A 56327-nucleotide genomic window follows, 5' to 3' on the forward strand; every position below is an offset into this window, starting at 1 on the left:
AGCGGCCAATGGCGATGAGGCAATGGCATTCATTCAATCCGGAGCGGCGATCGATCTGATTTTCACGGATGTTCGCATGCCTGGCACCGTGGACGGCCTGGCGCTGCTTGCTTTCGCGCGCCAAACAATACCGGGCGTACCGGTGATCGTATCCTCCGGGCATCTGGTACCTACCGAGGCGCTAAGCGGCGGTGCAGCCGCTTTCGTCCCGAAGCCTTATAGGGTGGAAGAGGTTGCAGAACTGATCGGCGCAAGCCTTGCTGGCCGCCGATGACGAACGCGGTACCCAACGACACGGGCGCCTCGGTGCTCATCGTCGACAGCGATATCCTCGTTCGGCATGCCCTGGCGGACTACCTTAGGCACTGCGGTTACCGCGTGGTGGAGGCCGCGAGCAGCGACGAGGCCATGCTCGCCCTTGCGGAAGCCAGCCTCTTAGTCGATGTCGTCCTGTGCGATGTCGCCGTTGCAGGATCGCGATCGGGGTTCGAGCTTGCAACCTGGGTGCGCCAGAACAGGCCTGACCTCGAGGTCAAATTGGCGGCGAGTGTCGAGGGAGCTGCTAAGGCAGCCGCCAATCTCTGCGATAGCGGGCCCCATACTGCCCGGCCCTACGATCCGCAAAGCGTGATCGACTATATCATTCAGCGACGCGCCACGCAGCAGCGCAGCGGTGGCGAGAGCTCGTAACTCCCGGTTTGGCCGGTTCATCGCAATGTGGATGCGAGGAACCTTGGCATTCCCCGTAACTGAACCTCAGCACGGAACCAGCGATACAGCAGACCGATTAAGCCCGGCGTCGGTGCCGGGCACTGTCATCGCCTCGAAAGGCGGCTATCGCGATTTCAGGTAAAGCTCGAAAAGCGGGGCGAGCCAGGAAATACCCTTGGATGTACCGGATGCCGAGGCCGCGAAGTGTATGGTATTCCCCTTCGGTCTCGACCCCCTCCGCGATAAGGGTGATCCCAAGCTTTTTCGCTAGGCGAACCACGCTCTCGACGATGAGACGGCGCGGCATACTGCAATCGATTCCCCGGATTAGCTCCATGTCCAGTTTGATGAGATCAGGCTGGAACTTGGCGAGCAGGCCGAGCCCCGCATAACCCGCTCCGAAATCATCGATAGCGGTGGCGAACCCCATCCTGCGATAACTATCGACGATGGTCTTGATGTGATCGGTGTCAGCCATTTCCTCATTCTCAGTGAATTCAAAGATCAACCGATCGGTGGGGAAACCCGTCGCGCGGGCAGTCTTGAGGGTCAATTGTATGCAAGCAACAGGAGAGTAGACGGCGTTAGGAAGGAAATTGATCGACAGCTTCGCGTCCGTATCGAGAATGCCCGCGGCAACAGCGCCTTCGATGGCGGCAACGCGGCATTGCTGGTCGAACGCATATCGGTTCTCAGCCGTGACACGCGATAGAACCTGTGCTGCTCCTTCGCCTTGGCCGCCGCGTACGAGGGCCTCGAATGCAAACGGGAGGCCACTGTCGCCATCGACGATCGGCTGAAAGGCCATGGCGATGTCAAAGAGTGCGCCCTCAGATCTACATCCCTGACAACTGCCTTGCATGTCTCTCTACCCTAGGCTCCGAAGCTGCACCGCTAGGGCAAAATCATCTAACGATATGTAAAATTTCAAAAATTGTTGAGCCTGGATCGGAGATCATCGACACGTACTGGTCTCGAGCAGGTTAACCCTCAATCGCTCCCCTGCAATTACCGGACATCGGCCCAGGTCGGAATTGATCGGAGTTGGCCTAACGGGGGGAACGATAAAAGGCCTCGAGCATTATGCGAGCAGGGCAGGGATCGGGCAGAACCAGTGGACATAGATTTCGAACCGCTGATTGCGGCGTCTCCAAATCCTTATGTGGTTCTTGATCCGTCACTTATCATCGCCTGGATGAACGACGCGTACCTTAGTTCGACCATGCGGCAGCGCAACGACATCCTGGGGCGATCGATATTTGAGGCCTTCCCCAGCGATCCAACTTCCGAAAGCCATCAGCTACTTAAGGCTTCGTTCGATCGTGTTCGCTTCACGAAGAAAGCGGATGAGATTGCATTGATCCGATACGATATCCTGAATCCCAATGGATCGATGGAGGTTCGCTATTGGAGCGCAACGCACACGCCGCTTCTCGATGCGGATGGCGAAATTTCATTTATCCTGCAACACACCGTTGACGTGACGGAGCTGCAGTCGCTCCGGACAATGCGCGACGAGATGGGTATTGTGCAGCGTGCCCAGGCTGTGCAGGAGCGGAATCAAGACTTAGCTGCCGAAAGCGAACGGCTGCGGGCGCTATTTGAGCAGGCGCCTGGATTCGTGGCAATTTTAAGCGGCCCGGATCATGTGTTTCAGCTCGCCAACGAAGCGTACCGCAATCTTGTGGGCAAGCGAGACTTAGCGGGGAAGTCGGTTGCGGAAGCGCTTCCCGAAGTTGTAGAGCAAGGGTTTGTCGAGCTGCTGACCTCGGTTCACAGCTCCGGCGCTGCTTATGTGGGTCGCCGGGAGAAATTGGTGCTTCAGAACGATTCGCTCACTCGCGGTCGTGAACGCTTTCTCGATTTTCTTTATCAGCCGATCTTCACTGATGGGGGGCAGGTTTCCGGCATCTTTGTCCAGGGACATGATGTGACCGAGCAAGTGCTGGCCGAAGAACATCAGAAATTGCTTATCAATGAGCTCAATCATCGAGTGAAGAACACGCTTGCGATCGTCCAAAGCTTAGCGACCCAAACATTCCGCAATGCAAAAAGCTTGGAAGCAGCTCGAACCACCTTCACAGCCCGAATGACCGCTCTGGCCAGCGCTCACTCCCTCCTTACAGTTCATAATTGGGAGGCTGCCGGACTCGCCGAGACAGTCCTCACGGCGATTGCCGCGACGGTCGGATCGGATGTCAACCGTATCCGCGTCGAGGGGCCGGATACGACCTTGCCACCACAGGCGGTCATGTCTGTCGCAATGATTATCCACGAACTCAGTACCAACGCGATCAAATATGGAGCTCTCTCGGTTGAAACCGGGCGGGTCGAAGTGAATTGGACCTCAAGGCCATTCGAGGGACGCTGTGAGATTATCCTCAACTGGATCGAGCGCGGCGGCCCGCTTGTCGCACCGCCCGAGCGCAAAGGTTTTGGTACGCGCCTCATCCAACGCGGCATCTCCTCGGATCTAAATTCCGACGTGGAGATGAACTTCGCTAAGGAAGGGCTTCAATGCCGGATAACTGCCCACATATCGATTGACCAAACGTGACACTGCGGGGACGCTTGGTGCTGATAGTCGAGGACGAACCGATCGTCGCTCTCGGTCTGGAAGATCTGATCGAGGACGCGGGAGGACGGTCCCTTTCCGCGGAGCGGCTTGACGACGCGTTAGCAATGATCGCCGAACATCCCTTCGAATTGGCCATCCTTGATATCAATGTGCACGGCCACCGAAGCTACCCTGTGGCCACGATGCTGTCAGCGCTCGGCGTACCGTTCATATTCGCCACGGGTTATGGCGACGCGCTCCACCCGCTGGAGTTCGAGGCAATTCCCACAATAGTAAAGCCATACAGCTTGGCTGACATAGAGCGCGCGATTGAAAGGCTATAGCGGCAATGCATTGCCTAATAAGAAATAGTAATGGATCAAAGGCTTTTACGTTACTTGTTCTCGAAAAAGGCTCCATTGGGCGGGGGGGATTTGTGATCTAGATTTGTACGGTGGCTGCCGCCGGCAAACCCTGCCGTACGAGCAGCCAGCCGAGTTACATATTACCTGTCATCCAATCATTCCCGCTGTGCCGAACGCCATACCCGCGCATCCCACAGGTCGAATAGGGCGTGCGGTTTTCTGTACGACGTGCTCCTTTTCCCAGCAATCAACAACGAGAAGAGTAAGGCTTGATGCGAGGATTCAAGGAACCGGGATTCAACGACCGGGTTGCTGCCGCGAGCAGCGCCAAGGCTAGAGCCTTGGAAATGCTGAAAAATAGGCCCAAGCCCAGTGAGGCCGATCTCGCCGAGCGAGCCGGACGGCAGCGCGCCAAGGAGATCGCTCAAGCTGAGAAGCGCGCGGCCGCCAAAGCTGCTCTCCAAGCAGAGAGGGACGCGAAGGAGCAGGCCGAGCGCGAAGCCGCTGAGGCTTCTGTGGCTGCCGCCGAAGCGGCCCGTCCCGCCGCCGAGGCAGCCAGGCCCAAGCTGCCCACTGCTGAGGACATGAAGGCTGCGCGCGATGCCCGATACGCCGCTCGCAGGGCGCGTAAGCGCTAGGTAAGTTCTTCAGCGCCCACGAGCGGCCACTTGTTTGGTAAGAGTGCGACCCAGGCCTTCTCGCTAGGATTTCCGCTCGGCGGTGCTCATCATCATAACCGATCTCGCCAACAGAGCCGCCGATCAGCGGCAAAGGCCTGCTCCCTGACGGCAGTCCTATGTTTAGATTCACTTCACATCTCTAAATCAGCATGTGAAGGGGCCGGCTCGCTAGCTTCGGCGGCCGCGCGATGACGGCGATTAGGCGATGGGCGGCAATTTCTCGAGATGCTTGTCGAGCGTGATCGGATAATCGCGCACGCGCACGCCGGTCGCATTGTAGATCGCGTTGGCGATCGCCGCGCCGACCCCGCAGATGCCGAGTTCGCCCACGCCTTTCGCCTTCATCGGCGATGACTTGTCGTCCGGATAGTCGAGGAAGATCACCTCCTGGTGCGGGATGTCGGCGTGGACCGGCACTTCGTAGCTCGCGAGGTCGTGGTTGACGAAGAAGCCGAAGCGCGTGTCGACGGCCAGTTCCTCCATCAGGGCTGCGCCAACCCCCATGGTCATCGCCCCGATCACCTGGCTGCGGGCAGACTTCGGGTTGATGATGCGGCCCGCATCGCAAACCGCCAGCATCCGGCGGACCCGCGTCTCGCCCGTGTACATGTCGACACCGACCTCGACAAAATGGCCGGCGAAGGTCGACTGCTGATACTCCTTGTCGAGCGTCCCATACTCGATGCGATCTTGCGCCGTCAGCGGGCCCGCCTTGGCAAGGGGTATCGAGCGGTCGCCGGATCGGACTTCGCTATTGGCGAACGAGACCTCGCTCGCATTGAGCCCGAGCCGCTGCGTTACGGCCTCGCGCAGCTTGACGCAGGCCGCATAGAGCCCCGCGGTCGAATTGCTCGCGCCCCATTGTCCGCCCGAGCCCGCCGAGGCGGGAAAGTCGCTGTCGCCCAGCTTGACCGTCACGTTGCCGAGCGGAACACCCATCATCTCCGCCGCGGTCTGCGCGAGGATCGTATAGGTGCCGGTGCCGATATCGGTCATGTCGGTCTCGATCGTCAGCTTGCCCGCTTCGTCGAGCCGGATGCGCGCCGCCGACTTGGTCAGGAGATTGTTGCGGAAGCCTACGGCCATGCCCATGCCGACGAGCCATTGGCCGTCGCGCACCTGCGCAGGCTTGGGCTTCCGGTGCGACCAGCCGAACCGATCGGCACCCGTCCGCAGGCATTCGACCAGATGGCGCTGCGAGAAATGCCGCTCGGGCTTGGCTGGGTCCACCATGGTATCGTTGACGATCCTGAGTTCGACCGGATCCATGCCGAGCCTATCGGCGAGTTCGTCCATCGCCATCTCGAGCACCATGAGCCCTGGCGCCTCGCCTGGCGCGCGCATCGCATTGCCTTCGGGCAGGTCGGTGACCGCGAGCTTCAACCAGTATTCGCGGTTGGGCGCCGCATAGACGAGCTTGGTCTGCTGGACTGCGACCTCGGGCTTGCCCTGGGGCAAGTTGCCGCTCGTGCTCGAATGATGGATCGCAGTGAGCTTGCCGTCGCGCGTGGCGCCCAGCTTGACGTGCTGGATCGTCGCAGGCCGGTGCGTCGAATTGTTCATCATCAGCGGGCGCTGCATCGCGACCTTGACCGGACGGCCGGCTTTCTTGGCTCCCAGCGCCGCCAGGACCGCATCGGCGCGCAAGAACAGCTTGCCGCCGAAGCCGCCGCCGATGAACGGGGAATCGATGCGGATGTTGTCGGGCTTCATCGATAGCGTCTTCGCGAGCGAAGCCTTCGACCACGCGATCATCTGGTTCGACGTCCAGAGGGTCAGCTTTTCGCCCTCCCAGGCAGCGATCGTCGCGAAGGGCTCCATCATCGCATGGCTTTCGCCAGGCGTCGTGTAGATCTGGTCGATCTTGACGGGCGCGCTCTCGAAGGCCGCGGCAAAGTCGCCCAGCCGCTCGATGGTCTTCTTCTCCGGGTCTTCGTCGTCGATCGGGACATAGGCCGCAGACGGCGCGACCTTGGCGAGGTCGAACCGGCCTTCCGAGCGCGCGTAACTGGCGCGGACGAGGTTCGCGGCTGCGCGGGCCTGCTCGAAGCTTTCGGCGACGACGAGGGCGATCGCCTGGTGATAGTGCGCCACCTCTGCCCCGCCGAACAAGTGGGCGACGTTCATCTTGCCCAAGGGCAAGGGCTGGGCATGGTCGAGCGTTGTCACGACGGCGATCACGCCTGGCGCCCGCTCGGCATCGCGCGTGTCGATGCTGGTGATCCGTCCCTTGGCGATCCCGGCGCCGACGATGTAGCCGTAGGCCTGGTTCGCTGCCACGTCGTGGCGCTCGTAGGCATAGGGCGCGGTCCCTGTCGTCTTGAGCGGGCCGTCGATACGATCGGTCGGACGCCCGACGACCTTCATTTGGTCGATCGGATTGGAGCCGGCTGGCTTGTCGAATTTCATGGCGGTCAGCCCTTTGCTTGCGCGATCACCGCTGCGAGTGTTCGTGTCGCCAGCGGGAGTTTGAATCGGTTGTCTTCGGTCGGGCGGGCGCCGGCGAAGACGCGCGCGGCGACGGCGCTAGCCCCTTGCGGCAAGTCGGCCTCCGCCGCTTCGACCCGCCAGGGCCGGGGCGCCACACCGCCGAAGGCAACGCGTCCGGCCCCGCCAGGCTGGATTACGGCTGCAACCGATACGAGGGCGAAGGCATAGGACGCGCGGTCGCGGACCTTGCGATAGATATGCGTGCCGCCGAGCGGTTTGGGCAGCGTGACCGCAGTGATGAGCTCGCCAGGTGCGAGCGCGGTGTCCTGCTGGGGGCTGTCGCCGGGCAGGCGATGGAAGTCGGCGATTGCGATCCTGCGCGTCTGTCCGTCCGGCGATACGGTCTCGACTTCCGCGTCGAGTACGCGCAGCGCGACCGCCATATCGCCGGGATAGGTCGCGATGCATTGATCGCTCGTTCCGATCACCGCAAGCTGCCGCGAATAGCCGCCGATCGCTGCGCAACCCGAGCCGGGCCTACGTTTGTTGCAGGGCTGGTTGGTGTCGTAGAAATAGGGGCAGCGCGTGCGCTGGAGCAGGTTCCCCGCCGTCGTCGCCTTGTTGCGCAGCTGGCCGCTGGCGCCCGCGACGATCGCGCGGGTGAGCACGCCATAATCGCGCCGCACGTGGGGGTCGGAGGCGAGCGCCGTATTCGTGACCAACGCCCCGATGCGCAAGCCACCATCGGCCGCGGCTTCGATCCGATCGAGCTTCAGATCCTGGACATCGACGAGGTGCCGCGGGGTCTCGATCTCTAGCTTCATAAGGTCGAGGAGATTGGTGCCGCCGGCAAGGAACTTCGCGCCGGCATGCCCGGCGACGGCCGCCGCGGCCTGCGTGGGGGTCGTCGCACGCTCGTAGGTGAACGCTCTCATGCCTTTTTCCCCGCAACGTCGGTCATGGCCTCGAGAATGTTCGAATAGGCGCCGCAGCGGCAGATATTGCCGCTCATGCGCTCTCGCATTTCGGCGTTGGTCGCCGCGGGCCGTTGAGTGACGTCGGACTGGGCGTGGCTCGGCACGCCGGCCTCTATCTCGCGCAGCACGGCGACCGCCGAGCAGATCTGGCCCGGCGTGCAATAACCGCACTGATAGCCGTCGTGCTTGATGAAGGCCGCCTGCATCGGATGGAGCTTGCCGGGCGTGCCGAGGCCTTCGATCGTCGTCACCGAATCGCCGCCATGCTGCACGGCCAGCGTCAGGCACGAATTGATCCGCGTGCCGTTCACCAAGACCGTACAGGCGCCGCACTGGCCGTGGTCGCACCCCTTCTTCGTGCCCGTCAGTTTCAGGTGCTCGCGCAAGAGGTCGAGCAGCGTCGTGCGGGTGTCGACTTCGAGGTCCTGGGGCGTGCCGTTTACCGTCAGTCTGACCCTTGCGGTCGGAGGCGGCGCGGCCGGAGCGGTTGTCGGTGCCGAGCTTGCTGCAGGCAATGAGACGAGCGCCGCCGAGGTCACGCCGCCAACCAGCATCGTTCGTCGCGACGTTGTGAAGCCATCAAAGACGTCCATGAGAATCCCTCGAGATCTGGTCCTGCACAGCCTGAAGCTGCGGGCCCGGCTGAACACGCGTCACGCATTTAAGGAACAACGCACGGCGGGTGAACTTGCTCTCATGCTCGCTTTCGCATGCAGTTATATCGCTCATTCATGAATGGTGCGGTACGGCCGCGACCGGCTTGCTTCCATCGCAGACGATCCTACCCGGAATGCATAGATGCGATAAGGCCATGGAAATCGCACGGGGCTATGTCTAGCATTCATGAATGCACCGCGACGACCTGACCGACCTCGCCGCCTTCATGATCGTGGCCGAAGAACGCAGCTTCACGCGCGCCGCTTCCAAGCTCGGCACGTCGCAGTCGACCCTGAGCCACACGATGCGGCGACTTGAGAGCCGGCTCGGCGTCCGCCTGCTTACGCGCACGACCCGAAGTGTCGCTCCGACCGAAGCCGGCGAGCGCCTTCTCGAAACACTGCGTCCCGCACTCGACAGTATCGATAACCAGTTGGCGGGTCTAAGCGACTTTCGCGACAAGCCAGCGGGAACGATCCGGATCACGACCTCGCGCCACGCGGCCATGACCGTGCTCTGGCCGGCGCTGAAGGATTTCGTGCGCGACTACCCTGACGTCCACGTCGAACTCGATATCAATTCGGGCTTTACGGACATCGTCAGCGAACGCTTCGATGCGGGCATTCGGCTCGGCGAGGCTCTCGCGAAAGACATGATTGCCGTGCGGATCGGCCCGGAACTGCGCATGGCCGTGGTCGGTTCGCCAGGCTACTTCGAGGGGATGCCGGTGCCAAAAACCCCACAGGATCTCGGGGTGCATAACTGCATCAATCTCCGCCTCAATACCGCCGGGGGGCTTCTATGCCTGGGAGCTCGAGCAGTCCGAGCGTGAGATAAAGGTTCGCGTCGACGGGCAACTGGTATTCAACGACATTGAGATGATCATCACGGCCGCCGAAGCCGGGCTAGGGCTAGGCTTCGTCATGGAGGACCAAGTTGCCCAGGCCTTGAAGTCTGGCAGGTTGGTGCGGGTGCTTGAGGACTGGTGCGCGCCGTTCCGGGGCTACCATCTCTATTACGCGAGCCGGCGCCAACCTTCGCCCGCCTTCCGGCTGTTGGTCGAAGCCTTGCGGCGTCGAGCTTAGCGCTTTCGCCGACATGGCGGCCGGCTACGGCAATAGGCGGTCATCTCAAAAAAGCCGCCCCTCATTCACACTGGGATTGGGGTGAGATAAACAAACAAATGGGGTAAAATCAGATCGCTTTGGCCAACGTTGCCGCCGTTCGATGCAGTTTCCAGATCCCTCGTTAGCTACTATCCAGTCAGGCGCCCGAACTGCCGAAAATACGCCAAACGTCCTATAACCCTTTCGAGGATCCGGGCCGATCACGCCGCCAATGCCATAATCAGGTGTGCGTGGTCGGAAGGGCGAATCCTCCCATTCTCCCGCGAGTGGTTCGCTCGGGCACGGGGGGGTGAATCGATGACAGATAGTGTGCTGCCTCTGAGCAAGCGCGCGACCTGCAGACGCTTATCGGCAGGACGGCCGGTGCCTCGGCGATGTACATGGCTATGACAAGTCTGGGTCAGGCGCAGACATCGCCCTTCAAGGGCCCGGTCAACCTGGGCGATGATGCCAAGGGCGCTTCGGTGCTGATTTTGGGCGCAGGCGTCGCCGGCCTTACCGCCGCCTATGAACTGCGCCGAGCGGGCTACAAGGTCCAGGTGCAAGTTTGAGGAGATAAGGCTAGAGCGAAAAGTTGGTGACCTTCGGGCCAGGTACGGCCACAGAAAACATGGATTAAAAGAAGCGGCCCACGGCAAAAGCCGCGGGCCGATAAGGAAGGGGCATCACTATATGCAGTGATACCGTCGGGTCGCAAAGCCAAGCTAGGTTAGCTAAGGGTAAAATCCTTGTAGGAACGCGACAAACCCTTTTCAGGTTCGAAAAATTTCATCCTAGGATCTGACTTCGCCAATGCCCAGTTCCGGAATGGGGTAGATATCGTAATCAAAGGTTGAACGCTTATGGGCGGATTTTTAAAAGTAATAAGGAGGAAAAATTCGCGATTTTAAATATTTTCCATTGATATTAGCATGGAATATCTTGGTGTTTCGGTAAAATATAGGTCGCGTAATGTGTGTTGAAGAAAGTATCGATTCTAATATAAAAAATTATGTAAATACAAGTGTATTATGAATAAGTATAATAAAAAACATCGATTTTTGAATGTCTATCATGACAACGTCCGGTCCGGATGTAATATTGCGGTGTATACAGCTTAGAAGTCGAAAGGGTTGTATTGTAGTTAGTTTAAATGCTTATTTGGAAAATGCTTTGGCTCCCGGCGGCCTGACCGAACTCTCGCGCTTGGGAGTGATTCTTATTTAGCTGGCCAACCGCCATGTCGGCGCTCTGGGGCACTGCCGCGGCTAGCCGAAAACGGACCGCACTATACGACAATCGATTACAACAGCGTCAGGGGATTGTCTTTGAATATATAGGAGTCCCAGTGCCGCCGAATGCCGCAGCATCGTTGTTCATTGCGTGACGACCATAGCGCCTCGGCCAATGGGCCTAGAGCGATACGCGCAGCCGGAGACCATGCTTGAGCAAGCCTGTGTCGATGCCAGTGTGCACGCATATTTCACCCGTCGACGAACAAATCTTAGCTGGTTCAGGCTGAATATGAATGGGACGGATATTTAAGCCGAGCCGTTCAGCATCGTCGAGATCGCCGTGATGAGTTGCGCTTCTGCGAAGGGCTTTTCGAGGACAAGGCTTTTTGGAACACCCTCGGCGGGCCAACGGTCTGCGCTATCGCCGGTCACATAGACTACCGCTATTTCGGGCTCGAGCTCGCGGGCGCGCCTGGCGAGTTCCCAGCCATTCGGTCCTCGGCCAAGGCGGATGTCGGTGACGAACCCTCGAAATTCGACATTTCGCTGTTCGAGAAGTGCAAGCGCCTCTTCGCCATCTCCCGCAGTTACCGAAACGTAGCCCCCACTTTCCAGCGCCTGTTGGATCATCATTCGTATGATCAACTCGTCCTCGACAACGAGGACGATGACTTCGCTGGACATGGAATTCCCCTTAGGGTGGAAAACGCTTTGCCATTAAAATCGTTCCACAGAGGCAAGCGGCGCAGCATCGCGGGACGGCCGGCCGTCGGCTCGCCCCGAATTTGCCTATGAACTCGACCTTTGCGGGTCGCGGAGACCTAAGCGTCGCCGCTCTCATCCTTTTCCATTTCGATCGCGGAGAGCGCTTTGGCGCGCTCCGTACTCTTCCTGCTCCGCGAGACATTTCGACCTGGCTGACATAAAGTTCGGCACCCGAAAGACCGATAGCCGGATATGGCGCGGCCACCCTGCGATTATCAGACGTCGACCGCGCGCTATGTTTGGAAATATCGCCACCGCTGGTTTGAAAATCACGGTGGGCTATAGAACTGTTCGAAGGGAGAACGTGACGCAGTTATGATCGACCATCGCTCCTCTCCGGGACAGCTCATTGAGCTGGTAGGCCACATGTACGACGCTGCGCTCGACGAGCGCCTTTGGGCGGGCACGGCCGACAGGATTGCAGATACGCTGGGCGCGACCAGTACGGTGATGAAGCTGCATGGCCGTGACGACCGGGTACATCTGCTCGAGAATACGGCAAATCTGATCATCCCCGATCAGCGTCAGGATTGGGCCCGCTATTGGCACGGACGCGACCTTTGGGTGCAACGATCAGTTGCTTATGGCCTGTCGCGGATCGTCACGAGCGACGAGCTGGTGACCGCTGATGAACAGCGCAAAAGCGACTTCTATCGGGAATGGCTGCCCCAGTTGGACATCCACCACATGATCGGGGCGGTATTCGCGGCTGAAGGCGGGGCGATCGGCGTGCTCGGCGTGCATCGTCCTGCGCGCGCCAGCGGCTTTAGCCAAGCCGACCGGAACGCTACGGCTTTCCTTTTACCACATCTTGAGCGCGCCCTGCGCCTAGGCCAACGCATGGCGCAGGCATCGTTTGCTCGCGAAGTTGCGCTTGATAGCCTTGATGCGCTCGATACCGGCGTCGTGATCGCCGACAGGTGCGGGGCCATCCAGCACATGAGCACTGTTGCTGAAGCCATTATCGCCCGATGCCCCAGCCTTTTTGTTCGAGCAGGCCGCCTGTGTGCCTCAGAATCCGCAATGCACTCGCGGCTCGTCGCTAGCCTCGGCGACGCTATCGCACTCGGGGCGGGGGGCTGGCGCCGCCACCCGCACCATTGCGCTTCGAGCGAGCTGACTTGCCACCCACCACAGCGGCTTTCGCGCCTTTACGGGCGCGATGGCCGGGCTTGGCCTGGGTGGAACCTACCGCGCTCGTGCTCCTGCGCGATCCTGCTTTTCCGCCTTACCGGATGGACCATCTCCGTGCGATCTTCGGACTTACCCGCATGGAAGCCCTTACCGCGGCCGAGCTGGGTCGTGGGCGCACGCTTGAGGAAATAGGCAATTCATTGTCCATTGGCCTTGGCACGGTGCGAACGCACCTGAAGCAAATTCTCACCAAAACGGAAACCAATCGCCAGGCCGAGGCCGTGGCAGTGATAGCGGGCAGCGTCGCGGCAATGCCACCACAGTGAATTTCTCTCCCGTTTAGGAGAGGAGGTCTGTCCGACCTCCTGCTATTTGCCGTCCGACGACAGGGTGGCGAACATGAGAGACGAAGATCGGGCAATGATGAAGGAACAGGCGCGGCTTAATGCCGACGCGCATTTTGAGTGCGAAAAGTCGCTGATGCGGTCGAGGACCCGGCTCGTCTTTAGATGGATGGCCATCGGCACTCCTACTCATGATGAGCGGCTGCGTGATGCTCTTCCGGTCAAGTTAGCGGCATGAAAGAGGCCGTGTTCGCGCGCACGGAAACTGCGGAGGGCGTCCGATTTGACATCATGCCCGCGCACGCACCTAAGGGGACGGGGGCGGTCCTGATGGTCGGCGGCGGTTGCATCGGTTTATGGGGCGGCCTGATCATGGGCGGGATAGCAGCCGTCGCGACCTTCCTCATCGCGGCCACCGTCATCGGAGAAAAGCCAGGTTTTCTCGTCTGCGTCATTGTTGGCATCGGCGTCGTGCTGTCGCGGGTTAAGCGCTCAATGAGCCAATTCCGCGCGCTCAACCCAGCCTTTAAGCCCGCCCGGTTGGTAGTTAGCTCAGAGGGGATCTCATTTGGCGGCGGCTTCTTGCCTGCCGACGATATCGCAGAATTAAGTGTGCGCCATCCCAGCGACACAGGTGGATACCGAGCGCCTCGCGTGCTGCGTGAGCGCGATGGTCCAGCAGCAAGCGGATACAACGCGGGCGCGGTGATTGGCACGGCCTTGGCCAATCGTTCTTTCGCACTGTTAGCGCGCCGCAAGTCCATAAGCACGCCGGTAATTCTGGTTGAGGGCTTGACCAGGAACACAGGAGAAGCCCTTTTGACGGACGTCCGGGAGGCGCTCGAATGACGATTTGCAAAATCCGACGTCGGTCGGGCAGGGCCTATCTTGCAAAAGCCACCTTTGCTGCGGCTTTGGCCGCAGGACTCCCTGCAGACGCGAAACAGGCGGGTTCTCCTGCCACGCCGGTGTTCTCCGTCTCAGTGCGCGTCACACCGAGGGCGGCAAGCGCGCTGGGATCCCAAAACTACGCCGTCACGCTAGAAACGTCGTGGGACGGCCCGGAAGAGCCGATCGCGCAGGAGCGGGTGCAGTTAACGGCAACGGGCGGACTCGCGCACTTCTACGGCAGGGATACAGCGAACGGGCGCTCTATCGTCCGCAGCCTATCGCGTGGGGCCGACGTCCTGGTCAACGCATTCAGCCGGCCTAGCGGCCGCCCATTTGCCGAAGTTGGCAACCTGCTTAGTTGCGGCCTCGTTGAAGAGCCCTGGCCCAGACCCGCGGGCAAGACATATTCGATTTCATGCAAGCTCATCGGGGAATGAGGCAATCCAGCAAGGACGAACCATGGCGCACTTGGGACATTTGACCTTGAGAGTATCTGGTCTTTCGATCTTAGCGACCATTGCGGGCGCTGCCATTTCCGCGCAGGCCGCCGCGCCGGTCTTTCCACCTGCTGTGATGGCGGACCTGCGGGACATGGCGTCGCAGTGCCGCGAGGTCACGAATAAGCCCGGCAAGCCCGGAACTGCGGTTCGGCGGGTTGATATCAACGCCGATGGCCGAACGGATTTTCTCGTCTTTCAGGGCGAATACGATTGCGAGGACGCAGTTTCGCTGCTGGCGCCTGGTGCGTCATATGGCGTCGTTACCAAGCTCTATCTTGGACAGGCCAATGGCGGAGTGACGAAAGCATGGGAGGATTCCACCTGGGGACCGCAAGTCGTCCGGATCGGCACGGCTACGGCTTATACCTTCGATCTGATGGGGAGCATTTGCGGAGATCGGCGGGGGTCGCGGGTGGCAGTGGCCGACCGGCTATCCTGCACGCTTCAACTCCGGCCCGATGCACGAGGCAAGTGGGGCTTACAGCCCCTCGTGCGCGGCCATCCCATCGCAATATCCGCCACAGGGCAGGGTAAATGAAGTGGAAAACGTCATTGGTCTCATCCTAGCGGCGGCGGCTATCGCCGGCACTGTCGCATCTTCTGCCAGCGCGCAGGAGCAAGCGCAGCCGGCATTCAACCGTTCACGGGGACCTACAGTTTGAGCCCCCGGCCGCCGCGCTAATAGCGCAAACGCAAGCAAAAGCATTTGCGTCGATATTATTTCAAGGCCTCCCTCCGCCAAGCGTGGACGCCGACTTCATCAACGTCGGCGAAGAGCAGTTCAGCCTTCCGGAACGCAGCAGGACCGCTACCTTCACGGCACGCGCGCTAAAGCGCGACTGGCGGGGGCGGATCGCGCGCGGAACTTCGGTTCAAGTGCGCGCAGATGTCGCTTTCAAGCAGGTGCGCCCTTCTGACGATCCCGCCATGATTGCCAATGGACCTTCCGGTTATATCTCATGTGCCAACCAAGCGGGCAGGACCGTCATCCCCGGTTCCGCGGGAGACGTCAGCGGGGGCAGCTTTCCCATCCGCTGTAAGCTTGCGCGCGAATAATCGCGCATCTGCTCTCCCCTTCTCGTGGCCCGATGAATGATCAAATTCGAGGATCAATAATGAGCCCGGCAGTTGGGTTGTCGATGAACTGACGGCGCCTGCCATCGTCGCAACGCGTTCGTCCGCGCCGTGCGTATGAATAACGTTCCCGTCGATATCTACGACGATTTCGATAACCTGCGATAGGGACAGTGGTCGCAGGAGTTACTCAACGCATTTCTTGGACCAATGAAGGGGCGTTGCGGGCCTAAGCGTCTTTCTGAATACAGCGCTCTTCACCTCGCTTAGTGTCATCTCCGCCAGCAATCGGGATAAGTGCCGATATGCGGGTTCAACAAGCGAGTGTCTGTCTGCATCGCCCCGAACCGCTTGAAGGCGAGCTGATGATTCAATCCCTCGATTCCGTTACCCAATTTCCTCTCATGCTAATGGGAATCCTTCTGTTTATGCTGGTTGTTGCCGCAACTTGGGGCGGAATGCGATTCCGGCGATATATCGATGACGCCAGTCCGGCTGTAAAGCAGGATGATGCCGATGATGCTGTGAAGAGCACAATACTACCAGCCGTACTTGGCCTACTTTCCTTGCTTCTCGGATTTACCTTTTCACTCGCAGTCGATCGATATGAAACGCGACGCGGTTCGGTCCTCGAAGAGGCTAACGCCATTGGCACTGCATATCTCCAGTCGCAATTGCTAGGAGAGCCCCATCGAGGCCGGCTTAGCGAGATTTTCGTCCGCTATACCGACAACAGGATTGCGCTGACGTCTCCAGCCAAGGCTGAGGAGCACGCTCGGCAACTTGCGCTCAATGACCAGTTGCTCACTGACCTTTGGGCCGCATCGGCGGCGGGATTTGATAGTATCCAACACCTGGACTTTTCCAGCACGTTCGTGTCGTCAATCAATTCCGTCATTGACTTGGACACCTCGCGCAAGACCGCCCGAATGGCGCGAGTGCCGAACGAAGTGTTCGCCGCGCTCATCATCTACGTCCTGATTGCGGCCGCCTTTATCGGATATGGCACATTGACCAGAACAGGTTTCTACATGGCCTGCGTTATGCATATCCTCGTGGTCCTGTCTCTTCTCCTAATATTGGACATTGACCGCCCGAACCTGGGTGGCATCCGAGAGCCGCAGCTACCTATGATCATGCTGAGCCAGGCACTGCATTCGAAGTCGCCTGAAGCCTTTGATCGCTGGCGCCCGGAGCAGTTGGAAGCGGGCGCCAAAAGGCAATTGTCCAAGTGAGCCACAAACGCTGCGGAAGCCCGTTGACGGGAATTTCGCGGCTGGAGCCAACAGTTGATGTCGTGCTCACCGAAATATCTTAGAATGATACCTAGGGACACCGGACAGACACTGACGCCAATCAGCTGGATCGCAGAATGTAGCCGTCGAGCCCGCGCAGACTGATTCTCGTGCGGGCAGAGGCCCAGCATGACACCTACCAAACTTCTCGTAGGCCAAATTGTGGTTGTGTTTGCCATCGTGCTGACGGGCATATGGATCGCAACACAATGGGTGGCCGCAGCGCTTGCCTACCAACCGGGGCTCGGCCGGCCTTGGATTTCGGTGTTTGGGCATCCCATCTATCACCCGTGGTCGCTATTCAGCTGGTGGTTTTCTTTCGACGCCTATGCGCCGGCGGTCTTCGACAAGGCCGGTGCGATAGCCGCCTTAAGCGGCATGATCGGATGCGGCGCGGCAATTTTCGGCTCGATCTGGCGGGCGCGTCAGCAGGGCAATCTCACCACCTACGGCTCGGCGCGATGGGCAAGTGATCGGGAAATCAATGCTGCCGGGCTATTTGTCGAAGGTGGTGTGTTTCTCGGCCGCCTGGGTCGGCACTATCTGCGCCATGACGGGCCCGAACACATCATGGCCTTCGCGCCGACCCGAAGCGGCAAAGGCGTTGGTCTGGTGGTCCCGACGCTGCTTGGCTGGTCGGGCTCGGCGGTCATCCATGATATAAAGGGCGAGAATTGGCAGCTGACAGCCGGTTGGCGCGCGCGTTTCTCTCATTGTCTGCTGTTCAATCCGACCGACGCGCAATCGGCGCGTTACAACCCGCTGTTCGAGGTTCGGCGCGGCGCGCACGAAGTCCGAGACGTCCAGAACATCGCCGATATCCTGGTCGATCCCGAAGGTGCGCTCGAACGCCGCAGTCACTGGGAGAAAACCAGTCACTCGCTGCTCGTGGGTGCGATCCTGCACATTCTTTACGCGGAGGAAGAAAAGACGCTCGCACGGGTAGCGACCTTTCTTTCCGACCCCGCCTGTCCGTTTGAAGCCACTTTGAAGCGGATGATGACCACCAATCACCTCGGAACTGTCGAGGCGCCCGTGGTCCATCCGGTCGTGGCATCGGCCGCGCGCGAAGTGCTAAATAAATCCCCAAACGAGCGGTCAGGCGTCCTTTCGACCGCCATGTCGTTCCTGGGTCTCTACCGTGATCCGACTGTGGCTAGAGTGACCTCGCGCTGTGATTGGCGCATTGCGGATCTAGTCGATGGCAAGGCACCAATCTCGCTTTATCTGGTCGTGCCGCCTTCGGATATTAGCCGCACCAAGCCGCTGATCCGCCTCGTCCTGAACCAGATTGGTCGTCGGCTGACCGAGCATTTGCATGCCCAAAACGGCGCAAACGGCGACCACCGCCACAAGCTGCTGATGATGCTCGACGAGTTTCCAGCGCTCGGGCGCTTGGACTTCTTCGAGACCAGCCTCGCCTTTCTAGCGGGTTACGGTGTGCGTGCCTTCCTCATCGCGCAAAGCCTCAACCAAATCGAGAAGGCTTACGGCGAGCACAACGCCATCCTCGACAATTGCCATGTTCGAGTCGCCTTCGCGACGAACGATGAGCGCACCGCCAAGCGCATTTCCGATGCGCTCGGCACTGCTACCGAGCAACGGGCGATGCGCAACTACGCCGGGCATCGGCTCGCGCCTTGGCTCGCCCATGTCATGGTCAGCCGGCAGGAGACGGCCCGCGCGCTGCTGACGCCCGGCGAAGTTATGCAATTGCCTACTGGCGACGAGCTCGTCCTCGTCGCCGGCACACCGCCGATCCGGGCGCGGAAGCTGCGCTATTTCGAAGACGCCACATTTGCTGCGCGGATTCTGCCGCCGCCGCAGCTCGCAGCCGGCGACTATGCCGATCGGCCGCCCACGCGCAGCGATGACTGGGCTGGGAATGTGCGCGAGACAGATCCGCGCCTTGATACCGCCGGGAGCATTGTGGGCGATCCCATCGCGACCGGACGCGAGCAGGCCCATGAACCTGGCCAAGAAGTCGAACTTCCACTGGCAACAGAACCAATCACGAACCAGCCGCTTGGATTTGATCCCGACGACGACGGGAATGTCGCCGCCGACCAGCGCGCGATGACTCAGGCCCAAACTGTCTACGCCGTTGATGCCGGCAACGAACGGCCCGGCGACCTGCAGGTGGAGTTCTGATCATGACCCAGCAAGTTCGCTATCAGCTTTTCCTGCCCAAGCCCCTCAGCGACCGTTTCGAAGCGCTCGCCGCCAGGCCCGGAACTTCAAAATCCGCCATCCTCGTCGATGCGGTAACCGCCTGGCTCAACCGCCGCGGCACTTCGGAGCTGGAAGACAGGTTTGGCATCCGTCTCGATCGCATGACGGCTGGCATCGGCAGGATCGAGCGCGACAACCATATCCAGATCGAGACGGAGGCGCTCCTCGTCCGCTATGTACTCGCGGTCCTGCCGCCGCTCGCCGAAAACGATCAGGCAGGCCGCGCCCTGGCTGCCAAGCGCTTCGAGGCCTTCATCGCGCAGGTTGGAAAGCAGATCGCGGCCGGCCGCCGGACGTTTCCCGTCGGTCTTGGCCAGACCGCGGACAACGACCAGTGACCGGTGTTTCCGCAGACCGCCGGCGTGCCATGCTGCGCACGGCGATGGGCCCGGCGATTGCCGAGGCCATGGCCGACCCGCGGGTTATCGAAATCATGGTCAATCCGGACGGCGCGTTGCGGCTCGACCGGTTGGGGGAGGGCCGAACCGACACCGAAATCCGCCTGGATGCCGCCCAGGTGGAACGGATAATCCGTCTCGTCGCTTCGCACGCGCGTGCCGAAGTGCACGGCGATGCGCCCATCGTCTCGGCGGAATTGCCGCCGCACATCGAAGGCCGCGCGGGCGAGCGGTTCGAAGGCGTGCTCCCGCCCGTATCGACCGGTCCCTGCTTCTCGATCCGCAAGCCGGCCGAGCGGCTCTATAGCCTCGACGACTACGTGACCGACGGCATCATGAGCCAGGCGGCGGCCGACCGGCTGAAGGCCTGTGTCACACAGCGCTATAACATCCTCGTCGCCGGCGGGACGAGCTCGGGCAAGACCACGCTGGCCAATGCCTTGCTCGCGGAAATGGGCTGGGTCGATGAGCGCGTGATCCTGATCGAGGACACGCGCGAGTTGCAGAGCCCGGCGCCCGATACGGTGGCCCTGCGCACGCGGCCTGGCATAGTGACCATGGCCGATCTCGTCCGCTCGACGCTGCGGCTGCGTCCCGACCGCATCATTGTCGGTGAGGTTCGCGGGCCCGAAGCGCTGGATATGCTCAAGGCCTGGAACACCGGGCATCCCGGGGGCATCGCGACGGTCCATGCCAATGGCGCCCAGGCCGCGCTCTATCGGATCGAGAACCTGGTCCAAGAGGCTGTGGTCACCGTGCCACGTCAGCTGATCGCCGAAGCCATCGACATCGTCATCTTCATTTCTGGCCGCGGTCTCCAGCGCCGGATCACCAGCATCGCGCGCGTCGCCGGGATCGATCCCGACACAGGCAGCTACGCGCTCGCCGACCTTCTCAGCCTGCAAATCCACGAAGGAGAATGACCATGTCGCTTGCTTATCCGCGCTGCGCAAAGATGTCGGCACGTCGCGTGCTGCTCCTTGTCGGCGCTGCTGCCGGCCTCAGCCTCGCGCTCGCCACCCAGGCCCAGGCCGCGGGTTCCGGAATGCCATGGGAGCAGCCGCTCCAGCAGGTCCTGGAATCTGTGCAGGGTCCGGTCGCCAAGATCGTCGCAGTGATCGTCATCATCGTCACCGGCCTGACCCTGGCATTCGGCGAGAGTGCCGGCGGCTTCAGGCGGCTCATCCAAATCGTCTTCGGCCTCTCGATCGCCTTTGCCGCATCGAGCTTCTTCCTAAGCTTCTTCAGCTTCGGCGGTGGGGCGCTGATCGCATGACCGGGGCAAGTGCCCGGTACAGCGCCCGGCGCATCGAAGGCTTCGAAGTGCCGATCCATGGCAGCCTCGGCTCGCCGATCCTGCTTGGCGGCGCACCACGTGGCCTTGCGATCGTCAACGGGACGGTCGCGGCCGCGGTCGGCCTCGGGCTTCAACAATGGCTGGCGGGCCTGCTGATCTGGGGGGCCGGCCACACCATCGCCGTCTTCGCGGCACGCCGCGATCCGGATTTCGCGCCCGTCGCGCTCCGCCACCTTCGCCAGAAAGGATACTTCGCGTGCTAAGCCTTGCTGAATATCGCAAATCCGCCGATCGGCTTGCCGATCATCTGCCGTGGGCAGCGCTTGTCGCGCCGGGTGTCGTTCTCAACAAGGACGGCAGCTTCCAGCGAACCTTGCGATTTCGCGGTCCCGACCTGGAGTCGGCAACCGACGCTGAGCTCGTTTCGGTCTGTGCGCGTGCCAACAATGTCCTCAAGCGCTTCGGTACCGGTTGGGCGATGTTCGTCGAGGCTGAACGCCGCGAGGCAGCCGCTTACCCGGACACTGCCTTTCCCGACGCCGGTTCGTGGATCATCGAGCAGGAGCGCCGAGCCCGCTTCCTGTCGGAAGGCGAGCACTACGAAAGCCACTATCATCTGACACTGACCTGGCTACCGGCGCCCGACAGCGCCGAAGCTGCCGGACGTTCGCTGGTCGAGCGGCCCGAGGCAGCTCAGGAGCGCGACTGGCGTGCCGCGCTTGCCGGGTTCATCGCCGAGACGACCCGGGCGCTCGATCTCTTTGCCGGCTTCATGCCAGCGGTTCGCGCGCTCGATGACGGCGAGACGCTGACATACCTTCACGGGACGATATCTGCGCGGCGCATGTCCGTGGCCGTGCCCGAAACGCCGATCTACCTCGACGGTCTTCTTGCCGACACGCCGCTGATTGGCGGGCTCGAGCCCAAACTCGGCGACGAGCATATCCGTACGCTGACCGTCCTTGGATTTCCGAGCATGAGCTGGCCCGGGATCCTCGACGCGCTCAACCATCAGGATTTCGCGTACCGCTGGGTCACCCGCTTCGTCGCGCTCGACAAGAGTGACGCCACCAAGGCGCTGATCAAGCTGCGGCGCCAATGGTTCAACAAGAGGAAGTCGATCACCGCCCTGCTGCGCGAGGTGATGTACAATCAGCCGGCGCAGCTTCTTGATACCGATGCCGACAACAAGGTCGTCGATGCCGATCTCGCGCTGCAAGCACTCGGCGGCGATCACGTCGCCTTTGGTTACCTTACGACGACGATCACCGTCAGCGACATCGTCCGGAGCCGCGTCGAGGAGAAGGTCCGGCAGGTCGAGCGGATAGTGGGCGGCCTTGGCTTCACCACGATCCGCGAGGGCGTAAATGCCGTCGAGGCATGGCTTTCGTCGTTGCCGGGCCAGGTCTACGCCAACGTTCGCCAGCCGCTGGTCCATACGCTGAACCTCGCGCACCTGATGCCGCTGTCGTCGGTGTGGGCGGGACCTACCCGCAACGCGCATCTAGATGGTCCCCCGCTGCTTTATGCCAGCACCGCCGGTTCGACGCCGTTCCGGCTTTCGACCCACGTTGGCGATGTCGGTCACATGCTGGTGGTCGGACCCACCGGTGCGGGGAAGTCGGTTCTCCTGGCGTTGATCGCGCTGCAGTTCCGCCGCTATGCTGGCTCACAGGTCTACATCTTCGACAAGGGCTTTTCCGCCCGTGCGGCCGTGCTGGCAATGGGCGGGGCTCACCACGCGCTCGGACTTGCCGCCGATAGCGGCGACACTTTGGCCTTTCAGCCGCTACGCCGCATCGACGAGGCCATCGAGCGTAGTTGGGCCGCCGAATGGATTTCGGCGCTGCTTGCCCACGAAAAGGTCTTGGTCACGCCCGAGGTGAAGGACGCGGTTTGGTCGGCGCTGAGTAGCCTGGCCTCGGCGCCGATCGAAGAGCGCACGCTGACCGGCCTTACTCTATTGCTCCAGTCCAACGCGCTGCGCCTAGCGCTCGGCGCCTATACGCTCGACGGGCCCTATGGCCGGCTACTCGATGCCGCCGAGCAGAATCTCGCTTTCGCCGATGTCCAGTGCTTCGAGACCGAAGCGCTGATGGGCAGGGGGCGTCGTCGCACCCGTGCTGACCTACCTGTTTCACCGGCTCGAAGAGCGGTTCGACGGGCGGCCAACCTTGCTAGTGCTCGATGAGGCCTGGATCTTCCTCGACCATCCGCTGTTCGCTGCGCGCATCCGCGAATGGCTCAAAGTGCTGCGCAAGAAGAACGTCGCGGTACTGTTCGCCACCCAGAGCCTCGCCGACATCGCCTCGAGCAGCATAGCGCCCGCTATCATCGAGAGTTGCCCGCAGCGCATTCTGTTGCCGAACGACCGCGCGATCGAACCGCAAAGCCGCGAGACCTATGCCCGGTTCGGCCTCAACGATCGGCAGATCGAGCTGGTCAGCCGGGCGACGCCCAAGCGGCAATATTATCTCCAGTCGGCGCGCGGAAACCGGTTGTTCGAGCTTGAGCTCGGCCCCGCCGCGCTGGCGCTGTGCGGCGCCTCGGACCCAGCCACGCAAGCCCGCATCGACGCGCTGCTCGCCGAGCATGGAGCGGGCGATTTTGCAGCCCGCTTCCTGAAATCCGCTGGCCTTGGGTGGCCCGCGAACCCGCCCATCGACTTTCCCGTCCCGCTCTTTTGACCGTGTCCCCGCCCATTGCTCACGAAGGAGACCTACGATGCCTGCCCGCTACCCGTTTCGCCGAAATGTCACCGCCGCACTGCTTTCGATCGCCTGCACCGGTGCGCTTGGAATTGGGCTCGCCGTGTCGTCAGAACCCGCCCATGCCCAGCTCAGTGTGTTCGATCCGACCAATTACAGCCAGAACCTGTTGACCGCTGCCCGTACCCTCACGCAGATCAACAACCAGATTCAATCTCTCCAGAACGAAGCGGCCTCGCTGATCAATCAGGCGAAGAACCTGACGCGGATAGATTTCCCCGAATTGCAGGCGCTCACGCAAACCATGCAGCAAATCGACCGGCTGATGGGGCAGGCCTCGGGCATTCGCTTCCAGGTCTCGGGCCTCGATCAGCAGTTCAGGCAGCTGTTTCCGCAGAACTTCGGTCAAGCGCTCAAAACTAACGACCAGATAGCCGCTGCTCGTACGCGCCTGGACACCGCCATGTCGGCCTATCAGCAAACGATGAGCGTGCAGGCTCAGGTCGTCGAGAATGTCGCTGCCGATGCGCAAACGCTGTCGTCGCTCGTGGCAAAAAGCCAGGGCGCTGAAGGGGCGCTGCAGGTGGGGCAGGCGACCAACCAGCTGCTCGCGCTGACCGCCAAGCAGCAATTCCAGCTGCAGAACATGATGGCCGCGCAATTCCGCGCCGAGACGATCGAACGGGCGCGCCGCGCTCAGGGCGAGATCGACGCGGCAGCCGCCACTAAGCGCTTTCTCGGTTCCGGCACTGCCTACACCCGATTGCCCCCCCGGTCAGTAGGCTGCCGGACTGGACGGAGGCGGCCCGCGCATGTGCCGTCGCCTGTCCGCCGCGGGACGAGGCGTTCCTCTCAAACCTCGCCCCGCGGCCTTTTCCTTCGCTCGCATGACTTCGCACGAGGAACCGCCACGTGAACGATCTCAACGTCATCGACCGCTTCTTGCAGGCCTTCATCCGCTACATCGACAGCGGGTTCGGGCTGCTCGGCGGCGATGTCCATTTCCTGACCGCGACGCTGATCGGCATCGACATCACGCTCGCCGGTCTGTTTTGGGCTCTGGGCGGCGAAGACAATGTCATCGGCCGGTTCGTCAAAAAGATCCTCTACGTTGGCGCCTTCGCATTCATCCTGGGCAGCTTCCCGCTGCTGGCGAACATCATCTTCCGCTCCTTCGCGCAGGCGGGGCTCACCGCTGGCGGGGGCACTTTGTCGGCAGACGATCTGATGAGACCGGGCAATGTCGCCAACACAGGGTTCTCAGCCGCCTGGCCGCTGCTCGATCAGGCCTCGCAGCTGGTCGGGTTCACGACCTTCTTCGACAATTTCCTAACGATCATCATACTGCTGTTCGCCTGGGCAACCGTCATCGTCACCTTCTTCATCCTCGCGGTGCAGATGTTCGTGACGATCATCGAGTTCAAACTGACGAGCCTCGCCGGCTTCATCCTCGTGCCGTTTGCCCTGTGGAACCGGACGAGCTTCCTCGCCGAACGCGTCCTCGGCAACGTCGTCTCCTCGGGCATCAAGGTCATGGTGCTCGCGGTGATCGTCGGTATCGGTTCGAACTTTTTCAGCGAGTTCACCGGGGCGATCCAGGGACAGAATCCCGACATTGGCCAAGCGATGAGCCTGGCGCTCGCCAGCCTCACGATATTCGGGCTCGGCATTTTCGGCCCAGGCATCGCTTCGGGTCTGGTCGCGGGGGCTCCGCAGCTCGGCGCCGGCGCGGCGCTCGGAACGACAGCCGGCGCTGCAGGTGTCACCATGCTGGCCGGAGGCGCGACAATGGGCGCTGCTCGCGCTATCGGCGGATCCGCGCTTGGCGCCGTTCGCGCTGGGACAGCGATGGGCTCCGCCGCATCGACAGCCTACGGTCTGGGTAAGGAAACCGCCGCCGCGCCATCGATGGCGGCAGGCCTTGGCGGGGTGGCGCGCGCTGCCGGAAACGCTGCCCGCGACCGGGCGTCGAGTGCGCTGGGTCTTGGCGAAGCGGCGGCGCAAGGCCGCGACGCAGCCTGGAACGCGCTCAATCGCTCCGGCGGTCAATCTGATGGCGGGCGCTCGTCGGTCGCAAGTGATTCCGCTGACAATACGCCGGCCTGGGCTCGCGACATGCGCGCCCAGCAGACCGGCCGCCATCACCGCCAAGTCGCGCTTCATGCTGTCCAGCAGGGCGATCGTGGCGGGGCTTCGGCAACCCCTGACATCAAGGAAAGGGATGACTGATGATCTTCAAACGCGCCGTCCAGCGCTATGGACGCACACCCGAACCCGAGACACCTTACCAGCGTGCTGGACAACTCTGGGACGAGCGGATCGGCTCCGCCCGCGTTCAAGCCCGCAACTGGCGTCTGATGGCCTTCGGCAGCTTGACGCTCGCCGCCGGTCTGTCGGCAGCACTTGTCTGGCAATCAATGCAAAGCCGGGTCACGCCCTACGTTGTCGAAATCGACAGGCTCGGGGAAACCCGCGCGATCGCGCCGGCTGAGGCGAGCTATCGCCCGACCGACCCGCAGGTAGCCTGGCATCTCGCGCGGTTCATCACCAGCATCCGTTCGCGTTCGCTGGATCCGGTCCTTATGCGGCGGGACTGGCTCGGCGCATACGACTTCACCACCAAACGCGGCAGCCAGTTCCTCGGCGACTACGCGCGGACGGCAGATCCCTTCGCCCAGGTCGGCGAACTGACCGTATCGGTCCAGGTGACGAGCGTCGTGCGTGCGTCCGACAGGTCGTTCCAGGTCAAATGGACCGAGACGGCCTTCGAGCGGGGTGCGCTTGCCGGCTCGTCGCGTTGGACCGCGATCCTGACCACTGTGTCGAAGCCGCCGACCGACGCCGAGACGCTGCGCAAGAATCCGCTCGGCATCTATGTCGACGCGATCGACTGGAGCCGCGAACTCGACCCGCCAGCGGAGCACGTCGCCGACCCTGATCGAGCCGCATCCAACAGACCAGCCTTGCCTCTCAATCAGCCGGTGGGATCGCCGCTCGATCCGCCATCGACGCAGGAGAACCGCCCATGAAACTCTTTCTCGTTCCTGCCGCTCTCGCCATCACGGCCGCGGCCGCCTCCGCTCAATCTGTTCGGCCGCCGATAGTCGCTCAGCCGAGTCCGCCACCCAAGGCTGCGCCGCCGGTTGTGTCCGCCCCGCCAGTCGCCGTGCCGCGAAAGCCACTACGCCGGCGCGCTGAATCGCCCGCGGTCGCCCGGGTCGCCCGCGCCAACCGGTCGGCTACCCAACAGCCGCAGTCGCATGGCTATGTGAATGCCGTGCAGGTCTACCCGTTCAGTGAGGGCGCGATCTACCAGGTCTATACGGCTCCCGGCGCCGTTACCGACATCGCGTTGCAGGCGGGGGAAGGGCTGGTTTCGGTCGCGGCCGGCGACACGGTGCGGTGGGTCATCGGTGATACCACCAGCGGTGCCGGCGATGCCAAGCGGACCCATGTGTTGGTGAAGCCATTCTCGCCCGGCCTTGCGACCAATATTTTCATCACGACCGATCGGCGCAGCTATCACCTCCAGCTCACCGCGACGCCGCGCACCGCGATGGCGGCGCTGTCCTGGACCTACCCGGCCGACGAACTGATCGCGCTGCGGCGCTCGGCCGATCGGGCCGCAGCCGTTGCTCCGATCGCGGCGGGCGTGGCGCTCGATGGCCTGCATTTTGACTACCGGGTCAGCGGCGACCGGCCGGCATGGCGACCGCTACGTGCCTTCGACGATGGCCGGCAAACCTTCGTCGAGTTCAGCCCGAGCATCGCGGTCACAGATGCTCCGCCCTTGTTCGTCATCGGCGCCAGCGGCGAGGTCGAGCTCGTGAATTACCGCGTTCAAGGGCGTTTCTATGTCGTCGATCGGATCTTCGACGCCGCGGAACTTCGCCTTGGCACAGCCAAGCAGCAGATCGTTCGCATCGAGCGCCTGGGTGATGGGCGAGCCCGCGGGAGCAAGAGATCATGAGCGAGGCTGTCATCTCAGAAACTGCCAAGCTCGATCCGGAGACCTTGGCCATTCGAACACGGCCGGCCCGCCCCATCCGTTTTCGCCGAAGAGTTATCGTCGGGATTGCCGCGCTGGGCTCGGTGAGCCTCGTTGCGGTCACCTGGGTTGCGCTGAAGCCTCAAGTCTTTTCGGCGCTCGCGGAACGCCCCGAACTGTCCGAACCCAGCTCTCGGGTCGCGACAGATGCGCTGAACGGGTTGCCCGCAACCTATGGCGATGCGCCGAAGCTGGGGCCGGCCTTGCCCGGCGACCTTGGCCGGCCGATCCTCGAACACCAACGCGCGATGGCGATGGAGACTGTCACGACCCAGGACCCCATGGCGCAAGCAGCCGCGCAGGAACGCGAACGTGAGCTGGCTGAACTGAAAGCTGCCCGCCAGTCCGGCTTGTTGATTCAAGGCAGGGCGGGGGTGGCCGTCTCATCGATCCCTGTAGCTCTTACCACTCCGGCGTCGACCCCAGCGGCCGAGGTGGCCGGTCCCCCGCTCGATCCCGATCGCGATCCGGGTGCCCAGGTACGTAAAGCGCAGTTCGTTGGAGCGCTCGACCAGAAGGGCGACATCAATCCGCACGGGCTCGTGCCCCCGCCATCACCGTTTCTGTTGTCGGCAGGAAGCGTCATTTCGGCAAGCCTGATCACGGGACTACGGTCGGACCTCCCAGGTCTCGTCACGGCCCAGGTGACCAGTCAGGTTTTCGACAGTCCGACCGGCCGCATCCTGCTCATTCCACAAGGATCACGGCTGATCGGGAGCTACGACAGTGTCGTGGCCTTCGGCCAGAAACGCGCGTTGATCGTCTGGCAAAGGATCATGTTGCCTGATGGTAGCTCGCTGCGGATCGACAATGTCCCGGCCACCGATGCGTCCGGATATTCGGGCCTGCAAGACAAGGTCGACTTTCACACCTGGGCGCTGCTGAAGGGCGTTGCCTTGGCGACGCTGCTCGGGGTCGGGTCAGAACTCACGGTTACGGGCGAGAGCGACCTTGTCCAGGCGATCCGGGAATCGACTCAGCAAAACGTGTCCCGTGCAGGCGACCAGCTGACATCCCGCAGCCTCAACATCCAACCGACAATAATGATTCGGCCTGGCGCAACCGTGCGCCTGGTCGTTCACAAGGACCTCATCCTCGCGCCGTGGCGCGGCTAGGAAGTAAACATGGCAGAGCTAAAACTTGGCAAGATCCCGGATCGCACTCCGGTCAAATTTGCAATTTCAATACTACCGGACCTGCATCGTGCGCTCGTGGACTATGCGGCCGTTTACAACGAGACCTATGGTCAATCCGAGCCCCTCGCTGATCTGATTCCGCACATGCTGGCAGCATTTCTCGCCAGCGATCGCGAATTTGCGAAGGCCCGCGAGCGGTTGGTGACCGGAAATGGATGAGCCGATTAGCGCGCAGCCCGAACGGCTTACCGTGAGAATTCCAACGGCTATGGCCATGCTCGGCCTTAGCCGTTCGAAATTCTACGACCTCATGGATGGCGGCGAGGTCGCGACAATCAAGGTGGGTCGGGCCCGGTTGGTTATCCTGCAAAGCCTTCAGGACTACGTCGCAAGACACATGAAATCTTGATCATGCCTTGGAGCGCTGGCGCGTCGGTTGCGAGCTAGCCATCACCCGGCGCGATCGTGTTTTGACAGGCTTAGCGATGCGGGTGGCGACAGGTGACGCCGCAGTTGCGGCGCAAAAATTCGCCCAATCCTCCATCAACTTGCGCCGCTTGGCGAAGAAATCTGTCCGACGGTAGGCCGCTTCCACCTTGTTTTCGAGAGTGTGAGCCAACGCGGCCTCCGCGACTTCGCGAGGATAGTCCGTAATGTCGGCAACCCAGTCGCGGAACGTCGAGCGAAATCCGTGGACCGTGACGCCGGTGTCCATGCCGCGCAGAATTTCCAGCAATGTCATGTCGGAAAGCGGCGATTGTGAAATCTGCCCAGGGAATACCAAGTCGCAGTCCTTGATCTGGAAACCTTTGGCAAGACGGAAGATGTCCGCTGCCTGTTTCGACAGGGGGATGGCATGGGTCACTCCTGCCTTCATACGCTCGCCTGGTATCGTCCACACAGAGAAATCATCGCTGAGTTCCTGCCAGCGCGCACCTCGAATTTCACCCGATCGCGTCGCCGTTAAAATCAGCGCTTCCAATGCGACCCTTCCGACAGTCAAGGGTTTTGCGCGAAGCTTCTGTACGAAGCTCGGAAGATCTTCATGGCGCATGGCAGCGTGATGGACGCTCTTTTTCGGCTGACGAGCTAGGCCCTTGGACAGGGAGCGCATTGGAGCTTCAGTCGTCCTGAAACCCTTGGCATAGGACCAGTCCAGCACTGTGCCGATGCGCTGTTTGACCCTCCGCGCCGTCTCAGGAATCTTGAGCCAGATGTCTGCGAGGACATCACGAATCAGCGGACCTTCTATCTCATCGACCCGGAGCTTCCCGAGCTTCGGAAACGCATAGAGCCTTAGCGTCGTGAGCCATTGATCGGTATGTTTGCCGTTCTTCCAGGCGCCCAGCAGTTCCTTGTGAACCTGCTTGGCCGCTTCCTCGAATGTCGGGACGACGATCCGCTCCTTCCTTCGCTCTTCGAGCGGATCAATTCCTGCGTGAGCGAGCTTTCGCATCTCCGCGGCGCTGGCACGGGCCTTGGTCAACGGGACTTCGTCGACCCGACCTAAACCGATATCGCGCCGTCGCCCGTTGATCTGAACCCGGAGGAGCCAACTCTTGCCGCCGCTCGTGCTGATCTGAAGGATGAGGCCATCGCCGTCCGAATAGCGGCCCGGCTCAGAGAGCGTGCGTACCAGGTCTTTGGTCAGCTTACCCATGGCCGAATTGTAGCAGAATCGGGCCTGGAAAAAAAGCCCCCGACCCCACACCAGCCCCACACCGTACCCCACAGTCGTCAGCGGGCGTCCCACGACCTCCGGCTACATCGGCGGACAAAAAGATAATGAAATCAATGCCTTTAAAGGCACCGGAACGCATTGGGGGATGTAGGAAAATGCGGTTCTGGCGGAGACGGAGGGATTCGAACCCTCGGTACCGGATTTACCAGTACGACGGTTTAGCAAACCGTTGGTTTCAGCCACTCACCCACGTCTCCGGATCGCAGCGGCGAGGGGGCGCTATAGCGGGGGCTCCGCGGGGCGGCAAGGGGGGCTCGGCGCGATTTTACGATCCTGGGGATTGACGGTGCGGGGCGCATTTCCGGGCAATCGGTCAAGCTGGACTATGAGCGGTGTGCCACTACCTTGGCGCGATGGCCGATTCCAAAGCGAAACTCATCGTCCGCCAGGCTGTCGCCGCGGATGCCAAGCCGATCGCGGCGCTCTCGACGAAAGTCTACGGCAAGGCCGATGCCTTCTCGACCGCGCAGATTTGCGGGCTGATCAACAACTTCCCCGACGGGCAGGTCGTCGCGGAATACGAGGGCAAGATCGTCGGCCACTGTGCGACCTTGATCGTCTCGTCGAAGCAGGCCTTTGCTCCACACAGCTGGAACGAGATCACCGGCGCCGGCTTCGGCAAGCTACCGCCCGACAATGGCGACATCCTTTACGGCATGGAAGTCTGCGTCGATCCCGATTTTCGCCGGCTGCGCATCGGCGAGCGGTTCTATCGCAAGCGGAAGGAGCTGTGCGACGAGTTCGAGCTGAAAGGCATCGTCATCGTCGGCCGCATGCCGGGCTATGCGCGCAAGCGGCGGCAGTATCCCGATCCGATGGACTATGTGAAGGCTGTCGCCGAGAAGCAGATCCGCGATCAGGTCATCAACTTTCAGCTCAACCAGGGGTTCGAGCCGCGAAGCGTCCTGCCCGGCTATATTCCCGAGGACCGCCAGAGCGGCGGCAACGGCGTGGTCATGTTCTGGCCCAATCCGCTGGCGCCCGAGGAGACCAAGTTCCGCCTCCATCGCCGCAATGCGCGGTTGCCCTATTCGGTTCGGGTGGCGACGGTGCAGTTCCAGATGCGCCGCATCCAGGCGATCGACGAATTCGAGGAGCAGGTGGAATACTGGGTCGACGTCGCCGCCGACTACAATTCCGATTTCGTCTGCTTTCCCGAGCTGTTCACCTTGGAACTGCTGTCGATCGAGGAGAAGAAGCTCGATCCCGCCGCCGCGATCGACAAGATCGCCGACTATACCGAGCGCTACCGCAAGTTCATGGAAGCGCTCGCGGTCAGCTACAACATCAACATCATCGGCGGTTCGCATCCTACGCGGATGGACAACGGCGACATCCGCAACATCGCCTACGTTTTCCTGCGCGACGGTTCGGTCCATACTCAGGACAAGCTCCATCCGACGCCGGCCGAGCGGCGTTGGTGGAATATCAAGGGCGGCTACGGCGCCAATGTCATTCCCACCGACTGCGGCCCGATCGGGGTGATGATCTGTTACGATCCCGAATTCCCCGAATTCGCCCGTCACCTCTGCAACCAGGGCGCGCTGCTGCTGTTCGTGCCCTTCTGCACCGACGAGCGCCGCGGCTTCCTGCGGGTGCGCTATTGCTGCCATGCGCGCGCCGTGGAGAACCAGTGCTACGTCGTCACCTCGGGCGTCGTCGGCAACCTGCCCAACGTCGAGAACATGGACGTGCACTATGCCGAAAGCGCGATCCTGACCCCGTCCGACTTTCCCTTCGCGCGCGACGGCGTGGCGGCGGACACGGCGCCCAACACCGAGACGATTGCGATTGCCGATCTCAGCCTCGACGACCTGCTGACCAGCCGCCAGTCGGGCGCGGTGCAGAACCTCAAGGACCGGCGCTTCGACCTCTACCGCGTGGCCTGGAAGGAGCGGTAGGGGCTGGATTAAGCCCCGTTCGACTCGTCTGGCCGCAAATCCGATTCGCCTCGTCGCCCGCGCATTGCGGGCGGACGGGTAAGAGTCTGTTAACCATAATGGGTTCAGGCAGGCCTCACGCAAAAGTCCAGGGCGGACTGCCTGGGTACGGAGGCAAGCACGATGGCGCGCAACACTTCTCTTGGAACGGCTGCATTCGCGGTCGTCTCGGCTCTCGCCATGATCGCGTCGCCCGCTGCGGCGCAGATCCGTTCGGTCGATCCCGACAAGGCGATCGATGCCGATCTTTCCGGCGCGCGGACCGATCCGGTGACCGTGCCGGCGGCGCCTGCTTCCTCGCCCACGATCGATCCGGTCTATCCGGCAACTCCGACCGCGCCGGCGCAGCAATTCTCGGCCACGAGCGTGGCGGCGGCGGAAAATGCGCCGCAGAACGGCTCGACCTTCCACAAGGACGACCTGATCGGCGCTGCCGAAGGCGTCTTCGGCAAGGGCTCGCGCGGCCTGGCCATGATGATCGAGGATATCCTCAGGAAGCAGGGCGAACCCAACGGCTACATCATCGGCCGCGAAGGCGGCGGTGCGCTGGTCGTCGGACTGCGCTATGGCTCGGGCACGCTGCATCACAAGGTCGAGGGCCAACGACCGGTCTACTGGACGGGGCCGTCGATCGGCTTCGACGCCGGCGCCAATGCCGGCAACGCCTTCGTCCTGGTCTACAACCTCTACGACACGCAGGACCTCTATCACCGCTTCGGCGCGGGCGAGGGCCAGGCCTATCTCGTCGGCGGCTTCAATGTCAGCTACCTGCGCCGCGGCAATGTCGTGCTGGTGCCGGTCCGCATGGGTGCCGGGCTGCGCTTCGGCATCAACGCCGGCTACATGAAGTTTTCCGACAAGCAGAAGTGGCTGCCGTTCTGACCGGACAGGGTGACACAAGTGACACCCTGTCACCCTGCTGAACTACCGACAATTATTTGAAAACTAGAGAACATTCCGCAAAATAGCTGGTGACACTTTTCAAGGAGGGGTGTCACCCTGGACGCGGCTGCTTCTCCCGACGATGTCAAAGACCCTGCTACCGTCTCACAAGACCGCGATGTAGGAAAGCGGCCTCGGCGCAGCGGCGGGCCATCCCAAGATTACCCCGAATTCATGTAATGTGATATTGTCACATCGCTCGCGCGCGCCTATCGAGCGACGTCATGACGATGATACATTGTAACACTGATTCGAAGCTCCGCCGCGCCCTGCTCTCTGCAGGCTGCGCCGCGATAGCCCTGCTCACACCCGTGGCCGCGCGCGCCGAGGCGGCGGAAGCGGCAGAGGCGCCCGACGGCGGCTCGGGCGACATCGTCGTCACGGCGAAGCGGCTCGACAGCGCGCGCGATGCGATCCAACCCTCGCTCGGCGCGGGCGATTTCACCTTCGACCGAAAGGTTCTCGACAACCAGCCCGGCGGCGCCGACCGCAATCTGACCCAGGTCCTGGTCCACGCGCCGGGCGTCACGCTGGACAGCTACGGCGCGGTCCATGTCCGCAACGAACACGGCAATCTGCAATACCGGCTCAACGGCGTCATCGTGCCCGAAAGCATCGCCGGGTTCGGCCAGACCTTCGACCCGCGGGTGGCGGACTCGATCGACCTGATTACCGGGACCTTGCCCGCGCAATATGGCTACCGGACATCGGGTGTGGTCAGCCTGAAGACCCAGACCGGCGCCTTCGACAGCGGCGGCGACATCGGTATCTATGGCGGCAGCTTCGGCACGATCCAGCCCAGCGCGACGCTGCGCGGGTCGTCCGGCAACCTCAACTACTTCTTCTCGGGTAGCTTCCTGCAGAACGATCTGGGGGTCGAAAATCCGACTGCGTCGCGCGACGCCATTCATGATCGCACGCGGCAGTATCGCGCCTTCGGTTACCTGTCCGATATCCTTTCCGATTCCAGCCGCATCACCGTGTTTGGCGGCACCGCCATCGGCCACTTCCAGATACCGAACATTCGGGGCCAGGTGCCGGATGCGCCTTATACCTTGAACGGCAGGTCGAGCTTCGATTCGGCCGATCTCGATCAGAACCAGCGCGAAATCACGCACTATGGCGTCGCGGTCTATCAATATGCCGGCGACGCCTTCAATTTCCAGTTCGCGCCTTTCGTGCGCTATTCGCAAACCCGGTTCACCCCCGATCCCCAGGGCGGCGACATCATCTTCAACGGCTCTGCCGACACCTCGCGCTTGTCGAGCCTGGCGATCGGCGTGCAGCTCGACGCCAGTTACAAGCTGTCGGACGCGCACACGGTTCGGTTCGGTGCCTTCTTCCAGAACGAGCGGACGCGTTCGCTGGTCTCCTCGCGCGTGTTCCCGGTCGACGCCGACGGCGATCAGACCACCGACGTGCCGCTGACCATAACCAACGACGCCGGCAAGACCGGCCAGCTCTACGGCGTCTACCTACAGGACGAATGGACGCTGTCGCCGACGCTGACGTTCAACTTCGGCGCCCGCTTCGACGTGGTGCGGGCCTACACGCGCGAACAGCAGCTCAGCCCGCGGGCCAATCTCGTGTGGAAGCCCGCGCCGGGAACCACGTTCCACATCGGGTACGCTCGCAACTTCACGCCGCCGCCGCAGGAGCTCGTCGCGACGACTACGGTCACCGCCTTCAACGGCACCACCAAAGCCTCGGAAATAACGGAGGGCGGCGCTGTCCGCGCCGAGCGCGAGCACTATTTCGACGGCGGCGTCGAGCAGGAGATCGCCAAGGGTTTCATCGTGGGCCTCGATGCCTACTACAAGAAGAAGCACAACCTGCTCGACGAGGGGCAGTTCGGATCGTCGCTGGTCCTGTCGCCGTTCAACTACAAGGACGGCTATGCCTGGGGCGTCGAGTTCCGCACCAGCTATACGCAGGGGCCGTTTTCGCTCTACGCCAATCTCGCGCACGGCGAGGAGAAGGGCCGCAACATCATCTCGAGCCAGTTCTTCTTCGCCCCGGACGAGCTCGCCTATATCGCCAATCACTATATCTACACCGACCATTCGCAGAAGTGGACGGCCTCGGGCGGCGGCAGCGTGACGATCAAGAACGGGCTCGGCACGCTCGTGCCGACCGCGGATTTCCTCTATGGCGACGGTCTGCGGGCCGACGATCCGAACGGTATCGTGCCCAATGGCGGCAAGCTGCCCAGCTATTTCACCGCCAACCTGGGGATCGCGCAGAACTTCGACGGACCGGGGGTTCTCAAGGGCCTGACGGTCCGGTTCGACGTGCTCAACCTGTTCGACAAGACCTATCTGATCCGCGATGGCTCCGGGGTCGGCGTGGGCGCCCCCCAGTATGGCCAGCGCCGCGGCTTCTTCGCGGGGATCACGAAGAGCTTCTAGCGCGGATGGATCGCGGAAAGCCCTTGCCCCCGGCCACCGGCGGGGGTTAAGGGCGCGCCGTCATGCTTACCAACCTCCAGCAACAGCCCGCCGACGCGCTTCTTGCGCTGATCAAGCTCCACAACGCGGATCCGCGCGCCGACAAGATCGATCTCGGCGTCGGCGTCTACAAGACCGGACAGGGCGACACGCCCGTGTTCGCGTCGATCAAGGCGGCCGAGAAGAAGCTGGTCGAAACGCAGGAGACCAAAGCCTATCTCGGCCCCGAGGGCGACATGGGCTTCGTCACGGCGCTGATGCCTTACATCTTCGGCAAGGACGACCCGACGTTGGGTGGCCGGATCGAGGGCATGCAGACCCCGGGCGGTACGGGCTCGCTGCGCCTGGCGCTAGCGGTGGTGAAGAAGGCGCAGGTCAAGCGCGTTTGGATGGGCGTGCCTTCGTGGCCGAACCACGCGCAGATCTGCGCCGATCTTGGTCTCGAGATGAAGACCTTCAACCACGCGACGCCCGAGGGCACGGCCGATATCGAGGCGTTCAGGGCGGCAGTCGCCGATGCTGAGGAAGGCGATGCCTTCCTGCTGCAGTCGTGCTGCCACAACCCGACGGGCATCGACTATACCAACGCCCACTGGGACGAGATCGCCGGTCTGCTGGCGGCGAAGAAGCTGCTGCCCGTGCTCGACCTCGCCTATCAGGGCCTCGGCATGGGCATGGAAGAGGACGCCTACGGCATGCGCCGCGTCCTCGTCTCGGTGCCCGAGGCGCTGATCGCCTACAGCAACGACAAGAACTTCGGCCTCTACCGCGACCGCGTCGGCGCCTTCTACATCATGGTGGGCGATGCCTCGCAGCTGACCGCGGCGATGTCGAACGGTCATGCCCTGGCGCGTGCCAACTGGTCGCAGCCGCCCGATCATGGTGCGGCGGCGGTGCGGCTGGTGCTCGAGGACGAGGCGCTGACCCGGAACTGGCTCGACGAGCTCGACACGATGCGCGAGCGCATGCGCCAGGTCCGCGCCAAGCTGGCCGCGGCGGGCAAGGTCGGCGGTGTCGACCTGACGCCGATCGGCGGGCAGAACGGCTTGTTCTCGATCATCCCCTTCACGCCCGAGCAGGTGCAGGCGATGCGCGAGAAGCACGGCATCTATTTCGCCGGTTCGGGCCGCATCAACGTCGCCGGCCTGACCACGGGCAATATCGACAAGTTCATCGCCGCCGTCGCGGACGTGACCGGCTGATTTGGCTCCGAGGGCCGGCGATTGCGCCAGCCCTCGGACCAAGCCCCGTCAGGCGGCGAAGCCGCCGTCGATCGTTTGGAAGGAGCCAGTGATGAAGCCGGCTTCCGGTCCCGCCAGGTAGGCCACCAGGCCCGCAATCTCGTCCGGCCGGCCGTGGCGCTTGATCGCCAGGAAGCTGTGCATCGTATCGGCCATCGGGCCGTCGGCCGGGTTCATGTCGGTATCGACGGGGCCGGGCTGCACGGCGTTGATCGTGATGCCGCGCGGACCGAAATCGCGCGCGAGCCCGCGAACCATGCCTTGCACCGCCGACTTCGTCAGCGCGTAGGCGGCGCCTCCGGCAAAGGGGATGCGATCGCCGTTGGTCGAACCGATCACGATGATACGCCCGCCATCGGGCATCTGGCGCGCCGCCTCGACCGCCGCGTGGTAGGGCGCGCGCACGTTGACGTCGATCATGTGGTCGATCGCGTCGGCATCGAGTTCGAGCGCATCGCCCAACACCAACGTACCAGCGTTGATCACCAGCACGTCCAGGCCGCCGCGCCCGCGCACGGTGTCGATCAGTTCCTGCCGGTTCGCCGCGTCCGAGCGGATCGCTTCTGACCCGGTCGACGCCGCCAGGTCGAGCGCGGCTTCGCGCGAGCCTGCATAAGTGAAGGCGACCTTGGCGCCATCGGCGCTGAGCCGCGAGACGATGGCAGCGCCGATGCCGCGGCTACCGCCGATGACGAGGACGTTCTTCCCTGCAAAATCGGTCATTTCATGCTCCTTGGATAATCTGTAATGATCGCTACATAAACGCATACGAAGATCGATTCAAGGATTAATGTAGTGATCGATACAAAAAAGGTCGAACGGCCGCGCGGACGCCCCCGGACCTTCGATGTCGAAGGCGCGCTGGGGACCGCGCAGCGGCTGTTCCATGAGCGCGGCTATGACGGCGTCAGCCTGAGCAACCTGACTGACGCGCTGGGCATCAATCCGCCCAGCTTCTACGCCGCGTTCGGCAGCAAGGCGGCGCTGTTCGACAAAGTGCTCGAACGGTACGCCGGTTCTGCCTTGCCGCTGGAGGATATTCTCCGGCCGGGCCGAAACGTGCCCGAAGCTCTGACCGAGCTGCTTACCGCGGCGGCCAGCATCTACGTGGCGAACCCGCTGGAGGCCGGCTGCCTCGTCATCGAAGCGGCCCGGTCCTCGCCCGATGCGGACGGCGCAGTCGCGGCGCGGCAATACCGCGCGGCGACGCTTCAGCGCATCAGGGACTACATAGCGCTGGAAAGACCGGCGGTGGCAGACCGCCTCGCCGACTTCGTCGACCTGACGATGTCGGGCATGTCAGCGAGCGCGCGCGAAGGCTGGTCCGAAGCGCGGATGCAGGACATGGCGGCTATGGCTTCGACGGCCATCGACGCAGCCTGGCGATCCTAGCCGGGCTTATCCGCGCAGGCTCTGCATCCGCTTGAGGTAGCGCGCCAGCACGTCGATCTCGAGGTTTACCTGGGCACCCGCGGCCAGCGCGCCGAGCGTTGTCACTTCCGAAGTGTGCGGGATGATGTTGAGCATGAAGTGACAGCTGCCGTCGGCCTGGTCGGCGACGTCGTTCACGGTCAGCGAGACGCCGTCAACCGTGATCGAGCCCTTGGGCGCGAGGTAGGGCGCCAGCGCATGCGGCGCGGCGATGGTAACGCGGTGCGAATCGCCTTGGGGAAGGACCTCGACCACCGTGCCCACCCCGTCGACGTGGCCGGTGACGATATGCCCGCCGAGCTCGTCGCCGAGCTTGAGCGCCGGCTCCAGGTTGAGCCGGCTACCCACGTCCCAGCGGCCGGGGACGGTGCAGGCCACTGTCTCGCCCGAGATGTCGACCGCGAACCAGGCGTCACCCGCGACGCCGCCCTTGTCGACCACGGTCAGGCAGGTGCCCGAACAGGCGATCGAGGCGCCCATGGCGATCCCGGCGGGATCGAAGGGGCAGGAGATGACCGCGCGCAGGTCCCCCTGCTGGCGGGCTTCGCGGATCGTGCCGAGAGCGGTGACTATGCCGGTGAACATGGGAGGGCCTCGTACACTTCGAGGGTGTCGCTGCCAAGCTGGCGACGGTCGGCGAGACGCCATTTGCCGTGTGCTTCGGCGAGCGAGCTGAGCCCGATGTCGCCGACCGTGGGCATGCCGCCGCCGATGACGATCGGCGCGCGGTAGAGTAGCAGTCGGTCGACCAGCCCGGCAGCGAGGAAGGCGGTGGCGGTCTGCGCCCCCCCTTCGACGAAGAGGTACTGCACACCCATGTCCGAAACGGCTTCGGGCGAGGGCAGGGCGCACCAACCGTCGGGCGCTTCACCACGCGTCAGCACCCAGCGTTCGGGGCTGCGGTCTCCGAGCCCCGGCAGCCGCACGTCGAGCCGCGGCGTATCGGCGCGCAGTGTGCCGCCGCCGACGAGGATCGCATCGGCGCGCGCGCGCATCGCATGGGTGTGGGCGCGCGCCGCATCGCCGGTGATCCACTGGCTCTGGCCGTTCGCCAGTGCGATGCAGCCGTCGAGCGAGGTGGCCAGCTTCAGCGTCACGTGCGGGCGTTTCCGGGTGCGCTGCGACAGGTATCCGGCAAGGCTCAAGTCGACTTGAGGTATTGCCAGAAGCTCGCTGACGATACCCGCGGCACGCATCTTGGCGAGGCCTTCGCCGGCCGTCCGCGGGTCCGGGTCCTGGGCGCCGACGACGACTCGGGCGAGCCCCGAAGCGGCGACCAGCGCGGCGCAGGCGGGGCCGCGCGGGCTCTCGTGAGCGCAGGGTTCGAGCGTCACGTAAAGCGTTGCACCCTTGGCCGCCGCGCCGGCCGTTGCGAGCGCCATCGCTTCGGCATGGGGCCGGCCGCCAGGTTGGGTCCAGCCGCGGCCGACCACGCGTCCGTCATTGACGATCACCGCGCCGACGGCGGGATTGGGCCGGCTCAGCGGCAGGCCACGCGCCGCCACGCTCGCGGCCGCAGCCAGCCAGCGCGCGTCGTCGCTCACTTGGCCGGACTATCCTTGGTCGGTGCCTGCGGTTGAACCGCCGCCTTCTCGCGCGCCGCCTCCGCTGCCTGGTCGGCCTTGGCCTTCTTGGCGATGGCGTCGACGTCCATGCCGGTGGCGCGGCCGAGCGCCATGTACATCTGCTTCACGTCTTCCTCGCGCCTGGCCTGTTCGGCGGCGAGGCGTTCCTTGCGCTTCTGGTTGGCGATGTTCGAAGCGATGATCTCGTCCTCGGTGCGGTGCGGGTCCCAGACGGTGATGTAGGTGATCTCGGGCGGCTTCGGCTTCCCGCGCCCACCTTCGTTCCACATCACCGAGAACACCGCGACAGTGCAGATGGCGGCGGCGACGCCGATGCGCCAGCGGTTGTCGCCGGCCTGGCGGACGACTTCCATGAAGTCCTCGACCATGCCGCGTGGGCTGCTGACGTTGCGCAGGAAACTACGGGAGCGAATGAGGGCCATCGCCGCTAGATAGGCGAGCTTGGCCGCTTTCGCTAGCCGAAGGACGAATAGAGCCCGCGGCCTTCGCGTTTCAGCCAGGCGTTCGCCTGGTCAAGGTTGCCTTCGAACAGTTCGCCCAGCAACGAGTGGAACCGCGGGCTGTGGTCGAAATGGACGAGATGCGCGACTTCGTGCGCGACGACCGAGCGGCGTACGAAGTCCGGCGCCATCACCAGCCTCCAGTTGATCCGGATCGCCCCGTCGGGCCCGCAGGAGCCCCAGCGGCGGCGTGCATTGGACAGCGCCAGCTTGGGCGCGGCGCGGCCGGCGCGCGCGCAGTAGAAGGTCAGGTCATCGGCCAGCAGCGCGCGCGCCTCGGCCTCGAGCCAGCGCTTGAGCCGCGCCTGTAGCGATTCGACCGGACCGCCGATGCGGATCGCGCCGTTGGCGAGTTCGGGCTTGCGACGGCCTTGCAGCGTGTGGTCGATCCGCAGTGTCTCGCCGCGATAGCGTATGACGCCGCCCGCCTCGGGCACCTGGGCCTTGGGCATGGCGGCGATCTGCTCGGCGAGCCAGTCGCGGCGCGAGCGGGCGAAGGCCAGGGCCTCGGCGGTGCGGCCCCAGCGCGGCAGCGAAAGACGCACCTCGCTGCCGTCCGGCGCGACGCGCATGGTCATGCGGCGCGCATTGCTCAGCCGGCGGATGACGATCGGCAGGACATGTCCGTCGATCTCGATGACCGGCACCTCGCGCGGGTTGCGCTTGAGCCAGTCAATCATCCCGGTCCTCGGCATCGTAGTCTTCCGAGGGCCAGACGATGTGGTGTTCGAGCGGACCGGCGACGTCCTCGCTGACCGCCTTGCCGACGACCGAGGCACCCGCGCGGTGGACGGCGTCGCGGTCGCCGCTGATCAGATAGTGCCAGGCGGGCAGCGGCTCGTCGGCCGCGCGCAGGCGATAGGCGCAGGTGTCGGGCAGCCATTCGAGCGTGCCGGCGAGGCGCGGGGTCAGCCGCAGGCAATCGGGCACGAAGGCGCGGCGGTGCTTGTAGTCCTTACACTGCGCGGACTTGAGGTCGAGCAGCTTGCAGGCGACGTTGGTGGGGTAGACGTCGCCGGTGTCCTCGTCCTCGACCTTGTGCAGGCAGCATTTGCCGCAGCCGTCGCAGAGCGCTTCCCATTCGGCGCGCGACAGGGAAGCGAGCGGGCGCTCCCAGAACTTGTCTACTTCACCCATTTCGCCAGTTCCGCCGCAACGTCCTGCGGCGTCTTGTCGACGGGCAGCATGGCGATCGGCTCGCCCTTGGGGCCCATCAGGTAGGCGATGCGGCTGTGGTCCATCAGGTAGCCGCCGGGGGTCTCGTTGCCCTTGGCGTGATAGATCGCGAAGCTCTTGGCCGCGGCATCGATCTGCGCCTGAGTACCGGTCAGGCCCAGGAGCTGCGGCGAGAAGGCCGCGGCGAACTCGCCGACCACCTTAGGCGTGTCGCGCGCCGGGTCGATCGTGATGAAGATCGGCTGGACCTTCTTCGCCGGCCCGGGCGAAGCTTTCTCGAACAGTGCATAGCCCTGCATCATCTTCTGCACGTCCATCGGACAGGCATCGGGGCAGAAGGAGTAACCGAAATAGACGATCCGATAGCGGCCGGCGAAATCGTCCCAGCGGACCGGACGGTTCGCTTTGTCGACCAGGGTGAATGGCCCGCCGATCGCGGCGCCTTCGAGCGGCGGGCGTTCGGCGGCCGGCTGGTTCGCGGGGCCGCCGCAGGCGACGAGCAGCAGGGGCAGGAAAAGTGAGTTCAGAACACGAAAAGGGTTGGTCATGGCGCGGCGGTTCATGCTCTGCTAAACCGCGCTTCGCAAGGAGGAGTTGCCGCAAGCCTGTGGGCTTGAAGGCGACGCTCAACAGGAGGTACTCGGGTGATCAAGGCAGGCAAGTGGCGGACCGGGGTGCTGCGCATCCTCGTTACGCTGCTGGCGGGGGCGGTTCTGACCGCGAGCCCCGCGCAGGCGCAATTTTCGGCGGGATGGAAGTTTCTCGAAGCGGTTCGCAAGAAGGACGGCACCAAGGTCGAGGAAGCGCTGAACGAGCCGGGATCGACTATCGTCAACACCCGCGACGTGACCACCGGACGGACCGCGCTGCACATCGTTACCGAGCGCCGCGACTTGACCTGGATGTCCTTCCTGATCGGTCGGGGCGCCAATGTGAACCTGCGCGATGCCCAGGGCGTGACGCCGCTGCAACTCGCTTCCAACCTCGGCTTCATCGAGGGCATCGAACTGCTGGTTGAGAGCAAGGCGCGGATCGACGATCCCAACGACGCCGGCGAGACGCCGCTGATCTCGGCGGTGCACCGACGCAATACCGAGATGGCGCGTATCCTGCTCAAGGCCGGCGCCGATCCCGACCGCAAGGACAATTCTGGACGCTCGGCGCGCGACTATGCCACGCTCGACGGGGCAGCCGGGGGCATGCTCGCCGAGATCCAGGCCAGTGCCAAGCCGGCGAGCCAGCGGCCCGGCAGCGGGCGCGTCTATGGGCCTTCGTTCTGACGCCATGACCGCTACCGACGATCTAACCGTCGAGGAGCTTCGGCTCGAACTCGCCCCGCGGATTGCCGCGGCGGCGGTGTTCGATGGCTGGAGCGCCGAGGCGGTTGCCGCCGCTGCTGCCGAAACTGGCGTCGATCCGCATGTCGCCGCCTATGCCTTTTCCGGCGGGGCGATGGACATGATCGGTGCCTGGATCGGCCATGTCGACGCCGCGATGGAACGTGAGCTGCCCGCGGAAACGCTAGCGGCGATGCCAGTGCACAAGCGCGTGCGCCGTCTGCTGCAGTTCCGTCTGGGCGCGATTACCGGGCAGGAGGAAGCGCTGCGCCGCGCACTGGCGATCATGGCCATGCCGCAGAATGCGCGCCGATCGCTGCGGCTCGGCTGGGAAAGCGCCGACGCCATGTGGCGGCTCGCTGGCGATACGGCGACCGACTATAACCACTATACCAAGCGCGCGATCCTGGCCGGGGTCTATGTCGCGACGCTGGCGATCTTCGTCGACGACAAGAGCGAGGACAAGGCCGACACTTTCGCCTTCCTCGATCGCCGGCTCGCCGGGGTGGGGCGCTTCGAAAAGGCCAAGGCGCAGCTCATGGGCAATGGCGAGGAGCGGCCCAGCCTGGTGCGCTTCCTCGGGCGGCTGCGCTACCCGGCGCGCTAGGCGCCAGTTTCTATTGCGAACCAGTTGCAAATACCCCGGCAATCTGGCAGCGGTGGGCGATGACGCTTGATCTACTTCCCATCGGGCAGCGCGCGCGCATCGTCGCGGTCGACTGGTCGCTGCTCGTCGACGAGGAAGCGCAGCGTCTGCGCGCGCTCGGCATCGACGAGGGCGCGCGGATCGCCGTCTCGCACCGCGGCGTGTTCGGTGGCCGCGACCCGATCTCGATCATGATCGGCCGCATGACCGTGGCGCTTCGCCGGGTGCACGCCCAGGCGATGCAGGTCGAGGCGATCTGAAGTGACTCGCCATCGCAGTGCAGCGCTGGTCGGCAATCCCAATGCGGGCAAGAGCGCGCTGTTCAATGCGCTGACCGGGGCGCGGCAGAAGATCGCAAACTATCCGGGCGTCACCGTCGAGCGGAAGTCCGGCCGGCTCGTGCTGCCCAGCGGCCAGCCGATCGAGCTGACCGACCTGCCCGGCGCCTACGGCCTCGATCCGACCAGCCCCGACGAGGAAGTGACCAGCAAGGTGGTCTACGGCAAGTTTCCCGGCGAGGCCTCGCCCGAGGTGCTGGTCGTGGTGCTCGACGCCTCAAACCTCGAGCAGCATCTCGTCTTCGCACAGGAACTGATCGCGCTGGGCAAGCCCACCGTGGTTGCGCTCAACATGGTCGACCTGGCCGAGCGCGACGGTCTGGTGCTCGATCCCAAGGCGCTTCAGGAGGCGCTCGGCGTCCCCGTGGTCCCGACCGTGGCCGTCCGCCGCCGCGGCCTTGTCGAGCTGGCCGAGGCGATCGAAGTGGCCGAGCCGCGCCATGTCGATCACGCTCTGGCGCATGTCATGCTGACCGAGCGCCGGGTCACGGCCCATGCCATTGCCGACGCGGCGATCGTCTCGGAGACCGCGCGGCATCGGCTGCATTCGAAGCTCGATGGGGTTCTGCTCAATCCCTGGATCGGGCCGCTGATCCTCTTCGCGCTGCTGTTCGTCGTGTTCCAGGCGGTCTTCGCCTGGGCGACGCCCTTTGCCGACGCGCTCGACGCCGGGGTCGGCCTGCTGGGCGATCTCGTCCGCGCGGAGATGGCGCCCAGCTTGCTGCGCGACCTGTTGACCGACGGCATCATCTCGGGCGTCGGTTCGGTCGTGGTGTTCCTGCCGCAGATCGTCATTCTGTTCTTTTTCATCCTCGCCATGGAAGCCTCGGGCTACATGGCGCGCGCGGCCTTCCTGATGGACCGCCTGATGGCGCATGTTGGGCTTTCGGGCCGCAGCTTCATCCCGCTGCTGTCGAGCTTCGCCTGCGCGATCCCGGGTATCATGGCGACGCGCTCCATCACCGATCCCAAGGACCGGCTGACGACGATCCTGATCGCACCGCTGATGACCTGTTCGGCGCGGCTGCCGGTCTATGCCGTGATCATTGCGGCCTTCATCCCCAACCGCGCGGTGGGTTCGCTGGGCGTCGGCCTGCAGGGGCTGGTGCTGTTCGGGCTCTATGTCATCGGGATCGTCGGGGCGATGGTGGTGGCGCTGGTCCTGCGGCGCTCGGTCACCAAGGGCGCGGCCAGCGGCTTCATCATGGAACTGCCGAAGTACCAGATGCCGCGGGCCAAGGACATGGCGATCGCCTTGTTCCAGCGTGCCTGGATCTTCCTGCGCCGCGCCGGCACGATCATTTTCATGGTCACGGTGGTCCTGTGGCTGCTGCTGAATTTCCCGCGCGCCGAGCCAGGGCAGAACCAGGTCGACGCCTCGATCGCGGGCAAGCTGGCCAACGGTCTGGCTGTGGTGGTCGAGCCGATCGGCTTCAACCGCGACATCGCGCTCTCGCTGATCCCGGCGATGGCGGCGCGCGAAGTGGCGGTGAGTTCGCTGGCGACGGCCTATGCCGTGGCCGGTTCGGCCGACGACGACAAGACGGCGGTAGCGCTTGGCGACCAGCTCAAGGCGCACTGGACGCTGCCGACCGCGCTCGCGTTCCTCGCCTGGTTCGTCTTCGCGCCGCAATGCATGTCGACGATCGCGGTCACCCGGCGGGAAACGAACGGGTGGAAATGGCCGGGCTTCATGCTCGCCTATCTGTTCGGCCTCGCCTACGTCTTCGCGGGCATTACCTATTGGTCGGCGGTCGCGTTAGGCCTCTAACCTTTTCCGTCGCCCCTGCGAAGGCAGGGCCCAGATGAGGTTGCGTTTCAGGCGACCGATCGCGATATCTCCAGCTTATCTAGACCCCTGCCTTCGCAGGGGCGACGGTTCGGTGTAGCCGGACCCTTCGGCATACTAAGAGGCGATTCGATGGCAGGCAGCGTCAACAAGGTCATCCTGATCGGCAATCTCGGTCAGGACCCGGAGGTCAAGAGCTTCCAGAACGGCGGGCGCATCGCCAACCTGCGCATCGCCACGTCCGAGAACTGGAAGGACAAGAACACCGGCGAGCGCAAGGAGCGGACCGAGTGGCACAGCGTCGTGCTGCAGTCCGACGGCCTTGTCGGCGTGGCCGAGCGCTTCCTCAAGAAGGGCAGCAAGATCTACATCGAGGGCCAGCTGCGCACGCGCAAGTGGCAGGACGCGTCGGGCAACGACCGCTACACCACCGAAATCTCGGTCGGCATGAACGGCGTGCTGACCATGCTCGACGGCGCTCCGGGTGCTGGCGGCGGCGGCGGCGGTGGTCGCAGCGGCGGTGGCGGCTGGGATGACAGCGGCATGGGAGGTGGCCGGTCGGGCGGCGGCAGTGCCGGCGGTCGCAGCGGCGGCGGCGGCGACTGGGGTGGCGGCGGTTCGTCCGGCGGTGGCTCGACGGGTGGCGGCTCGCGCGGCGGTGGCGGCGGCTTTGGCGACGATCTCGACGACGACATCCCGTTTTAAGCTGACTTTGGCGCGCGCGGTTGGGCTATCGACAGGCGCGCTCGGGATATCGAGACCGGCTTTCCGCTGAGCGCTAGGCTGAGCGGCGAAGGATGAATGCGACGCCGCACTGGCCGATCGTATTCGTACGGGATCGAGAATGACCGAAACAGGCCTTGCTTCACACGAATCCATGGGAACGCTCAGCGCGGACGAGATCCTTGCCTGGGCCGAGGGAGAAAGCGGCGCTCGCGGACTCGCCGACAAGGGCCTTCGTCACCGCTTCGGCGCGATGATCGACTGGATCAACGCGCGTGGACCCTACCGGCCCGACGAGCTCGACGGCATGAAACGGCAGCTGCAGAAGCTGCTCGTGAGCCGCCTGCTGATCGGGCTCGATCGCCGGCGCTTTCCCGGCATCGTCGCGGAGAAGATCGAACAGCCGGTCTTCATCATCGGCTTCGCCCGTTCGGGCACGACCTTCCTGCACTCGCTGCTGGCCGAGGATCCCGCGGTGCTGGCGCTGCAGAGCTGGAACGTCCTCACGCCGTCGCCGCCGCCGGGCGCGGGCCCGATCGCCTCGGGGCGGATGGCCTATGCCCAGCGCGCGATGGAAGCCTGGATGGACTTCTGTCCTGCTCAGCGGCCGATGCACCCCTATATCGACAAGGGTGCGCTGCAGCTCTGCGAGGACGAGGAGGTCCTCACGCTCGATTTCCGTTATGCCTATCCCTACTATCTGTTCCGCGTGCCGACGCTCGAAGGCGCGATCCTCAGCAACGACCAAGCCGAGGCCTTCGCCTTCCACCGCGAGGTGCTGCAGCACTTCCAGTGGAACACCGGCAAGACGCAGTGGATATGCAAGTCGCCCGCGGCGCAGCATCACCTCGATGCGATCTTCGCGGCCTATCCCGACGCGCGCTGCATCTGGGCGCATCGTCCGATGACCGAGATGTTTGCCTCGCTCGTCACCTTGAGCAACGTGCTGTTCGATACCGTGGCCGGCAAGCCGAAGGACCGGCGCGACTGGGCACGCAATTTCGCGCTCAGCATGAAAGCGGCTTTCGATCGGCTCCTGACCAGCGAATTGATCGACGATCCGCGCATCATGCATATCAGCTTCCGCGATCTCTCGGCGGCTCCGATGGCGATGATCGAGAAGATCTACGGCTGGCTGGACCGGCCCGTCACGCCCGACTTCGCGGCGGGTGTGACGGCCTGGCTGGCGGACCCCGACAACCGCGTCGATCGCTATGGCCGCTATCCCTACTCCTACGAGGCGCTCGGCGTCGAGGAGGCATGGATCGCCGAGATGTTCGCCGACTACGGCAAGCGTTTCGGCGTGGAATGACGATGCGGCGGCGCGAAGTGGTCGCGGGGATGGGCGCGGTGAGCCTCGCCTCTGCGGCCAAGGCAAATTCATCACGGAGAATGGCAGTGGCGGACGGATACTTCCTTTCGGACAGCAACCCCTGCGCGACCCTTGACCAGCAATGGCTCGATGCCAGGGCGATCGAGCTGTTCGCCCGCGCCGACGTCCAGCAGGCCAAGGAGCGCGCGGCCGGAGCTTTTGCAAGGGTCACCGACAAGACGGTCAGCGCCGAGGTCTGGAGCCAGTTCCGGGCCTATGTCGACAGCTATGCCTTCCGCTCGATCCAGCTCGCGGTGAATTCGGACGCGGACCATCCACGCATCTATCGCGTCTATTCGCCCGCGGCGAACTGGCTGGGCAACCGCGTGCCGCCATCGAAGTGGGGGCAGGAGAACCCCGACAACATTTACCGGATCATCCCGATCGCGCAGGGCGGGCGATATGTCGTGCGCGGCAAGCGTCCCGCCAATCCGCCTTCGGACGTGTCCTATACGCTGGTCGCCGATACCAATACGTCGATCACCGTCGGCCTGCTGGGCCAGGCAGACATCGTCAGCGATGCCGACGGATCGTTCGAGATCACGCTTGATGAGCGGCCTGCCGGTGGCCGCAAAAACCACATCCAGGTCACGCCCGACGCGGGGTACCTGTTCATCCGCGACTCACTGGGCGACTGGCGGCAGACCCCCAATTCGCTGCGGGTCGAACGGCTTAACGCGCCGGTGCGAGCGCCGCTGACGATCGACGAACTCGCCGCCCGCGCTGCGCTGGTCATGCGCGACGGCGTGACGCCGGCCTACTACTGGTCGCGCCTCGTGCTCAACGCGCAGCCTGGCATTCTCAGCCAGCCGACGGGGACCGGCCCCTCGGGCGGGCTGCTGACCCAGATCACCAGCCACGGCTGGTTTGCCTTGAAGGAGGGCGAGGTCGGCGTGGTCAGCTTCGATCCGGTCGAGGCCAGCTATTGCAGCATCGTGCTCTACGACATCTGGGGGCGCTCGCTCGAGTACCGCGATCACCTGACTTCGCTCAACAACACGCAGATGGAAGCCGATGCCGACGGCAAGTTCAGCTTCGTCATCTCGCCGCGCGATCCCGGCGTGCACAACTGGCTCGACACCACCGGGCTGCACGAGTTCACCATCGGAGTACGCTGGCAGGGGCTGTCGCCCAACGTGAAGACGCCGCCGCGGGTCAGCACCCATGTCGTCGATGCGGCGCAGCTCGGAACCGTGCTGCCGCCGGCGATCCGCAAGGTCTCGGCCGAGCAGCGCGCCGCGCAGGTTCGCGAGCGGCAGCAGGCCTATGACAGGCGGTTCGTGGAAAGCTGACCTCGCGCCGGGGCGGACTCGGTCTTGAAGGTTCCGGGCGACTTGCCGGTCCAGCGCCGGAACGCCCGGCCGAAGCTGGTCTGGTCGGCATAGCCCAGGCGGTGTGCGATCTCGTCGAGGCCGAGGATGTTCGACGTGAGATAGGCCTTGGCCATCTCCTCGCGCTGCTGCGCGAGGAGTTCGGAGAACGAGACGCCGTAGCCATCGAGCTGGAGCTGCAACTTGCGCGCGTTGGTCCCCAGCGTGGCGGCGCAGCGAACCAGGTTGCAGTTCCCTGCAAGCGCTCCGCGGATGTAGTCGCTGACCCGCGTCAGCAACGAACTGCGCTGATCGGCGCGGACGCTGTCGGCATAGTCGCGCAGCAGCCGGAAGCTGATGCCGTCGCTCGACACGACGCGCGTTCCCAGCATGTGGGTGGCGAAGCCGACCGCGTTGTAAGGCTGGCCGGTGTGGACCTTGCAGGCATATTCGCGTTCGAGCCGCGCGACTTCGGACAGGCCCGGGCGGGCCTTCATCAGCACATAATGCGGTCGGAACGCGCTTTCGGTCAGTCGCCCGAGCAGGTCGAGCAGGTTCAGCATGGCGCCGTAGTTGATCTGGTCGAGCCCGGAATGTTCGAGCCAGGAGCCGCAGTGCAGCTCGCTGATCGTCCTGCCCGTCTTCAGGCTCATCCTGCATTCGGGCGAATGCATCACCGGCAGGTATTCGATCAGGCAGTCGATCGCCTTGGCGAGATCGGGCGCGACCGCGCAGAGCGAGCCGACGAAGCCGAGGACCTGGGTCTGCCGCCGTGCCAGATCGAGCGAGAACAGTGGCGCTCCCAGCATATGACTGGAGTGCTCGATGGCCTCCATCAGCTGCTCGCAGCCGATATAGGCATCGCTATTGATCATCGCCCGCGGGTCGATCTCGTGCTGCTCGAGCAGGGACACCGGGTTTACCCCGCCGCTGCGCAGCAGTTCGGCAAAGCCCTGCAAATGGGTCGCGCGTGTCTGGCGCAGCCCTGGTGCCGGCGAAAGGGGGCCGTCCAGCGTGTAGAACGCAGGGGTCTCCGCCATAGTCAGATCCTCAACCAGCGGGCCCTGATGCCGCTTTTTTCTTGCGCCGCTGTCTGAATGAAACGCGGCGCTTCGTCAAATCGAGCGCGTGCGCCAACTGCGCCGATCACGTGCGAATTATCGAAAGCTCGGCTCCCCTATCGAGAAAACGCGATCCCCGCGCACTACTATCGCCGCTGGTCGATCGCAGGTCCAAAATGGAGATAACTTCTCCAGGAAATCATCCGATCACCGAGGGTTCTTAAGGGCAATAATATTCCAAAAGTTCATGACTTTTGAAAATAAATATAGGGAGTCGAAGCATGAGGTCTGGTTCTATCGTTAGCGTATTGCTGCTCGGGACAATTCTGTCTGCTCCTGCCTTCGGACAGGACAGATCGCAGAACACGGCGGGCGACAGCGGCGACATCATCGTGACTGCCCGGCGCTCCGAGGAGCGCCTTCAGGACGTTCCCATCTCGATCACCGTGCTGAGCGAAGAAGCGATCGCCAAGCGCAACATCTACAACGCGAACGATCTTGCCGCTTACGTGCCGTCGCTCTCGCTCAACAGCAATTTCGGCCCCGAGAAAGCGAGCTTCGCGATCCGCGGCTTCGTCCAGGAAGGCAAGACCGCACCGTCGGTGGGTGTCTACTTCGCCGACGTCGTGGCGCCGCGGGCCAATGGCGGCACGACATCGGGCAACGGCGCCGGCGTCGGTTCGATGATGGACCTGCAGAACGTTCAGGTGCTCAAAGGCCCCCAGGGCACGCTGTTCGGCCGCAACACCACGGGCGGCGCGATCCTGCTCGTGCCCGCCAAGCCGACCAACAATCTCGAAGGCTACGTCGAAGGCTCGGTCGGCGACTACAACCTGCGCCGCTTCCAGGGCGTGCTGAACGCTCCGCTCAGCGATACCTTCCGCGTGCGCGCGGCGGTCGACTGGAACCAGCGCGACGGCTATCTGCGCAACCGCAGCGGCATCGGCCCGGACCGTTTGGGCGATACCGACTATATCGCCACGCGCCTCTCGATCGTCGGCGATCTGACGCCAGATCTCGAGAACTATACGATCTTCAGCTACAGCCGATCGAACAACCACGGCGTTGCGCCGAAGATGATCGGCTGCAATCCCAACTTCAACCCGCTGACCGATTCCCCACTGGTCGCCGTGCTCGGTCCGCTGTCCTGCGCCCAGATCGCCCGCCAGAATGCGCGCGGCGACGGGTTCTGGGATGTCGAGAGCGCCGATCCCAATCAGCTCGAGCGGGTCGAGCAGTGGCAGGTGATCAACACCACGACCTGGCGCGCCAGCGACAATCTGACGGTCAAGAATATCGCCTCCTATGCCGAATACCGCGAGAAGGCCGATTTCAGCCTCTGGGGCGACAACCTGCTGGTGCCCGGCGCAGGCGGGCTCCGCCTTCCGACGATCACGATCGGCCTGGGTGCGAGCGGCTACAACTCGTCGCAGTCGACCTTCACCGAGGAACTGCAGCTCCAGGGCTCGGCCTTGGGCGATGCGCTGAAGTGGCAGGCAGGTGCCTATCTCGAAGTGAGCAAGCCGCTCGGCTTCAGCTCGAGCTTCGCGCATATCTTCCTGAGCTGCACCAACGCCCTGACCTACCAGTGCAGCGACCCGCTCGGTTTCGGGTCGATATCCTCGACCAATTACAAGGACACGTTCAACAACAAGGGCCTCTACGCCCAGGCGACCTACAAGCTGAGCGAGCGGTTCAGCGTGACCGGCGGCATCCGCTACACGATGGACAAGCTCACCGACATCAACCGCAATCTCAACATATACCTGCCGGCACCGGGCACGCAGCTGTTCACCTGCCAGAACATCATCAAGTTCAACAATGGCGCGGGCGGACCGTTGTTCGTCGAAGGCCCGCAGTCGGCGCGCTGTGAGAACGTGTTCCAGACCAAGTCGAACCGGCCGACCTGGTTGATCGACCTGGACTACAAGCCCAGCGACGACATGCTGCTCTATGCCAAGTGGGCGCGCGGTTATCGCCAGGGCGGGATCAATCCCAACAACCTCGGGATCGAGACCTGGGGGCCGGAAAAGGTCGACACTTACGAGGTCGGCGCGAAGACCAGCTTCCGCGGCGCCGTGCCCGGCTATTTCAACGTGGCCGCCTTCTACAACAACTTCCGCGGCCAGCAGCTGGCGGTGAACTCGGTGGTCGCCCCGGCCTATGTCAACAGCGTCCCGCCGATCCAGGCGATCGTCAACGCGGGCAAGTCGCGGCTGTGGGGCGTGGAAGTCGATGCCTCGGTGCGGCCGTTCGAAGGCTTGCGGCTCGACGTCAGCTATGCCTATCTCAACACCAAGCTGCAGCAGTTCACGCCGCCGACGCCGCCGGTCTATTACTCGTCGCTGCTGCCGACCGCGCAGGTGGGTGAGCCGCTCTCGCTCTCGCCGAAGAACCGCGTCACTGTGACGGGCACCTACACCCTGCCGCTGGATGCGAGCGTGGGCGAAGTGTCGTTCGGCGCGACCTTCACCCATACCGACGCCAATGCCGCGGTCTCGCAGATCTTCTCGCCGTTCCTCTACAAGGTGAAGGCGTCGAACCTGCTCAACCTCAACGTCGACTGGAAGTCGGCGCTCGGCAGCCCGATCGATCTTGCCTTTTTCATGACCAACGTGACCAACGAGAAGCTCATCACCTTCCCAGGCGGATCGTGGCAGACCTTCGGTGCCGACGTCGGCCACACCAATATGCCGCGCATGTTCGGCTTCCGCGCGAGGATCAACTTCGGGAAGTAACCCCGCCTCGTTTCTTTGGCCGAAACGAAATCGCGCCCGCGTTCCCTGAGGAGCGCGGGCGCGACGTCTTAGTCGAGGTTCGAGCCGACTATCAGAAGTCGAAGCGGACCGAAGCCGAGACGGTGCGGCCGTTGACCACGGTGACGCTGCCGACGGTCGGCGCTAGAGCCGTTGGTGTGACCACCGTCGTGATGCCCTTGGTGTCGAACAGGTTGTTGACGTTCAGGCTGACAGTGAGCGCCTGGGTCGGACGGATCTGGACGAACGGATTGACCAGCACGTAGCCGGGCATCTTGTAGTCTTCCAGGTCCGACGCATAGCGGCTGGTGATGCCATAGACGTTGGCACCGACGCTGAAGAGATCGGTCGACACTTCCGGCGTGATGTAGCCGAACAGCTTCGGCGCACCGGCCGGCTGGTTGCCGATGACGGTCGGGTCGATCTTGTCGTTGCTGATCTCGGCATGGGTGTAGGTCGCACCAGCGGTCACGCTGAAGATGCCCGTGCGGTACGAGCCCTCGAGCTCGAGGCCGTAGGCCTTGTACTTGCGGTCGATCGTCGGGCCGAAGTAGCTGTTGTGCTCCAGCGTGTTGGCCATGAAGGCCGTGCCGTTGAGCGTGATGTGCGAAGTGCGGTACTTGAAGCCGGCTTCGGCCTGCTTGACGTAGTCAATCAGCGCGTCCTTGTTGGCGAGGCCGCCCGAGACGGGGTTGATCGCGGCGCTGCCCAGCAGGCGGTCGGCGTTGGCGCGGGCGCCGCGGCTGTAGCGGGCGAAGACCGCGAAGGGCTCCGCGACGCGGTAGTTCACGCCCACCGAGTACGACAGGTAGTGGTAGGTATAGTCGACCGGCGAATGGTCGCTCACGGGCAGGAAGGCAACCCGGGTCTCCGGGCTGGAGATCACGCCGTTGCCGTTCATGTCCTTGGTGAAGGAACCGGTGGCACCCTGCAGGCCGTAGGTTTCGATCCAGCCGTTGGCGCCGCCGAAGTCATAGCGCAGGCTGCCGCCGATCGCGAGCGGACCGGTCTTGAAGTTCACCGAGCCGAAGGCGGCATTGGTGTCGTAGTCGACGTTGATGCCCTTGCGTGGGAAGCCGCCGAAGAAGCTGCCGTCATAGCTGAAGTAGCCGTTCTCGCTCAGCTGCATACCGTTGGGGGCGCCGGGGAAAGCCGCAGTCGAGATATCGAGCAGCGCGGCTTTGCCGCCGCCGACCACGTCCGAGAGCGTCGAGCTGTAGCCCGAATAGTTCTCGACCGTCTGGCGCGACTTGTAGAAGCCGGCGGTGGTCGTCAGCTCGCCGCCGCCGAGGTTCCACACGCGGCTGGCGCGGAAATCGTTGGTGATGTTGTCGAAGCTCTTCAGCACATTGTCGGCGATACCCAGCGCGGAGACGAGGCCGTTGCCGTTGGCGTTCGCCGGCAGTGCCTGACCCTTGAGCGGGCCGTTTGCATAGCGCAGCGTCGCGCCGGGACCGCCGAATAGCGAGGCCACGGTCGCCGCGGGGGCGATGATCGCCGGGTAGGGCGAGATGTAGGTGCCAGAGATCGTCGAATAGCGGAAGCGGTCGGTGACCGTCCAGTTCGCGATCTCGAACTGCGCCTCGACGCCGACTGACTTGACCTTGGTGCGGATGCCGTCGCGGATGTCGTGTGTGGTGACGTTGTTGTTCTCATCCAGCGTCAGGTTGCTGGTGATGTAGCGCGACAGGAGGGCGTCCTTGTTCGCGTCGAAGCTCGTCAGCGGCGTGAACTTGAGATCGCCCGGCGTGCCGGTGATCCCCATCGGCGCCGGCAGGTAGGCGGGCGCGCGGTCGTCGATGAACTTGCCGTAGAGCCGGATGTGGCCGCCGGTGAATTCCTTGGTGATGTTGAACTTGATCTGGCCGCCCTTCACCGCGTCGTAGCCGGCGCTGCGGAGGCCTTCGCCCTGGCGGTAGAAGCCGCCGATGTGGAAGCGCAGCGTGTCGCTGATCTTGCCGCCGTAGTCGAAGTCGGCGCGGTATTCCTCGTAGTCGAGGCCGGTCGACAGCATCAGCGAGCCGCCTTCGACATCGCCGGTCTTCGACATCAGGTTGATGATGCCCGCGGGCGAGTTCGAGGCGAAGGTCGAGGCCGAACCACCGCGGATCGCTTCGATCGCGGCGACGTTGAGGTCGGCACGCATGAACATGTCCGCGCCGCCGGTGACGATGTCGCCGAATTCGACGACTGGCAGGCCGTCTTCCTGGATCTGCAGGAACTTGGCGCCGGTCGAGGCCATGGGCAGGCCGCGCACGGTGACGTTGTTGTTCAGTTCGCCGTTCGACACTTCCGAGCGAACGCCGGCGATGTTGTGGAAGATTTCCGCGAGCGAACGGGCGGAGAGCTTCTGGATCTGGTTCTCGCGGATCGAGCTGGTCGAGATCGCGGAGTCGAGAATGTCGCGCCCCTTGGCGACACCCGTGCTGAAGACTTCGCGTTGTGCGCCGGCCGGCGTTACGGTCTGCTGAGGCGAAGCGCTTTCTTGGGTAGCGTCGGCCGCGTCATCGGCCCAGGCCGGCGTGGCCAGGGCAAGCGGCGCTATACCCAGAAACAGATACCATGCTTTCATTGTTATACCCCTGTGTCTCGTTGGGAGAACGGGGCGGGAAATGCGGCTTCGTCGTTAATATTGTCCGATTAACCATACCTGTGGCGTTGCCCTCGCGATCAGTAGTATCGCTTTAACATTTCTCTCGAATAGTCTGTGTCGTGGGTCTGGCATTCGCCTGCATCGCGACATCGAGATTGGCAGTTTACTGCGGATTTCGGCACGGACACGGTTAAGGCAGAAGCCTAGTTAGATCGAACGGCTTAAATGCCAATGGGAACGCTAGTTCCGTTAGTTGCGAAAAATAAAACGCGCTCAATTCGGGCTGCGGGCATCGAAGGCGTAGCCTATTTGCCGATTCGTTAGCCGGCGAATGCCTGCATCCCGCGAAGTACCGCCGGTCGATTCCGGGATTCGTCGAACCACCGTGACAGCAAAGGATGGTCGGAAAAGGCGATCTTGTCGCGGCTCGCATTGACGATCGTCACGGCAACGACATCGGCGAGCGAGAAGGTGTCGCCTGCCATATAGCGCGATTCCGCCAGGAATCGTTCGGCGTCGACAATGGCATCGATCGAACGCGCTGAAAGTTGCCCGGCGGCTTCGGTCGATGCGCCAATCCTATTTAGGTAGAAGGCGCTGAAATTGGCCGCGATGACGTCGGTGACGAAATAGAAGAAACGTTCGAGAACGATCGCGCGTGATCGGACATCGTCGACGGGCAGGAGCACGCCAGGCCTGCGATCACACAGATGCAGGAGGATCGCGTTCGACTGGGCGATCACCAAGGGATCGTCCGGGGCGGATTGGTCGACCAGCACCGGCACGCGGCCGTCGGGATTGAGCGCAAGGAATTCCGCGCGACGATGCTCGCCGCCGCCGAGGTCCAGCTTACGTATC

General features: G+C 63.3%; 54 protein-coding genes, 1 tRNA gene and 2 pseudogenes (2 of these 57 running past the window's edge). 40 read left to right on the forward strand and 17 right to left on the reverse strand.

The window, feature by feature from the left end; translation table 11 throughout:
• A protein-coding gene (locus tag KRR38_RS28190) for a response regulator (protein WP_217406706.1) crosses the window boundary here: on the forward strand, positions 1-274 show its 3' portion. 131 nt of this gene lie to the left of the window's left edge; 274 of the gene's 405 nt are visible here — the last part of the coding sequence; the start codon falls outside the window, past its left edge; it ends in the stop codon at positions 272-274.
• Positions 271-690 carry a response regulator gene (locus tag KRR38_RS28195; protein ID WP_217406707.1) on the forward strand — a complete coding sequence of 140 codons (420 nt, stop codon included), beginning with the start codon at positions 271-273 and terminating at the stop codon, positions 688-690. Before KRR38_RS28190 ends, KRR38_RS28195 begins: the two co-directional genes overlap by 4 nt.
• Positions 691-787: 97 nt before the next feature.
• Here the strand turns inward: KRR38_RS28195 and KRR38_RS28200 are convergent, their stop codons facing one another.
• Complete coding sequence (locus tag KRR38_RS28200) at positions 788-1519, reverse strand: EAL domain-containing protein (RefSeq protein ID WP_217406708.1); 732 nt, start codon at positions 1517-1519, stop codon at positions 788-790.
• Between the two features lie 306 nt (positions 1520-1825).
• Here KRR38_RS28200 and KRR38_RS28205 point away from each other — a divergent pair, with 306 nt between their 5' ends.
• From KRR38_RS28205 to KRR38_RS28215, 3 genes are all read left to right on the forward strand, one after another.
• On the forward strand, positions 1826-3268 hold the full coding sequence (locus KRR38_RS28205) for an HWE histidine kinase domain-containing protein (RefSeq protein WP_309141160.1): 1443 nt from the start codon (positions 1826-1828) through the stop codon (positions 3266-3268).
• Between the two features lie 17 nt (positions 3269-3285).
• Positions 3286-3612 carry a response regulator gene (locus tag KRR38_RS28210; RefSeq protein WP_217406709.1) on the forward strand — a complete coding sequence of 109 codons (327 nt, stop codon included), beginning with the start codon at positions 3286-3288 and terminating at the stop codon, positions 3610-3612.
• Between the two features lie 293 nt (positions 3613-3905).
• Complete coding sequence (locus KRR38_RS28215; RefSeq protein ID WP_217406710.1) at positions 3906-4271, forward strand: DUF6481 family protein; 366 nt, start codon at positions 3906-3908, stop codon at positions 4269-4271.
• Positions 4272-4511: 240 nt separating this feature from the next.
• Here KRR38_RS28215 and paoC read toward each other — a convergent pair whose 3' ends face one another.
• Genes paoC through paoA form a run of 3 tightly spaced genes read right to left on the reverse strand, consistent with a single transcriptional unit; the run spans position 4512 to position 8313 of the window.
• Positions 4512-6722: an aldehyde oxidoreductase molybdenum-binding subunit PaoC gene (gene paoC, locus KRR38_RS28220; protein WP_217406711.1), complete on the reverse strand. Its 2211-nt coding sequence runs from the start codon at positions 6720-6722 to the stop codon at positions 4512-4514.
• Positions 6723-6727: 5 nt separating this feature from the next.
• Positions 6728-7678 (reverse strand): xanthine dehydrogenase family protein subunit M, encoded by a 951-nt coding sequence (locus KRR38_RS28225; protein ID WP_217406712.1) that lies wholly within the window; start codon positions 7676-7678, stop codon positions 6728-6730.
• Positions 7675-8313 carry an aldehyde dehydrogenase iron-sulfur subunit PaoA gene (paoA, locus tag KRR38_RS28230; RefSeq protein WP_217406713.1) on the reverse strand — a complete coding sequence of 213 codons (639 nt, stop codon included), beginning with the start codon at positions 8311-8313 and terminating at the stop codon, positions 7675-7677. The genes KRR38_RS28225 and paoA overlap by 4 nt, the downstream gene beginning before the upstream one ends.
• A 254-nt stretch (positions 8314-8567) precedes the next feature.
• On the opposite strand from paoA, the pseudogene KRR38_RS28235 reads away from it, so the two are divergent.
• Together KRR38_RS28235 and KRR38_RS28240 are read left to right on the forward strand one after the other, a co-directional pair.
• Positions 8568-9462, forward strand: a pseudogene (locus KRR38_RS28235) (LysR family transcriptional regulator).
• Positions 9463-9884: 422 nt separating this feature from the next.
• Positions 9885-10055: an NAD(P)-binding protein gene (locus KRR38_RS28240; RefSeq protein WP_217406714.1), complete on the forward strand. Its 171-nt coding sequence runs from the start codon at positions 9885-9887 to the stop codon at positions 10053-10055.
• Between the two features lie 969 nt (positions 10056-11024).
• Here KRR38_RS28240 and KRR38_RS28245 read toward each other — a convergent pair.
• Positions 11025-11402: a response regulator gene (locus KRR38_RS28245; protein ID WP_217406715.1), complete on the reverse strand. Its 378-nt coding sequence runs from the start codon at positions 11400-11402 to the stop codon at positions 11025-11027.
• Between the two features lie 396 nt (positions 11403-11798).
• On the opposite strand from KRR38_RS28245, the gene KRR38_RS28250 reads away from it, so the two are divergent.
• The 20 genes and pseudogenes from KRR38_RS28250 (at position 11799) to KRR38_RS28345 (ending at position 28949) form a co-directional block, all read left to right on the forward strand.
• Positions 11799-12809: a hypothetical protein gene (locus tag KRR38_RS28250; RefSeq protein ID WP_217406716.1), complete on the forward strand. Its 1011-nt coding sequence runs from the start codon at positions 11799-11801 to the stop codon at positions 12807-12809.
• Positions 12755-12943 (forward strand): helix-turn-helix transcriptional regulator, encoded by a 189-nt coding sequence (locus KRR38_RS37925; protein WP_375293442.1) that lies wholly within the window; start codon positions 12755-12757, stop codon positions 12941-12943. The genes KRR38_RS28250 and KRR38_RS37925 overlap by 55 nt, the downstream gene beginning before the upstream one ends.
• Before the next feature lie 94 nt (positions 12944-13037).
• Positions 13038-13199: a hypothetical protein gene (locus KRR38_RS28260; protein WP_217406718.1), complete on the forward strand. Its 162-nt coding sequence runs from the start codon at positions 13038-13040 to the stop codon at positions 13197-13199.
• Positions 13196-13810 carry a hypothetical protein gene (locus KRR38_RS28265; protein WP_217406719.1) on the forward strand — a complete coding sequence of 205 codons (615 nt, stop codon included), beginning with the start codon at positions 13196-13198 and terminating at the stop codon, positions 13808-13810. Before KRR38_RS28260 ends, KRR38_RS28265 begins: the two co-directional genes overlap by 4 nt.
• A gap of 501 nt (positions 13811-14311) precedes the next feature.
• On the forward strand, positions 14312-14890 hold the full coding sequence (locus KRR38_RS28270) for a hypothetical protein (RefSeq protein ID WP_217406720.1): 579 nt from the start codon (positions 14312-14314) through the stop codon (positions 14888-14890).
• Positions 14891-15096: 206 nt separating this feature from the next.
• Positions 15097-15408 carry a hypothetical protein gene (locus tag KRR38_RS28275; protein ID WP_217406721.1) on the forward strand — a complete coding sequence of 104 codons (312 nt, stop codon included), beginning with the start codon at positions 15097-15099 and terminating at the stop codon, positions 15406-15408.
• Between the two features lie 323 nt (positions 15409-15731).
• Positions 15732-16661 (forward strand): hypothetical protein, encoded by a 930-nt coding sequence (locus tag KRR38_RS28280; RefSeq protein ID WP_217406722.1) that lies wholly within the window; start codon positions 15732-15734, stop codon positions 16659-16661.
• Positions 16662-16850: 189 nt separating this feature from the next.
• Positions 16851-18872: a conjugal transfer protein TraG gene (locus KRR38_RS28285; RefSeq protein WP_217406723.1), complete on the forward strand. Its 2022-nt coding sequence runs from the start codon at positions 16851-16853 to the stop codon at positions 18870-18872.
• A gap of 2 nt (positions 18873-18874) precedes the next feature.
• Positions 18875-19291 (forward strand): ribbon-helix-helix domain-containing protein, encoded by a 417-nt coding sequence (locus KRR38_RS28290; protein WP_217406724.1) that lies wholly within the window; start codon positions 18875-18877, stop codon positions 19289-19291.
• 29 nt (positions 19292-19320) lie between these two features.
• Complete coding sequence (gene trbB, locus KRR38_RS28295) at positions 19321-20274, forward strand: P-type conjugative transfer ATPase TrbB (RefSeq protein ID WP_217407507.1); 954 nt, start codon at positions 19321-19323, stop codon at positions 20272-20274.
• A 2-nt stretch (positions 20275-20276) separates the two neighbouring features.
• Positions 20277-20627, forward strand: coding sequence for a TrbC/VirB2 family protein (locus KRR38_RS28300; RefSeq protein WP_375293443.1), 351 nt, complete (start codon positions 20277-20279; stop codon positions 20625-20627).
• On the forward strand, positions 20624-20911 hold the full coding sequence (locus KRR38_RS28305) for a VirB3 family type IV secretion system protein (protein WP_217406725.1): 288 nt from the start codon (positions 20624-20626) through the stop codon (positions 20909-20911). Before KRR38_RS28300 ends, KRR38_RS28305 begins: the two co-directional genes overlap by 4 nt.
• Positions 20905-23335 (forward strand): annotated as a pseudogene (gene trbE, locus KRR38_RS28310) (conjugal transfer protein TrbE). Before KRR38_RS28305 ends, trbE begins: the two are co-directional and overlap by 7 nt.
• A 37-nt stretch (positions 23336-23372) precedes the next feature.
• Positions 23373-24272, forward strand: coding sequence for a P-type conjugative transfer protein TrbJ (trbJ, locus tag KRR38_RS28315; protein ID WP_217406726.1), 900 nt, complete (start codon positions 23373-23375; stop codon positions 24270-24272).
• The gene (trbL, locus tag KRR38_RS28320; protein WP_217406727.1) at positions 24269-25585 is read left to right on the forward strand and encodes a P-type conjugative transfer protein TrbL; all 1317 of its coding nucleotides are present in this window, start codon (positions 24269-24271) and stop codon (positions 25583-25585) included. Before trbJ ends, trbL begins: the two co-directional genes overlap by 4 nt.
• Positions 25585-26385, forward strand: coding sequence for a conjugal transfer protein TrbF (gene trbF, locus KRR38_RS28325; protein WP_217406728.1), 801 nt, complete (start codon positions 25585-25587; stop codon positions 26383-26385). Before trbL ends, trbF begins: the two co-directional genes overlap by 1 nt.
• Complete coding sequence (trbG, locus tag KRR38_RS28330; protein ID WP_217406729.1) at positions 26382-27326, forward strand: P-type conjugative transfer protein TrbG; 945 nt, start codon at positions 26382-26384, stop codon at positions 27324-27326. The genes trbF and trbG overlap by 4 nt, the downstream gene beginning before the upstream one ends.
• Positions 27323-28519 (forward strand): TrbI/VirB10 family protein, encoded by a 1197-nt coding sequence (locus tag KRR38_RS28335; protein WP_217406730.1) that lies wholly within the window; start codon positions 27323-27325, stop codon positions 28517-28519. The genes trbG and KRR38_RS28335 overlap by 4 nt, the downstream gene beginning before the upstream one ends.
• A gap of 9 nt (positions 28520-28528) precedes the next feature.
• On the forward strand, positions 28529-28759 hold the full coding sequence (locus KRR38_RS28340; protein ID WP_217406731.1) for a DUF2274 domain-containing protein: 231 nt from the start codon (positions 28529-28531) through the stop codon (positions 28757-28759).
• Entirely contained in the window at positions 28752-28949 is a 198-nt protein-coding gene (locus KRR38_RS28345; protein ID WP_217406732.1) for an AlpA family transcriptional regulator, read from the forward strand. The genes KRR38_RS28340 and KRR38_RS28345 overlap by 8 nt, the downstream gene beginning before the upstream one ends.
• Here the strand turns inward: KRR38_RS28345 and KRR38_RS28350 are convergent, their stop codons facing one another.
• Together KRR38_RS28350 and KRR38_RS28355 are read right to left on the reverse strand one after the other, a co-directional pair.
• The gene (locus KRR38_RS28350; protein ID WP_217406733.1) at positions 28950-30200 is read right to left on the reverse strand and encodes an integrase arm-type DNA-binding domain-containing protein; all 1251 of its coding nucleotides are present in this window, start codon (positions 30198-30200) and stop codon (positions 28950-28952) included.
• A gap of 185 nt (positions 30201-30385) precedes the next feature.
• Positions 30386-30478 (reverse strand) — tRNA-Ser (locus KRR38_RS28355).
• Positions 30479-30613: 135 nt separating this feature from the next.
• On the opposite strand from KRR38_RS28355, the gene KRR38_RS28360 reads away from it, so the two are divergent.
• The 4 genes from KRR38_RS28360 (at position 30614) to KRR38_RS28375 (ending at position 36812) form a co-directional block, all read left to right on the forward strand.
• A complete protein-coding gene (locus tag KRR38_RS28360; protein WP_309141161.1) occupies positions 30614-32182 on the forward strand; it encodes a bifunctional GNAT family N-acetyltransferase/carbon-nitrogen hydrolase family protein in 1569 nt (522 codons plus the stop codon).
• Between the two features lie 162 nt (positions 32183-32344).
• Positions 32345-33103 (forward strand): DUF1134 domain-containing protein, encoded by a 759-nt coding sequence (locus KRR38_RS28365; protein ID WP_217406734.1) that lies wholly within the window; start codon positions 32345-32347, stop codon positions 33101-33103.
• A 284-nt stretch (positions 33104-33387) separates the two neighbouring features.
• Positions 33388-35571, forward strand: coding sequence for a TonB-dependent receptor (locus KRR38_RS28370; protein WP_217406735.1), 2184 nt, complete (start codon positions 33388-33390; stop codon positions 35569-35571).
• Positions 35572-35633: 62 nt separating this feature from the next.
• The gene (locus KRR38_RS28375; RefSeq protein ID WP_217406736.1) at positions 35634-36812 is read left to right on the forward strand and encodes an aromatic amino acid transaminase; all 1179 of its coding nucleotides are present in this window, start codon (positions 35634-35636) and stop codon (positions 36810-36812) included.
• Positions 36813-36860: 48 nt separating this feature from the next.
• Here KRR38_RS28375 and bdcA read toward each other — a convergent pair whose 3' ends face one another.
• Positions 36861-37574, reverse strand: a complete 714-nt coding sequence (gene bdcA / locus KRR38_RS28380; protein WP_217406737.1) for an SDR family oxidoreductase — start codon at positions 37572-37574, stop codon at positions 36861-36863.
• 72 nt (positions 37575-37646) lie between these two features.
• On the opposite strand from bdcA, the gene KRR38_RS28385 reads away from it, so the two are divergent.
• The gene (locus tag KRR38_RS28385; RefSeq protein WP_309141162.1) at positions 37647-38243 is read left to right on the forward strand and encodes a TetR/AcrR family transcriptional regulator; all 597 of its coding nucleotides are present in this window, start codon (positions 37647-37649) and stop codon (positions 38241-38243) included.
• 6 nt (positions 38244-38249) lie between these two features.
• Here the strand turns inward: KRR38_RS28385 and KRR38_RS28390 are convergent, their stop codons facing one another.
• Genes KRR38_RS28390 through KRR38_RS28415 form a run of 6 tightly spaced genes read right to left on the reverse strand, consistent with a single transcriptional unit; the run spans position 38250 to position 42107 of the window.
• The gene (locus tag KRR38_RS28390; protein WP_217406738.1) at positions 38250-38867 is read right to left on the reverse strand and encodes a riboflavin synthase; all 618 of its coding nucleotides are present in this window, start codon (positions 38865-38867) and stop codon (positions 38250-38252) included.
• Positions 38852-39826 (reverse strand): bifunctional diaminohydroxyphosphoribosylaminopyrimidine deaminase/5-amino-6-(5-phosphoribosylamino)uracil reductase RibD, encoded by a 975-nt coding sequence (ribD, locus tag KRR38_RS28395; protein ID WP_217406739.1) that lies wholly within the window; start codon positions 39824-39826, stop codon positions 38852-38854. Before ribD ends, KRR38_RS28390 begins: the two co-directional genes overlap by 16 nt.
• A complete protein-coding gene (locus KRR38_RS28400) occupies positions 39823-40290 on the reverse strand; it encodes a hypothetical protein (protein WP_217406740.1) in 468 nt (155 codons plus the stop codon). Before KRR38_RS28400 ends, ribD begins: the two co-directional genes overlap by 4 nt.
• A gap of 32 nt (positions 40291-40322) precedes the next feature.
• Positions 40323-41048 carry a M48 family metallopeptidase gene (locus tag KRR38_RS28405; protein WP_217406741.1) on the reverse strand — a complete coding sequence of 242 codons (726 nt, stop codon included), beginning with the start codon at positions 41046-41048 and terminating at the stop codon, positions 40323-40325.
• Entirely contained in the window at positions 41041-41505 is a 465-nt protein-coding gene (locus KRR38_RS28410; RefSeq protein ID WP_217406742.1) for a YcgN family cysteine cluster protein, read from the reverse strand. Before KRR38_RS28410 ends, KRR38_RS28405 begins: the two co-directional genes overlap by 8 nt.
• A complete protein-coding gene (locus KRR38_RS28415) occupies positions 41493-42107 on the reverse strand; it encodes an SCO family protein (protein WP_217406743.1) in 615 nt (204 codons plus the stop codon). Before KRR38_RS28415 ends, KRR38_RS28410 begins: the two co-directional genes overlap by 13 nt.
• Positions 42108-42188: 81 nt before the next feature.
• On the opposite strand from KRR38_RS28415, the gene KRR38_RS28420 reads away from it, so the two are divergent.
• From KRR38_RS28420 to KRR38_RS28450, 7 genes are all read left to right on the forward strand, one after another.
• Positions 42189-42824, forward strand: coding sequence for an ankyrin repeat domain-containing protein (locus KRR38_RS28420; protein ID WP_309141163.1), 636 nt, complete (start codon positions 42189-42191; stop codon positions 42822-42824).
• The gene (locus KRR38_RS28425) at positions 42808-43488 is read left to right on the forward strand and encodes a COQ9 family protein (RefSeq protein WP_254515017.1); all 681 of its coding nucleotides are present in this window, start codon (positions 42808-42810) and stop codon (positions 43486-43488) included. Before KRR38_RS28420 ends, KRR38_RS28425 begins: the two co-directional genes overlap by 17 nt.
• Before the next feature lie 59 nt (positions 43489-43547).
• Positions 43548-43787: a FeoA family protein gene (locus KRR38_RS28430; RefSeq protein WP_217406744.1), complete on the forward strand. Its 240-nt coding sequence runs from the start codon at positions 43548-43550 to the stop codon at positions 43785-43787.
• Between the two features lies 1 nt (position 43788).
• The gene (locus tag KRR38_RS28435; protein WP_217406745.1) at positions 43789-45636 is read left to right on the forward strand and encodes a ferrous iron transporter B; all 1848 of its coding nucleotides are present in this window, start codon (positions 43789-43791) and stop codon (positions 45634-45636) included.
• A 150-nt stretch (positions 45637-45786) separates the two neighbouring features.
• Entirely contained in the window at positions 45787-46359 is a 573-nt protein-coding gene (gene ssb / locus KRR38_RS28440; RefSeq protein ID WP_217406746.1) for a single-stranded DNA-binding protein, read from the forward strand.
• Between the two features lie 139 nt (positions 46360-46498).
• Positions 46499-47689, forward strand: a complete 1191-nt coding sequence (locus KRR38_RS28445; protein WP_217406747.1) for a sulfotransferase — start codon at positions 46499-46501, stop codon at positions 47687-47689.
• A 2-nt stretch (positions 47690-47691) separates the two neighbouring features.
• The gene (locus KRR38_RS28450; RefSeq protein ID WP_217406748.1) at positions 47692-49041 is read left to right on the forward strand and encodes a DUF1214 domain-containing protein; all 1350 of its coding nucleotides are present in this window, start codon (positions 47692-47694) and stop codon (positions 49039-49041) included.
• Here KRR38_RS28450 and KRR38_RS28455 read toward each other — a convergent pair.
• On the reverse strand, positions 49014-50099 hold the full coding sequence (locus tag KRR38_RS28455; protein WP_217406749.1) for an AraC family transcriptional regulator: 1086 nt from the start codon (positions 50097-50099) through the stop codon (positions 49014-49016). The genes KRR38_RS28450 and KRR38_RS28455 overlap by 28 nt on opposite strands.
• A gap of 302 nt (positions 50100-50401) precedes the next feature.
• On the opposite strand from KRR38_RS28455, the gene KRR38_RS28460 reads away from it, so the two are divergent.
• Entirely contained in the window at positions 50402-52858 is a 2457-nt protein-coding gene (locus KRR38_RS28460; protein WP_217406750.1) for a TonB-dependent receptor, read from the forward strand.
• Between the two features lie 91 nt (positions 52859-52949).
• Here the strand turns inward: KRR38_RS28460 and KRR38_RS28465 are convergent, their stop codons facing one another.
• Complete coding sequence (locus tag KRR38_RS28465; RefSeq protein ID WP_217406751.1) at positions 52950-55448, reverse strand: TonB-dependent siderophore receptor; 2499 nt, start codon at positions 55446-55448, stop codon at positions 52950-52952.
• Between the two features lie 341 nt (positions 55449-55789).
• Positions 55790-56327 carry the 3' portion of a glutathione S-transferase family protein gene (locus KRR38_RS28470; protein ID WP_217406752.1) on the reverse strand. The gene runs 89 nt beyond the window's last position, so the window shows 538 of its 627 coding nt (coding positions 90-627); its start codon lies off the right edge, out of view; it ends in the stop codon at positions 55790-55792.

The organism is Novosphingobium sp. G106, from assembly GCF_019075875.1.
Taxonomy (GTDB): domain Bacteria; phylum Pseudomonadota; class Alphaproteobacteria; order Sphingomonadales; family Sphingomonadaceae; genus Novosphingobium.

Bases quoted from the DNA above. Each gene is read 5' to 3' on its own strand.
- KRR38_RS28195 (WP_217406707.1), top strand. From the start codon at position 271: ATGACGAACGCGGTACCCAACGACACGGGCGCCTCGGTGCTCATCGTC.
- KRR38_RS28200 (WP_217406708.1), bottom strand. From the start codon at position 1,519: ATGGCCTTTCAGCCGATCGTCGATGGCGACAGTGGCCTCCCGTTTGCA.
- KRR38_RS28215 (WP_217406710.1), top strand. From the start codon at position 3,906: ATGCGAGGATTCAAGGAACCGGGATTCAACGACCGGGTTGCTGCCGCG.
- paoC (WP_217406711.1), bottom strand. From the start codon at position 6,722: ATGAAATTCGACAAGCCAGCCGGCTCCAATCCGATCGACCAAATGAAG.
- KRR38_RS28225 (WP_217406712.1), bottom strand. From the start codon at position 7,678: ATGAGAGCGTTCACCTACGAGCGTGCGACGACCCCCACGCAGGCCGCG.
- paoA (WP_217406713.1), bottom strand. From the start codon at position 8,313: ATGGACGTCTTTGATGGCTTCACAACGTCGCGACGAACGATGCTGGTT.
- KRR38_RS28240 (WP_217406714.1), top strand. From the start codon at position 9,885: ATGGCTATGACAAGTCTGGGTCAGGCGCAGACATCGCCCTTCAAGGGC.
- KRR38_RS28245 (WP_217406715.1), bottom strand. From the start codon at position 11,402: ATGTCCAGCGAAGTCATCGTCCTCGTTGTCGAGGACGAGTTGATCATA.
- KRR38_RS28250 (WP_217406716.1), top strand. From the start codon at position 11,799: ATGATCGACCATCGCTCCTCTCCGGGACAGCTCATTGAGCTGGTAGGC.
- KRR38_RS37925 (WP_375293442.1), top strand. From the start codon at position 12,755: ATGGAAGCCCTTACCGCGGCCGAGCTGGGTCGTGGGCGCACGCTTGAG.
- KRR38_RS28260 (WP_217406718.1), top strand. From the start codon at position 13,038: ATGATGAAGGAACAGGCGCGGCTTAATGCCGACGCGCATTTTGAGTGC.
- KRR38_RS28265 (WP_217406719.1), top strand. From the start codon at position 13,196: ATGAAAGAGGCCGTGTTCGCGCGCACGGAAACTGCGGAGGGCGTCCGA.
- KRR38_RS28270 (WP_217406720.1), top strand. From the start codon at position 14,312: ATGGCGCACTTGGGACATTTGACCTTGAGAGTATCTGGTCTTTCGATC.
- KRR38_RS28280 (WP_217406722.1), top strand. From the start codon at position 15,732: ATGCGGGTTCAACAAGCGAGTGTCTGTCTGCATCGCCCCGAACCGCTT.
- KRR38_RS28285 (WP_217406723.1), top strand. From the start codon at position 16,851: ATGACACCTACCAAACTTCTCGTAGGCCAAATTGTGGTTGTGTTTGCC.
- KRR38_RS28290 (WP_217406724.1), top strand. From the start codon at position 18,875: ATGACCCAGCAAGTTCGCTATCAGCTTTTCCTGCCCAAGCCCCTCAGC.
- trbB (WP_217407507.1), top strand. From the start codon at position 19,321: ATGCTGCGCACGGCGATGGGCCCGGCGATTGCCGAGGCCATGGCCGAC.
- KRR38_RS28300 (WP_375293443.1), top strand. From the start codon at position 20,277: ATGTCGCTTGCTTATCCGCGCTGCGCAAAGATGTCGGCACGTCGCGTG.
- KRR38_RS28305 (WP_217406725.1), top strand. From the start codon at position 20,624: ATGACCGGGGCAAGTGCCCGGTACAGCGCCCGGCGCATCGAAGGCTTC.
- trbJ (WP_217406726.1), top strand. From the start codon at position 23,373: ATGCCTGCCCGCTACCCGTTTCGCCGAAATGTCACCGCCGCACTGCTT.
- trbF (WP_217406728.1), top strand. From the start codon at position 25,585: ATGATCTTCAAACGCGCCGTCCAGCGCTATGGACGCACACCCGAACCC.
- trbG (WP_217406729.1), top strand. From the start codon at position 26,382: ATGAAACTCTTTCTCGTTCCTGCCGCTCTCGCCATCACGGCCGCGGCC.
- KRR38_RS28335 (WP_217406730.1), top strand. From the start codon at position 27,323: ATGAGCGAGGCTGTCATCTCAGAAACTGCCAAGCTCGATCCGGAGACC.
- KRR38_RS28340 (WP_217406731.1), top strand. From the start codon at position 28,529: ATGGCAGAGCTAAAACTTGGCAAGATCCCGGATCGCACTCCGGTCAAA.
- KRR38_RS28345 (WP_217406732.1), top strand. From the start codon at position 28,752: ATGGATGAGCCGATTAGCGCGCAGCCCGAACGGCTTACCGTGAGAATT.
- KRR38_RS28350 (WP_217406733.1), bottom strand. From the start codon at position 30,200: ATGGGTAAGCTGACCAAAGACCTGGTACGCACGCTCTCTGAGCCGGGC.
- KRR38_RS28365 (WP_217406734.1), top strand. From the start codon at position 32,345: ATGGCGCGCAACACTTCTCTTGGAACGGCTGCATTCGCGGTCGTCTCG.
- KRR38_RS28370 (WP_217406735.1), top strand. From the start codon at position 33,388: ATGACGATGATACATTGTAACACTGATTCGAAGCTCCGCCGCGCCCTG.
- KRR38_RS28375 (WP_217406736.1), top strand. From the start codon at position 35,634: ATGCTTACCAACCTCCAGCAACAGCCCGCCGACGCGCTTCTTGCGCTG.
- bdcA (WP_217406737.1), bottom strand. From the start codon at position 37,574: ATGACCGATTTTGCAGGGAAGAACGTCCTCGTCATCGGCGGTAGCCGC.
- KRR38_RS28390 (WP_217406738.1), bottom strand. From the start codon at position 38,867: ATGTTCACCGGCATAGTCACCGCTCTCGGCACGATCCGCGAAGCCCGC.
- KRR38_RS28400 (WP_217406740.1), bottom strand. From the start codon at position 40,290: ATGGCCCTCATTCGCTCCCGTAGTTTCCTGCGCAACGTCAGCAGCCCA.
- KRR38_RS28405 (WP_217406741.1), bottom strand. From the start codon at position 41,048: ATGATTGACTGGCTCAAGCGCAACCCGCGCGAGGTGCCGGTCATCGAG.
- KRR38_RS28410 (WP_217406742.1), bottom strand. From the start codon at position 41,505: ATGGGTGAAGTAGACAAGTTCTGGGAGCGCCCGCTCGCTTCCCTGTCG.
- KRR38_RS28415 (WP_217406743.1), bottom strand. From the start codon at position 42,107: ATGAACCGCCGCGCCATGACCAACCCTTTTCGTGTTCTGAACTCACTT.
- KRR38_RS28425 (WP_254515017.1), top strand. From the start codon at position 42,808: ATGGGCCTTCGTTCTGACGCCATGACCGCTACCGACGATCTAACCGTC.
- KRR38_RS28430 (WP_217406744.1), top strand. From the start codon at position 43,548: ATGACGCTTGATCTACTTCCCATCGGGCAGCGCGCGCGCATCGTCGCG.
- ssb (WP_217406746.1), top strand. From the start codon at position 45,787: ATGGCAGGCAGCGTCAACAAGGTCATCCTGATCGGCAATCTCGGTCAG.
- KRR38_RS28445 (WP_217406747.1), top strand. From the start codon at position 46,499: ATGACCGAAACAGGCCTTGCTTCACACGAATCCATGGGAACGCTCAGC.
- KRR38_RS28450 (WP_217406748.1), top strand. From the start codon at position 47,692: ATGCGGCGGCGCGAAGTGGTCGCGGGGATGGGCGCGGTGAGCCTCGCC.
- KRR38_RS28455 (WP_217406749.1), bottom strand. From the start codon at position 50,099: ATGGCGGAGACCCCTGCGTTCTACACGCTGGACGGCCCCCTTTCGCCG.
- KRR38_RS28460 (WP_217406750.1), top strand. From the start codon at position 50,402: ATGAGGTCTGGTTCTATCGTTAGCGTATTGCTGCTCGGGACAATTCTG.
- KRR38_RS28465 (WP_217406751.1), bottom strand. From the start codon at position 55,448: ATGAAAGCATGGTATCTGTTTCTGGGTATAGCGCCGCTTGCCCTGGCC.